A 54,735-nucleotide genomic window follows, 5' to 3' on the forward strand; every position below is an offset into this window, starting at 1 on the left:
GTGCTCGCGGGGCGTGCGCTCGGTGGCGTGGCCGCGCCACAGCGCGCCCGCGGACTCCCGGCGCCGCGGAGTGCGCGCCTGATGCTCCCCGCCTGCAGGCAGGACGAGGAGCGCCTCGGCCCCGTCGGCGAGCGCGTGGCCCAGCCCGTCGAGCTGCGCGGCGCCCGAAACCTTCTCGAGGGCGAGCTCGACGCGGCGGGCACCCGCGTGGCGCGCCGCCGCCCAGTCGGGCGCGGCCGCACCGAAGCTCAACGAGCGGCGCTCGGGCCGAAGTAGGGGCCGCAGGAGCGCGCCGGCGTCCTCCGGGTGGAGGGCACGCACCGGGTCGAAGCGGTCCGGCCCGGCGATGCGCCCCGCGGTCGCGTCCGGCAGGAGCCCCTCATCAAAGGAGATGCCGGCGCCAGGGCCGAAGCGCCCGGAGAGCTCCCCCGCGAGCCGGCCGGCCGCCTCCCCGAGCGCCCCGGCGAGATCGCCGAGCGCCCCGCGGTCGGTAAGGGCGGGGAAGCCGCCGGGGAGCTCGATAGTCGCGGCGAGCGTCGCCGGGCCGAGAACGCGCGCCCACGCGTCGCCGGGGTTCTCTCCTATGGCCTCCTGGCAGGCGTCGAGGTCGCGCAGGTACATATCGCGGGCGCGGCGCTGCTCGGGCGCGGGGCGGGCGCGCAGCCGCCAGCCGCGCGGGCCCTGCTCCGCGGCGATCCCCGAGTCGAGGAGCAGCCCGAGCGCCCGCGCCACCGGCGAGGCCTCCTCGCCGCGCCCGGGGAGCTCGGGCAGGAAGAATCGCCCGCCCGACTCGCCGGCGGCGATCCGCGCGGCCTCGTTAAGGTCCCGGCCGGGCAGCGGCGCGGCGAGCAGCGCTACGCCCATCGCCCGGTCCCGCAGATCGTGCCGGAGCCGATGACGATGTCTCCGGCTTCGTCGGGCAGGTAGAGCACCGCGGCCTGGCCGCGGGCCACCCCGGTGAGCGGCTCTGCGAGCTCGGCGACGAGGTAGTCGCCCTCGACGTCGATCTTCGCGTGCGCGTCGACGAGCCCGCCGTGGGCGCGCACCTGCACCTGGCAGTCGGCCTCCCCGCCCATCGCGGGGTGGAGGACCTTGAGCCGGTCGGCCTCGATCCGCCCGATAGCGAGGTCCTCGCGGGGCCCGACGGTGACGGTGCCGGTCCTAGCGTTGATGTCGGTGACGTAGCGGGGCCGCCCGTCCGGGGCGGGCTCCTTGATGTCGAGGCCCTTGCGCTGCCCGATGGTGAACTCGTGGACGCCCGCGTGCTCCTTCAAGGCGCGGCCCTCGTTGTCGACGATGAGGCCGGGCCGCGTACCGATGGTGCGCCCCAGGAAGGCCTGGGTGTCGCCGTCGGGGATGAAGCAGATGTCATACGAGTCGGGCTTCGTCGCCACCGAGAAGCCGTGGCTCGCGGCCTCCTCGCGGATCTTGGGCTTGGGGGTGTCGCCCACGGGGAACATGCAGTGGGCGATCTCCTCCGCGCCGAGCACGCCCAGCACGTAGGACTGGTCCTTCTTCGGGTCCACGGAGCGGCGCAGGTAGCCGTCGCCCCCGTCGGCGGGTTGGGTGAGACGCGCGTAGTGGCCGGTGACCACGGCGTCGAAGCCGAGCGCCAGCGAGCGCTCGAGCAGCGCCTTGAACTTGATCTTCTCGTTGCAGCGCAGGCACGGGTTGGGGGTCTCGCCGCGGGCGTACGAGTCGACGAAGTCGCCGATGACCTCGTCGGCGAACCGGTCGGAGAAGTCCCACACGTAGAACGGGATGCCCAGCTTGTCGCACACCCGCCTCGCGTCGGCGGAGTCCTCGAGCGAGCAGCAGCCCCGGGACGACTCGCGCACCGCCTGCGGGTCCCGGGAGAGCGCCAGGTGCACACCGATGACGTCGTGGCCGGCCTCGACGGCGCGGGCCGCCGCTACCGCGGAGTCCACCCCGCCGCTCATCGCCGCCACAATGCGCATCCCGCGTGCTCCCCTCTTCTCCTGTGGTGGTTGCCGCCGGGCGTCCCCGGCCCTGACCGCGTCCGGCCAAGCTCATGGCGGCCGCGGCACGTCGGCTCGATTCTAGGGCTCCCCTCCCCTGCCGCCCAACGGCGCCGCCTCGCTGGTTGGGTAGCCTCCCAGGAGGCACGAACGAGACCGGACCGGCGGAAGGGGATGAAGCGCGATGGGACGCAAGCGGGGCCGCGGATCGGGCGCGCGAGGCGGCCTGCCACGCGGCGAGGTCAACGTCGACACCGGGGTCGTGAGCTTAGAGGGCGACGGCGCCGGCGGGGTGTACCTGCTGATCGACGGGGCCTACTCCAGCCACCTCGACTTGGAAGACCCGCTCCACCTGCGCATCGACTACATGCGCTGGATCGCCGCTCTTATCGACCACGTCGCCGCGCCGAGCGTCGCCGGCGGGCTCAAGGCGCTGCACCTCGGCGGGGCGGGCTGCACCCTGCCGCGCTACGTGGCCCACCGCCACCCCGGCTCGCAGAACGCCGTCGTCGAGATCGACGGGGAGCTCGCGCGCCTGGCGCGCGAGTGGTTCGAGCTGCCCAAGTCCCCGGCGGTGAAGATCCGCGTCGGCGACGCCCGAAAAGTCGTCGATTCCACCCGGCCCGGGTCGAAGGACGTCGTCGTGCGCGACGCGTTCGCCGGCGGCCGCGTGCCCGAGAGCCTGCTCACCACCAGCTTCTACCGCCGCGCCGCGGAGGTCCTTAACGAGGGCGGGCTCTACGCCGCGAACTGCGCAGGCGCCGCGGGGCTCGGTCTCGCGCGCGACGAGCTCGCCGGGATGGCCACGGCCTTCGAGCACCTCGCCGTCGTCGGCGATTCCCGCGCCTTGGAGGGCAAGAGCACAGCGAACCTCGTGCTCGCGGGAAGCAACGCCCCGCTCCCCGAGCCCGACTCGAAGACCGGCCAGTCGCTCGCGCGGGCGCTCAAAGGCGGGGAGCTGCCCGCCTTCTACCGCACCGGCGACTGGCCGCGCCGCCAGGCGCGGCTCGGCGCTCCCCGGGGCTAAGAGCACGCGACGCGGGCGGCGGCGCACTCCTCCCACGCGCCCTACGTCCCTCCGGCACCTTAGCGGCTACGGTCGCGCCTTGTCTTCGTCCTTGATGATCTGCGCGATCACCACCAGGGAGAATCCCACGGTGAAGGTCACGGCAAGCCCCACGACACCGGGAAAGCCGAATAACCCCGAGACGACGATGAACCACACGCTGGATGCCACGGCACAGATCGCGCAGACAACCACGGCAACCTGCACGAGGGTCAGGAAGCGGCGCGTACTCCAGGAGGAAAACAGCATGTACGCCGAGTAGAAGATCAAGGCGGCGACCACGGCCCCCGCGACGCTGAATCCCACGGCATACGGGACCCCAGGTGCGCTGTCACCGAGATAGTCCTTCAGCCACACGTAAACGTTGCCCGCGAGGATCAACGCCGACACCAGCGTCAACAGCCCCGCCGCGACCGCCGACACCCCGGCCGCGGCTCGTATTCTTTTGGACATTGGAGACCTTCCTCGCGCCGGAGGCTCAGCCCCGGAGCGTTTCTCGACCGGAACACGTCGGCTCTTGCCTGCTATCCCATGCAGCGCCGATCGGGAAGCCGCTAGGGACCTGCCGCCGCCCCGTTCACGCGCTGGAGCGGATCGATCGGAAACACTAGTGGGAATAGTTTTCGAACATTCCGACACTACCCCGCGGTGAACCTCCCGGGAAGGGACTTTTCGCTTCTGGTGGGGGGGCGTTAACGAAACGGCGTCACCCGCGGCTCGGAGTACGAAGCGCACAACCTGTGCGGGTAGCCGTCATGACAAGCTCGGCGCCCGGCGACGGCGGTTGGTCCAACGCCGCGCCGCCGACAACGCCGCTCGAGGCTCCGCGGACGTAGCGACAGCACCCGATCCCGAGGCTCTCAACCATGTCCGGGTAAACCGCATTCGTTCGCTTCGACTGATGCTCCCGGATCGCGGAAGCGGCTAGGCCATGCCCGCGGCCCGCGCCCGGGAGACGACCTCCGGAAGGCGGTCGATGAGGAAGTCGACGCCCTGATCGGTCGAGCGCGGCCCGAGCGTGAATCGCACCGTGCCGCGGGCGGTGCGCTCCTCCACTCCCATCGCGAGCAGCACGTCCGAGGCACGGTTGACGCCGTTGCCGCACGCGGAGCCCGTCGCGGCCTCCACGCCGAGCGTGTCGAGCAGCATGATAAGACTGTCGCCCTCGGCGCCGGGGAAGGACACCGACAGGTGCCCGGGCATCGCGGGCTCGGCGGTATTGACGACGACGTCGTCGATCCGCTCGAGGATCCCCACCTTGAGCCGGTCGCGCAGCGCGGCGACGCGCTTCCGCTCGCCGGCCATCTCGCCGACGGCCTCCTTCAAGGCCGCGGCCATCGCCGCGGCGGACGCGACGTCCGCGGTGCCCGGCCTAATGCCGCGCTCCTGGCCGCCGCCCACGAGGATCGGGGTGGGCGCCGGCGAGCGCCTGGCGAGCAGGAAGCCGATGCCGCGCGGCCCGCCGAACTTGTGGGCGCTCGCCGCGAGCGTCGTCGCGCCGAGCTCGTGGAAGTCCACCGGGATGCGGCCGGTGGCCTGCACCGCGTCGAGGTGCACCGGGGTGCCGGCCTTCGCGGCGCGGGCGGCGAACTCGCGGGCGGGCTGGATAGCGCCGGTCTCGTTGTTCGCGACCATGAGCGCGGCGACGCCGGCCGGCTCGTCGAGGGCGCTCAAGTCCGTCACGTGACCCGTCTCGTCGACGGGCACCACCTCGAGCGCCGCGCCGCGCGACTCGAGGAGGCGGGCGGGCTCCTTGATGGCGGGGTGCTCCACGGAGGAGACGACCACCCGGTTGCGGCCCTGGCCGCCCGCGGCCTGCGAGGAGGCGAAGAGCCCCTGGAGGGCGATGTTGTCGGCCTCCGTTCCGGAGGCGGTGAAGATCACCTCTGTCGGCTCCGCGCCGACGAGCGAGGCGATCTCCTCGCGGGCGTCGTCGAGAACGCCCTGGGCCGCGCGGCCCGAGCCGTACTGCCCGCCCGGGTTGAGGTCCCTCGCGTGGCGCACCCACGCCTCGATCGCGGACTCGCGCATGGGGCTGGTGGCCGCGTGGTCGAAGTAGAAGCGCTCCCCGCTGGTGGTTGTGTTCGCCGTGGTCATGGTCGCTACAACTCCCTCCTCCCCCGGCGAAGGTCTCGCGGTGTGTGGGGTCTTTTTTAGTCGAGGACGCCGCCGCGCCCGGCGTCGCCGGCCCTCGCCGGGCGGCCGGGCGCGGCGGCCGTCACCTTATCCCTCGATGCTAGGCGCCGCGGCGCTGCGCGATGGCCTCGAGGAGCTTGGGCACGACCTCGTGGAGGTCGCCCACGACGCTCAAGTCGGCGATCTCGAAGAGGGGCGCGTCCTGGTCGGTGTTCACCGCGACGATGGTCTTCGCGGTCTTCATGCCGACGGTGTGCTGCACCGCCCCGGAGATCCCGACGCCGATGTAGAGGTCCGGGGAAACCGTCACGCCGGTCTGACCGATCTGGTAGCGCGCGTCGTAGTAGCCGAGCTCCACCGCGTCGCGGGTGGCGCCCACCGCCCCGCCGAGCGCGTCGGCGAGCGGCTCGAGGACGGACTCGAAGTTCTCCCTCGAGCCGACGCCGCGGCCGCCGGCGACGACGACCTTGGCCTGGGTGAGCTCGGGGCGGTCGCCCCGCTCGGTCGGGGCGAAGGCGCGCACCTCGACGTCCTTCTCCCCCGGCTCGGGCAGCGCGACCTCTTCGATCTCGCCGGCGGCGGGCTGCGGGGCGGCCTCGACCGCACCCGGGCGCAGCGCGTAGACGGGGCTCTCCCCGCCGACGGCGGCGTCGATGTCGATCTCGTCGCCGAAGATCGACTGCTTCGCGGTGCGGTCCGCGTTGACGGCCACGACGTCGGAGAGCACGCCGGAAGCGAGCCTCGCGGCGAGCCGCCCGGCGATCTCCTTGCCCCGGTCGGAGGCGCTCACGAGGATCGGGGCGGGCTCCGCGGCGGCGAGCACGGAGACGGCGTCCACCTCGGGCAGGATGAGGCGCTTGGTCACGCCCTCGGCCTCGGCGGCGAGGATCTGCTCGGCGCCCTCCCCCGCGAGCTGGGGCTGGAGGCGCTTCGCGGTCCCGGGCTCGCCGACGACGACTGCGGTGACGGGCCCGAAGACGCGGGCCGCGGTGATGAGCTCCCCGGCGGAGGAGGCGAGGCTCTCCCCGTCGTGGTCGACGAGAACGTAGCTTGCCGGCATGGCGCTAATTCTCCCTTTCTAGATGCTTTATGGCTGTTCGGTGGCGAAAAAGGCTGGATGATAGGGCCCGGCCCGCGGGGCGATTGCTTTGCGCCCGGCGGTCGGCGGCGCTTCGGGCTAGAGGAGGTTGCGCTCGGCGAGGAAGTCCGCGAGGCGCTCCGGGGCGTCCTCTCCGTAGATCGTCTCGCCGGCCTGGCGCGGCGGGCGGGTCGTCGCGGCCGTCACGGCGGTCGCCGCGGTGGCGAGCCCCACCTGCTCCGGGGTGACGCCGATGTCCTCGAGGCTAAAGCGCGTGATGTCGTGCTTCTTCGCGGCCATGAGCCCCTTGAACTTCGGGAAGCGGGGCTGCTCGGCCTTGTCGGTGATGGACACGACCGCGGGCAGGGTGGCCTTGAGGTCGAAGCGGCCGCGCTCGTCGACGCGCACGCCGGTGACGTCCCCGCCGACGACGTTGAGCTCGACGAGGTTGGTGAGCGCGGGGCGCTGGAGGTACTCGGCGACGAGACCTGCGATCGCGCCCATCGCCCCGTCCGAGGAGTAGGAGCCGGCGACGATGAGCTGCGGGTCGTCGAGCTTCCCGATCGCCGAGGCGAGCGCCCAGGCGGTGCCCAGCACGTCGGAGCCCGCGAGCCGCTCGTCGGTGACGGCGACGGCGTCATCCGAGCCCATGGCGATCGCCTTGCGCAGCGACTCGTCGGCCTCCTTCGGGCCGACGGTGAGTGCCACGACCCGCCAGCCGGCCTCGGGGTCGGCCTCCTTGACGCGCAGCGCCTGCTCGACGGAGTACTCGTTGACCTCGTCCAAGACCGAGTCGGCGTGGCCGCGGTCGAGGGTGTGGTCCTCCTCGAGGCGGCGCTCCGCCCACGTATCGGGGACGTTCTTGATCAGCGCCACGGCGGTGGGCATCGGCTACCACGATCCTTTCCAAAAAGACGGTCGCTCGCGTCTCAACTACCCGGGCGGGTCGGCGGGAGGGCCCCGTCGTCGGGGCCGGCCGGGCCCGGGTTCGGCCCCACCATCCTAGCACCCGCCCTTAGACCGAGCGGTCTACTCGGCCGGGCCGGGCGCGCGCTCGCGGGCGTCGCAGACGAAGCACACCGCCGAGTCCCCGACGCGCGCGATGACGAGCGCGCGCGGGGTGTGTCCCTTGAGCTTGAGCTTCTTGCGCAGCTTGTCGGGGTCGACGTCGACGCCGCGCACGAGGATCTCCAGGGAGGAGGCGTCGGCCTTCGCGACCGCGACCTTGAGCCCGCGCATGGGCACCGCGTCGAGCACCCGGAAGCCCGACTGGCCGGGCGGGATCTCCTCCCCGGTGAGGAACGCGACCCTGGGGTCGAGCATCCCGAGGCCGTCGGCGACGGCGGCCTGGCGCACGAGCCCGGCGCGGATGACCGCCCCGTCGGGTTCGACGATGACGGAGCCTGCTTCCCGGGCGAGCTCCTCGCCGGGGGCATCTGGGTCGAGGTCGGTGAGCCGGCGCGCGACGCGGCCCTCTTTATCGAGGACGACGGCCTCGCGGCGCTCCCCGAAGCTCAGCCCCGCGGTGTAGAGCGTCGCCTCGCGCACCTGCCCGGCGAGGCTCACGACGCTCGCGAGGTTCCCACCCGCGACCCAGTCGACGTAGTCGATGCCGGGCGCACATTTTACGGCGAGCTCCCGCCCGGCGTGCGCGGCGAGGAGCTTAGGCAGCGGCGGGGAGAGGTCCTCGGGCCGGGCTATGCGCCGCCCGCCGGCGCGGCGCGCGGGGTCGGCGACGAGCGCGTCCGCGGTGCTCGTCGTCTCCAGCGCGTCGGCGCGAACAACCCGCCCGGGGCCGATGTTGTGCGCGGCCATCGCCAGGCGCGCGGGGTCGATGTCCGAGCCAAGGTAGAAGAGCCCCGCCTCCGTCGCGGTGGGGCCTTCGGCGCCGATGGAGCAGGTGAGGTCGTGGACGGCCGCGCCCTGACCGAGCGCCCGGGCGAGCCGCCCGGCGCGAAGCCTCGCGACCGCGGGGTGGGTGGCCTGCTGGGCGGACTCGGCGTCGGCGAGCCAGCCGTCGGGTAGGCGCTCGCGGTGGCGGGCGCGGGTCTCGGCGAGCTCCATCGCGGCGCGGCCGTACTCCCCGAAGCGGCGGCGCATCGCCTGCGCGTCCGCGATACCCGTGGCGGGTGTGAGCCCCAGGCCTTCGGCGGCGTCGTCGATCTCGCCCGAGTGCTCGGCGAGGAAGCCGACCTCGGCTAGGGAATAGGCCATGTGCCGATGCGGTCCTTCCTCGTCTGCTGGGTCTCGAAGTACTCGTCGAAGCGCGGGCCGCCCACCACGCGGCCGATGTGGGCGGTCATGTCGGAGCGCCCCGCCTCGGCGACGGCGTCGGCGACGGTGTCGAAGCGCGAGAGCCGGTCGAGCTGCGCCCACGTCGGCAGCACGAGGCGCACGAGGCCCTCGCGCCAGCCCTCGAGGATGAGCCGGGGCGGGAACCACCCCGCGGAGAGCACCTCCGCGGTGGCGGGGTCGGGCTCCTGGCCGGGCGGGCGCTGCGCGAGGAAGGAATACGTGTCGAAGCGCGCGTCCGCGCCCGAGGGCCCCACCCAGCGCTCCCACGGGTGCAGCAGCGAGGCGTCGACTTTCAGCCCGCAGTCCTTGAGCATGCGGGTGAGCGACATGCGGTGCGACTCGAGCGGCCCGCGAAGATTGCCGTAGGCCCCGGCGTGGCCGATGGGGCGGCCGTCGGCGTGGGAGGCGAGCAGAGTGCCGGTCTCCTCGAAGAGCTCGCGCACCGCGGCGAAGACGAGCGCGCGGGTCACCGCCGGCGGCGCGCCGATGAGGCGGGCGGCTTCGTTGACCGGGCGGCCCGACCACAGGGTCGTATCCGCGTCCAGCCTCGCCCGGGGGCTGCTGTCCGCGGGGAAGTCGCGGGCGTCGACCCCGCCGCCGGGGAAGACCGTGAAGCCGGGAAAGCTCGGCATGCTCGCGACGCGCTCCTGGACGAACACCTCGAGCCCGGAAGAGCCGTCGCGGACGAGGACGACCGTCGCGGCGAGGCGGGCGCCGTTGAAACCGCGGGTCGCGGGCCGGTCGCTCACCGCGAGCGGTGCGCCCCGCCGCGGCGCGGGCGGCGCGCGAAGTAGCGGCCGTCGATCCGGTCGAGCGCGATGGGCTGGTGGTAGGCGCGGGTGAGGTTTTCCGAGGTGAGGACGTCGTCGATAAGCCCCTTGGCGACGACGTCGCCCTCGTCGAGGAGCATCGCGTGGCTAAATCCCTCGGGGATCTCCTCGACGTGGTGGGTGACCATGACGATCGCGGGCGCCTCGGGGTCGAGCACGAGGTCGGAGAGGAAGCTCAACAGGTCCTCGCGCGCCCCGAGGTCGAGCCCCGCGGTCGGCTCGTCGAGGATGAGGAGCTCCGGGTCGATCATCAGCGCCCGGGCCAGCGCGACGCGCTTGCGTTCCCCCTCCGAGAGCGTGCCCCAGCGCCGGTCCACGAGGTGGAGCGCGCCGACGGCCTCGAGCACCTCGTAGGCGCGCTCGTGGTCCTGCTCCTCGTAGGTCTCCCGAAAGCGCCCGATGACCGCGTAGCCCGCGGAGATGACGAGGTCCTGCACCAGCTCGTTGGCCGGCATGCGGTTGGCGACCGCGGAGGACGACACCCCGATCAGCGAGCGCAGGTCGCGCATGTCGGTGCGCCCGATGCGCTCGCCGAGCAGCGTCGCCTCGCCCGTGGAGGGGAACGCCTCCGCCGAGGCGAGCCGCATGAGCGTCGTCTTGCCCGCCCCGTTGGGGCCGATGACCACCCAGCGCTCGTCGAGCTCGACCTGCCAGTCGAGGGGCCCGACGAGCGTGGCGCCGTCGCGCCGCAGGGACACGCCGGAGAAGTCGATCACAAGGTCCTGGCTCTCATCGCTCACGGACACCATCATGGCCCATCGCGGGGCCCGAGGACCACTCGCCGCGCCCGCGCGGCGCCGCCCGCCCGGCGCGCGCTTAGGTCCGCTCCCCTAGGCCGGCGGCTCGGGCAGCCCGAGGTTCTCGCGCAGCGTGTCGCCGGCGTAGCCCTCCGGGTAGATGCCGCGGTCCTTGAGCCTGGGGACGAGCTCGTTGACGATGTCGTCGATGCCGTGGGGCACGATATAGGGCGTGATATTAAACCCGTCGACCGCGCCCGACTCCGCGTAGTCGACGAGCCGGTCGGCGACCGCGTCGAACGTGCCGACGAACTCGCGGTTCTTGCCGGTGAGCTTCGCGGTCGCGGCGTCGCGCACGGACCAGCCCTTCTCCTTGGCCTCCGCGCGGAGGTCGTCGGCGAGCTCCTTGGCGTTGGCGCCCTGGAAGAGCTTCCCGCGGGTGCCGTCGGTGGTCTCGATGACGGGGTCGAAGTCGGGCAGCGGGCCGTCCGGGTCGAGGTCGGAGAGGTCCGTGCCCCAGTACGTCTCGAGATACGAGATCGCCTGCTCGGGGCCGACCTGCTGGCGGCGCAGCTCGTGCTCCTTCTCCTCGACCTCCGCGGGGGTCTCGGCGAGCACGAACTCCGCCCCGGGCATGACCTTGACGTCCTCGGGCCGCCGCCCGGCCTTTCTCACCCGCTCGTTGAGGTCCTCGCGGTACTCGTGGGCCTGGTCGAGCCTGGAGAACGGCGAGAAGATCACCTCGGCGTTGCGGGCGGCGAAGTCGCGGCCCTCCGGGGAGACGCCCGCCTGGAAGATGATGGGCTCGCCCTGCGGGCTGCGCGGCAGGCCCGGGGTGTGGGTGACCGAATAGTGCTTCGTCGAGGCGTCGACGCGCTCCCCGCGCCACGTCTGCCGCGCGATGCTCAGCACGTCGGCGGCGTTGGTGTAGCGGTCCGCGTGGTCGAGGTAGCCGCCGCGCTTGAAGTTCTCCCCGGTCCACGCGTCGTCGGTGGTCACGACGTTCCACCCGGCGCGCCCCTCGGAGACAAGGTCGAGGCTCTGCAGCCGCCTGGCGAGGTCGACCGGGTCGTTGTAGGTGGCGTTCTGGGTGGCGATGAGCCCGATGTGCTCGGTCTCCGCGGCGGCCGCGGCGAGCAGCGACTGCGCGTCGGGGCGGCCGACGACATCGAGGTCGTAGATCTCGCCGCGGTTCTCCCGCAGGCGCAGGCCCTCGGCGAGGAAGAAGTGCACGAAGCCGCCGCGCTCGGCGGTCTGGATCATGCGGCGGAAGGACTCGAACGCGATCTGCGAGCCGGCGGTCGGGGACTTCCACACGGTGCCCACGTTGACGCCCTGGAAGAACACCCCCAGCTGCAGCTGGCGCTTCGGTGTGGTGTTGGCTGCCACTTCTTGTTGTTCCTTTCCCATCCCACGGTGGTGGCTGTCGGTTGCCGGTCGGTCCCCGCCGCCCGCAGCCGGGCGGCGGGGCCTTCTCGAGGTCTCTGTGGGTTCCTAGCCCTGTGCCGCGAAGCGGCTTTCCGGGTGCTCGAGGCCGAGCAGGTCGCGCAGGTGCGAGCCGGGCCTTGGCTCGGCGAGGGCGACGCGCTCCCGGAGCTTGGGGATGACGCTGAAGGCCGCCTCGTCGAGGTCGGCGTCGCTCTCCGCGAGGCGGACAAGCAGCCCGTCGCTGACCCGGGCGAGCTCCGCGAGCGCGTCGGCGGCCTCGTCGGCCGCGCCGGCGAGCACCGCGACGTCGTCCTCCTCGAAGGCGGCCTCGCCCTCGAGGCGGTGCCAGCGCTCCGCACCCGGCTCGCCGGCATGGTCGGCGGCGAGAACAGCCTCGGCGAGGACGAGCCGGTGGCCCGCCTCGCGGGCCCTCCCCGCGGCGGCGAGGGTCTCCTCGATGGTCGCGCCGCGCACGACGACCCCGTCGAGCTCCGGGCGGCCGGTGCCCGGCTCCGCGGCCGGGTCGCCCGCGAGCGCGAGCGGCGCGAAGACCGGCAGCTGGCCTTGCGGGGAGCGCGGCGTGATCGAGGGCCCCTTGACCGAGTAGTTCTCGCCGACGAAGTCGGCGTAGTGGACCTTCTCGCGGTCGATGAACCTACCCGTGGAGACGTCGCGGATGACGGCGTCGTCCTCCCAGGTGTCCCAGATGCGGCGCACCACCTCGACGGCGTCGGTGACCTCCCGGTTGAGGTCCTCGGCCGCGCCGCGGCCGACCGAGCTGCCCTCCTCCTTCGAGCCGGTGCCGTAGACGAGCCAGCCGCTGCGGCCGAGCGCGATGTGGTCGAGCGTCATGAGCTGGGTGGCGAGGTGGAACGGCTCGGTGAAGACCGCATCGGCCTGCGGCACGACCGAGGCGCGCCTAAGTTTCGGCGCGAGGAAGCTGCCCAACACCGTCGAGGAGAGCCGCTGCGGGTGGGCGGAGGCGGCCGCGTCGATCGGCCCGTCGCCGACGACGATCGCGGCCGCGCCCGCCGACTCCGCGAGCGCGGCGCGCCCCTGGATGCGCGCGGCCGCGGCGCTCGCCGCTCCCCCGCCGGCGGCGGGGTGGGCGCCCTCCCCGTCGAGAGAGATCGCGAGGAACGGGTCGGTAAGCGTCCGAGATGGGGTCCGGTTGTCGGTTGTCATGGTTGCGTATCAGCCCTCCGCGCTAGTTCTTCGTTCTTCGATGCTTGGTCGTGATCGGTCGGTGATCCGCGTCGCGGGCGGCGTCCCTTACCGATTGTTGTCCGCCCTCACGGTTTTGGCCACGTGTGGCGCTAGTCGTACTCGACGTCGGTGTAGGGCTCGAGCGAGTGGGTCTCGGACTCGGGCAGCGCCTCCTCCTCGAGGTTCCACCTGGCGAGCGCCTCCTGGTAGAGCCCCTCGTCGATGAGCTCGTTGTAGGCCTGGGTGATGAGCGGGGCGAGCCCGTCGCCGCGCTTCGTCGTCGAGGCGACGAGCGTCTCGTCGGGCCAGCCGGCGTTAACCACCCCGACGATCTTGAGATCGTCGCGCATCGACTCGCGGTACGTGGCCGTGGGGTGCGGCCCGAAGAGCGCGTCGACCCGGCCCGCGGCCGCGGCCAAGACCATGTCCTCGCCGTTGGCGTAGTAGGCGAGCTCCGCGGGCTCCTTGCCCTCGGCCTCGAGCTGCTCGTTCCAGTCGAGCAGGATGCGCTCCTGGTTGGTCCCGGCGCTCACCGAGATCCGCAGCCCCGAGACATCGTCGATGGTCTCGATCGAGTCGTGCGGGCCGTCCGTAGCCGTCGAGAACGCCATGTAGGCGCCCCGGCACGTCGAGAAGTCAAAGCGCTCGAGGCGCTCCCGGTTGATCCCGATGTTGAAGTGGGCGACCTCGATATCCCCCGTCTCGAGCTTGAGCGGCCACGAGTCCCAGCTCATCGCCTGGAGGTCGAGCTCGAGGCCCAGCTTGTCGGCGACGAGCTGGGCCTGGTCGACCTCCACGCCGATCGGAGTCGAGTTGTCCGTCGCGACCATCGCGAACGGCGGACCGGGCTGCACGTTGTGCGCGACGGTGAGCTCCCCGTCCTCCGCGATCTCCTCGGGCACCCGGGCGGCGAGCTCCGGGTTCTCCTCGGCTCGCACCCGGTTCTGCTCCGGGGACAGGTTCAGGTCGGTATAGGCCGCGTCGTTGAGCGGCTGCGGGTCCTCACAGCCCGCGGCCGCCACCGCGGCGATCGCCACCGCGGCGAGCGGTTGCCACCTCACGAAGCCTCGTCTCCTCTCCTTGGTCGTCGTTCTAGTCGTTGCCGCCTCCCGATTCCTCGGCGCCCGGCGCGTCGCCGGCGTCCGGCCGCGCCTCGGCGACGGCGGCGAGGAACTCCGCGGTGCGGCGGTGGGTGGGGCGGGTGAAGATCCGCTCCGGCGGGCCGGTCTCGACGACCTCGCCGTCGGCCATCATCACCACCTGGTCGGCGACCTCGCGGGCGAAGGCGATCTCGTGGGTGACGATGACGAGCGTCGTGCCTGAGCGGGCGAGCTCCTTGATGACGGCGAGCACCTCGTCGACGAGCTCCGGGTCGAGCGCCGAGGTCGGCTCGTCGAAGAGCACGACCTTGGGCCGAAGCGCGAGCGCCCGGGCGATGGCGACGCGCTGCTTCTGCCCGCCGGAGAGCTGCCTGGGGTAGGTCTTCTCCTTGTCGGCGAGCCCGACGCGCTTCAAGAGCTCGCGGGCGCGCTCCTGGGCGGCCTTCTTCGGCAGCTTGAGCGCCCGAATCGGCGCCTCGGTGATGTTGTCTAAGACCGAGAGGTTGGAGAACAGGTTGAAGTCCTGGAAAACCATGCCGACCTGGAGCCGCTGGCGCAGCTGCTCGGCCTCGGTGAGCTGGACGAGCTGGTTGCCGCGGCGGCGATACCCGATGATCTCGTCGTCGATGGTCACCATGCCGCCGTCGATGGACTCGAGCGCGTTGATGGTGCGCAAGAGAGTCGACTTGCCAGACCCCGAGGGCCCGATGATGACGGCGACCTCGCCCGGCGAGACGTCGAGGTCCACGCCGTGGAGGACCTCCTCGCCGCTAAAGACCTTGCGCACCCCGCGGGCGCGGACCCGGCCCTGCTCCTCGCCGCCGGGCGGCGTCTTGGCCCTCCCGCTGGCGGTCCTGTCCTTCGTGATGGTCACGCTCAATACCCTCCTTTCGTGGGTGGTGGGGCTACCGGGCCGCGGCCGGGCTCGGGCTCTCGCCGCGCTCGGCGAGCTTGCGGCGCCACTCGGTGATCTTCAGCCGCGCCTTCTGCAGCGGCGTGGGCGGCAGGGTACGCAGCGCGCCCTTGGCGAAGTGGCGCTCGAGGTAGAACTGCGCGACCGACAGGATGCTGGTGAGCACGACGTACCAGATCGTCGCGACCATGAGCATCGGCAGGACCTCCTGGGTGCGCGAGTAGATGATCTGCACCGTGAGGAAGAGCTCCTGGTAGGCGAGCACGTAGACGATCGCCGTGCCCTTGATCAGCGTGATGACCTCGTTGAAGGCCGCCGGCAGCGTGGCGCGCATCGCCTGCGGCAACACGATGCGCAGGTTCCGGTGCCTCGCCGGGATGCCGAGCGCGGCCGCCGCCTCGAGCTGGCCCTGGTCGACCGAGAGGATCCCGCCGCGGATAATCTCCGCGGCGTAGGCCGCCTGGTGCAGCCCGAGGCCCAGGATCGCGGCGACGAGCGGGGTGACGACCTCGTTGGTGTTCGCGCTGACGAACGTGATGTCGGTGAACGGGATGCCGATCTCGAGGGTCTCGAAGAGGTAGGCGAGGTTGTACCAGATGAGCAGCTGCACGAGCAGCGGCGTGGAGCGGAACAACCACGAGAACGTCCACGCCACCCCGCTCATCAGAGGCGAGCTCGAGAGCCTCATGAGCGCGAGCACGAAGCCCAGGAGGAAGCCCACCACCCCGGAGAGCACCGTAAGGCGGAGGGTCTCCAAAAGACCCGCGAGGATCGACTCGGCGAACAGCCACTCGGCGACGACGTCCCACTCCCAGCGCGGGTTCGTCAGCAGCGAGGACGCCACGAGCACGACGATGAGTCCGGCGACGATGGTGCCGGCGATGTGGCTGGGCTTGCGGACCTTGACGATCTGATAATCGCTGACCGACTCCCCGGGCGGCGGACCCGACGACCGTCCGGGGGCGGCGGAAACCGTAGAAGTCATGGCCGGGAGCATAGTCCGGGTAGACCGATTTGTCTTTAACCTAGGTACGGGTCTGTCTAGGATGGGAGTGCGGCGCCGTCTACCGCGCGCCTTTAAGCCTACGCCGATCGCCCGAGGAGAGTTCATGGCAACGACGAGAAAGTCCCTGCTCATCATCGGTGGCGGCCCCCGCGGCCTCGGCGTCGTCGAGCGGCTCGCCGCCAACGGGGACGCCTTCTCCTCGGCGCGGCTCGATATCACCGTCGCCGACCCCCTGCCCGCCGGCGCGGGCAAGGTGTGGCGGGAAAACCAGTCGCCGCTTCTGCGCATGAACTCCCGGGCGAAGGACGTCACCGTCTACACCGACTCGAGCTTCACCGGCGCCGGCCCCGTCGCCGAGGGCCCGAGCCTGGACGAGTGGGCCGAGCGCGTCGCCGCCGGCGACATCGTCGTAGACGGCGTCGACGACGAGCTCGCCGAGGAGATCGCCGACCTCGGGCCGGAGGACTTCGCCTCGCGGCGCGCGCAGGCGCGCTACCTCGGCTGGGCCCTCGAGGAGGCCGAGGGCCGCTTGCCCGCCACGATCCGCGCGACCCACCGGCGAGCCAGCGTCACCGGCCTGCGCCGCGGCGACGACGGGCGGCTCGTCGCGACGCTGACCGACGAGGACGGCGGCACCGAGGAGCTCGAGGCGGACCTCGCGGTGGTGGTCACCGGGCACACCGATTCGCGCCACGGGCCCCGCGAGGAGCGCCTCAATGAGTTCGCCGGGCGCCACGGGCTCACCTACCGCGGCCCCGGCCAGCCGCAGGATTCCTCCCTCGAAGAGATCGCGCCCGGGGAGCTCGCGCTGGTCACCGGCATGGGGCTCACCTTCGTCGACCTCGTCGCCCTCCTCTTCGAGGGCCGCGGCGGCGGCTTCGAGCCCGACCCCACCCCCGGCGACCCGGGCCGGCTGCGCTACGTGCCCAGCGGCCGCGAGCCGCGCCTCGCCGCCGGCTCGCGGCGCGGGGTGCCGAGGCTCTCGAAGGTGGCGGCGAGCCTCGCCGGGCCGGCCCCGAAGGGCCCGGCCATCCTCACCGACGAGTTCCTCGACGCGCTGCCCGAGGGCTTCCACTTCAGCCGCGACGTGCTGCCCCGCGCGCTCGCCGAGATCGAGTACCACGTCTACCGGGAGCTCTTCGCCGCCCACCCCGAGCGCACCCGCGGAAGTTGGGACGAGTTCGCCGAGCGCTTCGTCGCCGCCGCCGACGACGCGGCCGCCCGCGCGGAGCTCGTCGCCGAGGCGGTGCCTAACGAGTCCGACCGGCTGAGCCTCGCCGACGTCAACGACCCGCTGCGGGAGCTGGACACCCGGGACCTCGGGGCGCGCGACGAGGCCGTCGCCCGAGTCATCCGCGCGGACCTCGAGGCCCGCACCGATCCCGATCGCACGGATACCGCCGCGCTCGTCGCCGGCGTGCTCGTCGCCCACGCGCAGCTCGCCCGGCGGCTGCCCGCCCACCGCCAAGACCCCGACTACGCCGAGGAGTTCCCCGGCCGGTGGCAGACGTTCTTCAGCCTCGTCGGCTCGGGCCCGCCGCCGTTCCGGCTCCAGGAGATCCTCGCGCTCCACCGCGCGGGCTACGTCTCCTTCCTCGGGCCCCGCTCCGGGGTCGCGGCCGACGAGGACAAGGGCCTCTTCGTCGCGACCATCGACGGCGAGCCCACCGAGGTGCGCGCCCGCGCGGTCGTGGACGCGTTTTTGCCGCACAACGACATCAAGAACTCCGTGAGCCCGCTGCTGCGCGGCCTCATCGGCGACGGCGGGCTGGGCCGCGAGTACGTGCCCGCCCCCGGCTTCCACAGCGGGAAACTCGACATTACCGCCGACCACCGGCTCGTCGGCCCCGACGGGGAGCCCCACGACGACCTGTGGGCGGCCGGGCCGCCCACCAAGGAGGTGCCGCTCGGCGCGTTCGTGCGCCCCGGCATCGACGCGCCCACGCTGCGCTACAACGACGAGATCGCCCGCGCCATCCTCGCCGCGGCGAGCGGCGACGGCGACGCGGGCGACCAGGACGACTAGAAAAAACGGCGAGCGCCCCGGGGCTGAATCCCCGGGGCGCCGGCAAGCGGGCCCAACGCGGCCCGCTCTGAGGTCTAGTACAGGGAGTTCGCGAGCCGGCGGCGGGCGGCCAAGACCCGCTCGTCGGCGGCGTCGAAGAGGGAGAAGAGCTCCACGAGGCGCTCGCGAACCTTGGACTTCTCCTCCCCGCCGAGGCTCGGGATGAGGCCTAGAAGCCGGTCAAAGGCGCGCTCCGGGGTGCCGGCGGCGACCTCCGCGTCGGCGGCGGCGAACTGCAGGTCGATATCGCCCGGCTCCTCGTCGGCGCGGGCGATGGGGTCCCCGTCGGCGTTCTCCGACTGGCGCTTGAGCAGCCGCGCCGCGTCGCGGGCCTGCTGGGCCTCCTCGTTGCGCGGCTCGGAGGCGAGGATCTTGTCGTAGTCGGCGATCGCGCCGTCGAAGTCCCCGCCGGAGAGCTTCTCCTCCGCGGCGACGAGGCGGGGGTCGCGCTCGGGCTCGGCCGGCGCGTCGCCGGCGGGCACGGTGCCCTCGGGGAGCCCCTGGAGCTGCCCGCCGATCTGGCTGACGAGCGCGTCCACCCAGCGCTGAAGCTCCTCCTTGGGCTGGGAGCCCTGGAAGGTGGTCAGCGGCCGGCCCGCCGCGAGCGCCACGACCGTGGGCACCGCCCGGACGCCCAGGGCCTGGGCGATCTCGGGGGCCTTATCGGCGTCGGCGTGCGCGTAGATGAACTTAAGCTTCGCCTCGCGGGCGAGCTCCCCGAGCGTGCGGCGCAGGCTCTCCGAGTCATCGCTGCGCTCGCTGCCGACCTGGAGCACGATCGGCACCTGCACCGAGCGCCGAACGACCTCGGCCTCGAAGTTCTGGGCCGTGACCTCGACGACGGGGCTCACCTCGTTGGCGGCCCCGCCGGGGCGCTGCGCCGCTCCCCCGCCGGGCTGGCCCGGCTCGTCGCGCCTCGCCTCGGCCTGGGCCTTGAGCCCGGAGAGGTCCATCCCACCGCTGGTTGCTGCCATCGCTTCTCCTTCTGACCCTTCCTGCTTGTCTCCGCGTTGATCGGTTTCTATTAAGCGGCGCCCGCGGGCCCGCAAGCCTCTATCCCGGGCGGGCCGCCCGGGGTGCAGCCGCGGGCGCGCGTGGCTCGCCTCGCGTCCGGTCCCGCCTGACGGGGCCGGCTCTCCTTGTTCGCCTTTAGGTCTCGTCGCCGCTCAGCCGGCGCTCGACCGAGCGCACCTTGTTGTGCAGCTGATCCTTCGCCCCGGGCCGGATGTCCGCCTTGATCACCAGGGAGGCCCTGGGGGCGACGCGCTCGACGGCCTCGGTGGCGCGGCGTACGACGTCGAAGACCTCGTCCCACTCGCCCTCGACGAGGGTGAACATCGCGTTCGTCTCGTTCGGCAGCCCCGAGGCGCGCACGACGCGCACGGCCTCGGCGACGGCGGCGGACATCTCCGCCCGCGAGTCGGGGGTCTCCGTGGGGGCGACGGAAAACGCGAGGAGCATGCCGCCCATCCTAGCGGCGGTCCCAGCAGCTCGCGTGCCAGTGGCGGCGGTCCTCCCCGCGGTGCCCGGCGGTCTCCGGCCAGGCGACGACGTGGCGCTCGCCGGGCACGACGTTCTGGTTGCAGCCCGGGCACAGGTAGTACTTCTTCGCCCGGTCGCGGCCCACCCGGCGCACGAGGTAGGTCTCCTCGCGGTCCCAGCCAGGCCCCGGCTGGCGCTCCGTGCCGTAGAACACCGCCCCGTCACTGGGTAGGGGCGGCAGGCTGGTCGGCTTGCGGCGGTGGCGACGCGGCATCAGAACAACCTCAACTCCTTCGACTCTTCGCCCTTGAGCGCCCGGTAGTCGAGGACCACGCAGCGGATCCCGCGGTCCTCGGCGAGCGTGCGGGCCTGCGGCTTGATCTCCTGGGCGGCGAAGACCCCCGTCACCGGGGCGAGTACCGGGTCCCGGTTGAGCAGCTCCACATACCGGGTGAGCTGCTCGACGCCGTCGATCTCCCCGCGGCGCTTGATCTCCACGGCGACGGTCGCGTCGGCCGCGTCGGTGCACAGGATGTCGACCGGCCCGATCGGGGTGGGGTACTCGCGGCGCACGAGCTGGTAGCCCTCGCCGAGCGTGTCGATCTGCTCGGCGAGCAGCTTCTGCAGGTGGGCCTCCACCCCGTCCTTGGTGAGCCCCGGGTCGACCCCGAGGTCGAAGCTCAAATCGTGGAAGATCTCCTCGAGGAAGATCGTCAGGGTCTCGCCCTTGGGGTTCTCCACGAGCCACGTGCACGCGCCCTCGGCGGGGTCCTCGATCTCCTCCTCTTCGACGCCTGGGTCGCCGGCGATGCCCTCGGTCTCGGTGAGGGTGCACGGCGGCGACATCCAGTTCAGCGGCTTGTAGGCCCGATCGTCGGCGTGGATGGAGACCGACCCGTCGGCCTTAAGAAGCACGAGCCGGGGCGCGCTCGGCAGGTGCGCATCGAGGCGGCCCCGGTAGTCGACGGTGCAGCGGGCGAGGAGAACACGCATGGTCGCCCAGCCTAGCCGCCCCGCTTCTAGCGGGTCCGCCCCGGGCGGCGGCGGGCGCGCGTGATGTGGTCGACGAGCTTCTTCACGTCGGGGCGCTGGGTGCGGTTGTCGGGCTTCGACTCGAGCCACGTGGTCAGCGCCATGTCGCCGGCGAAGTCGAGGCCCACCTCGCGGCGGGTCTGGCCGATGACGAACTCGACGATGGTGAGCCCGTCGGCCATAAAAGAAGCCTCGCGGGGCGACGGCTCACGCCGCCCCACGAGGCGCATGTCGCTGCGGCGGAACACCGCGTCGGCCATGGGCGATACAGACCGCACCATGTAGAAGGCGATGTGATCGCCCTTGTAGCGCATGATGCCGTGTCGCCAGCCGTGGTTCCCGCTCGCCGGCAGGCGGCGCAGGATGACCTGCACGCCGCGGGAGCGCAGCCCCACGAAGCGCACGAGCGCGAGGATCGCGGCGGCCACGAGGAGGCCGACCAGCACCCAGCCTAGAACCGCCAGCATCGAGATCCCCTCTATCCGAACGGGAACGATTAATGGTGGCATCCTACCGGCCAGGCCCAGCCGGGGCCAAGTCCGCGGCCAGCGTCCTGGCAGGTCGCTGGGCGGGCACTGAGCGCCTCCCGGGCGGAAAAGAAAGGCCGGCGCCCCGCCCGAGGCGGCCCGTCGGAGCGGGACCGCCGGTGGCGGGGCGCCGGCCTTTATCGGCGCGGTTAAGGAGCGCTAGCGCGCCCCGACGCTCGCCGCGCGGCGCAGGGCCTTCAGCCCCGCGGTCGCGCGCGCCTGGGTGAGCTCGTCGTCGGAGGAGAGGTCCTCCTCCGCCTTCGCCTCATCCACCTCGTCGGCCCAGACCGCGAAGTCCGCGAGCACCGTCGTCTTCTCCTGCGACACGGAGAGGAAGCCGCCCTGCACGGCGGCGACCTTCGGCTCGCCCTCGGCGGGGCGAATGACGACGATCCCGTTGTCGACGAGCTGGCCGAGCAGCGGCTCGTGGCCGGGAAGGATCCCAATCTCACCCTCGGTGGTCTCCGCGACGAGGCTCTCGGCCTCGCCGGACCACAGCATGTGGTCCACGGCGACCAGTTCAACGGTGATCTTAGGCATCGTCGTTCTCCGTCATCTGCTTGTACTTCTCCTCGACGTCGTCGAGGCCACCCAGGCCGTCGAAGGCCATCTCCGGGTAGTGGTCGAACTCGCCGTTGCAGATCCGCTCGAACGCGTCGATCGTGTCCTTGAGCGGCACGTACGAGCCCTCGAGCCCGGTGAACTTCTGCGCGACGAAGAAGTTCTGGCCGAGGAAGCGCTCGATGCGGCGCGCCCGCTGGACGGTGACCTTGTCCTCCTCGGAGAGCTCGTCCATGCCGAGGATGGCGATGATGTCCTGGAGCTCCTTGTTCTTCTGGAGGATCCCGATGACGCGCTGCGCGACCTCGTAGTGGTGCTCGCCGACGATCCCCGGCTGGAGGATGTTCGACGAGGAGCTCAGCGGGTTCACCGCCGGGTAGATGCCCTTCGAGGCGATCGAGCGGTCGAGCTCGGTCGTCGCGTCGAGGTGCGCGAAGGTCGTCGCCGGGGCCGGGTCGGTGTAGTCGTCCGCCGGCACGTAGACGGCCTGCAGCGAGGTGATCGAGCGGCCCTTCGTCGAGGTGATGCGCTCCTGGAGCTCGCCCATCTCGTCGGCCAGGGTCGGCTGGTAGCCCACCGCGGACGGCATGCGGCCGAGCAGCGTGGAGACCTCGGAGCCCGCCTGCGTGAAGCGGAAGATGTTGTCGATGAAGAGCAGGACGTCCTGGTCCTGCACGTCGCGGAAGTACTCCGCCATCGTCAGCCCCGAGAGCGCCACGCGCATGCGAACTCCCGGCGGCTCGTCCATCTGGCCGAAGACAAGGGCGGTGTCCTGGAGCACGCCCATCTCCTCCATCTCGAGGAAGAGGTCCGTGCCCTCACGGGTGCGCTCGCCGACGCCGGCGAAGACCGACGTGCCGGAGAACTCGCGGGCGATACGGGTGATCATCTCCTGGATGAGGACCGTCTTGCCCACGCCGGCGCCGCCGAACAGGCCGACCTTGCCGCCCTTGACGTACGGGGTGAGCAGGTCGATGACCTTGATGCCGGTCTCGAGAATCTCGGTCTTGCCCTCGAGGTTGTCGAAGGCCGGCGGGTTGCGGTGGATGCCCCACTGCTCGCCGTCGCGGCCGAGGCCCGGCTCGTCCAGGCAGTCGCCGAGGGCGTTGAAGACGTGGCCCTTGACGACGTCGCCGACGGGCACCGAGATCGGCTTGCCGGTGTCGGTGACGGTCTGGCCGCGGACGAGCCCGTCGGTCGGCGCCATGGAGATCGTCCGCACGAGGTTGTCGCCCAGGTGCTGGGCGACCTCGAGGGTGATCGTCTTGGCGACGTCCTTGTGCTCGACCTCGACGGTCAGGGCGTTGTTCAGGGCCGGCGCGGCGCCGCGCGGGAACTCCACGTCGACGACAGCGCCGGTCACGCGCGCGACGCGGCCGGCCGTGTTCTGGCCGTCCTCGCGCGAGTCCTGCTCGCTGAGAGCTGTAGTCATAACTTAATCACTTTCTCCGCTGCCGGCGAGCGCGCCAGCGCCACCGACGATCTCCGAGATTTCCTGCGTAATCTGAGCCTGGCGCGCCTGGTTCGCCTCCCGGCCGAGGTCCTCGACCAGCTCGGAGGCGTTGTCGGTCGCGTTCTTCATCGCCGTGCGCCTGGAGGCGGACTCCGCGGCGGAGGCCTCGAGGAACATGGAAAACAGGCTGCGGGCGACGTACTTGGGCAGAAGCTCGTCGAGGAGGGTCTGGGCGTCGGGCTCGAACTCGTAGTTCGCCGACGCGCCGTCGGAGTCCTCATCGGCGGTCTTGAGCCCCGCGTCGATGTCATCGTCGTCGTCGAAGACCGGCTCAAGCGGAAGCACCTGCTGCACGCGGGGCTTCTGCTCGAGCATGGAGACGAACTCCGTGTAGACGACGTGCAGCTGGTCGAAGCCGCGGACCTCTGCCGACTTGTCGTTCGGGTGGGTGACGGTCTCCTCGGAGCCGGCCTGGAAGCCGCGCACGAGGTGCCCGATGAGCCCGCTCGTCGACTCCCACGTCGGCTCCTGGGAGAAGCCGCTCCACGTCGCGACGACGGGGATGTCGCGGAACCGGTAGTAGTTGATCCCCTTGTCCCCGGCGACGTAGTAGTCAACCTCGTAGCCCTTGTCGCGCAGAAGCTTCGACAGCGCGGTGGCCTTCTTCAGCACGCTGTTGTTGTAGCCGCCGCACATCCCGCGGTCGGAGGTCACCACGAGCACCGCCGCGACCTTCGCGTCCTCGCGCTGGCGCAGCATGTCGTTGTCGAGCGTCGACTCGCGGGCGAGCCGCTCGACGACGCGCAGCAGCTCGTCGGCGTACGGGGCCGCCGCCTCGACGCGCTGCTGGGCCTTGGTGATTCGCGAGGTCGCGATCATCTCCTGGGCCTTGGTGATCTGCTTCGTCGAGCTCACCGACCTAATGCGGTCGCGCAGCTCACGCAGCGTAGCCATGCGTCACTCCTCCTTCCTGGGTCTCGCTGGACTGGTGCATTGTCGCTGTCCTCTCCTAGTCCTCGGACTTCTTGGAGCCGGACAGGTTGGTCGACTTGATCGCCGACTCGTCGAGGGCCTCGGTGGGCTCCTCGCCCAGCGTCTCGCCCTCGGAGGTGCGGAAGGTCTCGGCGAACTTCTTCGCGCCCTCGCGCAGCGTCTCCTTCTGCTCGTCGGAGAGCTGCTTGCCGTCCGAGATCTCCTCGAAGAGCTCGGGGTGGTCGCTGCGCAGCGAGTCCTGCACCTCCGCCTCGAAGCGGCGGACGTCCTCGACCGGGACGTCGTCGAAGACGCCCTCGTTGGCGAGGAAGATGGACACCATCTGGTAGTCGACCGTCTGCGGGGAGCTCTCCGGCTGCTTGAGCAGCTCGACGAGCCGCTCGCCGCGGGCGAGCTGGCGCTTCGAGGTCTTGTCCAGGTCGGAGGCGAACGCCGCGAAGGACTCGAGGTCGCGGTAGGCCGCGAGGTCGAGGCGCAGGTTACCGGCGACCTTCTTCATCCCCTTGGTCTGCGCGTCGCCGCCGACGCGGGAGACGGAGATACCGACGTTGACCGCGGGGCGCACGCCCTGGTTGAACAGGTCGTCCTCGAGGTACACCTGGCCGTCGGTAATGGAGATGACGTTGGTCGGGATGAACGCGCCGACGTCGTTCGCCTTCGTCTCGATGATCGGCAGCGCCGTCATCGAGCCCTTGCCCTCCTCGTCGGAGAGCTTCGCGGCGCGCTCCAGGAGCCGCGAGTGGAGGTAGAAGACGTCGCCCGGGTAGGCCTCGCGTCCCGGCGGGCGGCGAAGCAGCAGCGAGATCGAGCGGTACGCCTCGGCCTGCTTGGTGAGGTCGTCGTAGATGATGAGGACGTGGTTGCCCTGGTACATCCAGTGCTGGCCGAGCGCCGCGCCGGAGAACGGCGCGAGCCACTTGAAGCCGGCCGAGTCGGACGCCGGGGCCGCGACGATGGTCGTGTAGTCCAGCGCGCCGTTGTCCTCGAGGGTCTGGCGCACCTGGGCGATCGTCGAGCCCTTCTGGCCGATGGCGACGTAGATGCAGCGGACCTGCTTGTCCTTGTCGCCGGACTCCCAGTTGGCCTTCTGGTTGAGGATGGTGTCGATGCACACCGCGGTCTTACCGGTCTTGCGGTCGCCGATGATGAGCTGGCGCTGGCCGCGGCCGATCGGCGTCATCGCGTCGATGGCCTTGATGCCCGTCTGCATCGGCTCGTGGACCGGCTGGCGCTGCAGGACCGAGGGCGCCTGCAGCTCGAGGACGCGGTTCTCGTCTGAGGAGATCTCGCCGAGCCCGTCGATGGGCTCGCCGAGGGGGTTGATGACGCGGCCGAGGAAGTCGTCGCCGACCGGCACGGAGAGGACCTCTCCGGTGCGCTTGACCTCGTCGCCCTCCTTGAGCTTCTCGAAGCTGCCGAGAATCACGACGCCGATGGAGTCGGTGTCGAGGTTCTGCGCGACGCCGATGATGCCACCCGGGAAGGTGAGCAGCTCATTGGCCATCACGGACGGCAGCCCCGAAACCTGGGCGATACCGTCGGCAGCAGAAACCACCACGCCGACCTCCTCGCGGGAGGCCTCGGTGGAGAAGCTGGAGGTGTAGTTCGCTAACGCGCTACGGATCTCGTCTGAGGAGATCGAAAGCTCCGCCATTATTTCCTGCTCTCGTTTCTAACCTGCAAAGTACGTCTTGTGTGTGGCGGCGCCCGCGGGCCCGCCGGGCGGCGCGCGCCGCCCCGCCGCTAGGCGACCCTGCTCTTCAGCCGCTCGATCCGGCCGCGCAGCGACCCGTCGATGAGCTCGTCGCCGACCCGGACGGTCGCGCCGCCGAGGAGGGACTCGTCGACCCTCTCGTGGAGCGAGACCTCCTGGCCGTAGAGCCGCTTGAGCGACTGGGCGAGCCGCTCGCGCTGCTCGTCGCTCAACTTCGCGGCCGAGGCGACCTTCGCGACCCGGCGGCCGCTAAACTCCGCGGCCGCGCCGGCGAGCGCGTCGACGTCGTCGATGGTGCCGCGCTCGGGGCGGCCGACGACCTGGAGGATGAGCGCCTCGGCGACCGCGGTGGCCTTGCCGTAGAGGAGGTTCGCGACGAGCTCGCGGCGCTTCGCCGCGGGCTGCGCCCGGTCCGAGAGCGCCATCTGCAGCTCGGGCTCGCGGCCGAGGATCTCGCCGAAGTCGACGAGCTGGTCCTCGACGGTCTTGAGCACGCCCTGCTCCTTCGCGCCGGTGAACAGCGCGCGGCGGCCGAGCGCGACGATGCCCTCGCGCAGCTCCCTCGGGGTCGACCAGGCCCGCTCGAGCGCGGACCGAACGACCTTTAGGGTCTCCTCGGAGAGCTGGCCCCCGATGAGCGAGCGGACGAGCTCGAAGCGCTCCTCGACCCCGCGGTCGGAGTCGGCGACCGCGACCCTAAGGCTGCGGTGCCCGTCGAGGAACTCGGCGAGCTCGAAGAGCTCGGAGCCGAGGCGAAGCCCCGCGGCCTCCTTGTCGGAGGAGGCCGCCAGCACGTCGTCTAGCCCTCGCGAGGCCGCCTCGAGCGCCTCGCGGCTTGCTGCCCGCAACTGCGTCACTGTCCCGCCTTCGTCGTAGAGGCCCCATCCAGGTCAGAGAGGAACGAGTCGATCGTCCCGGAGCGCTTCGTCTCCGCGGAGAGCTCCCCGCCGAGGAGCGCCTCGGCGAGCTTGATCGAGTTGTCGCCCAGCTCGCGGCGAAGCTCGCCGACGACCTGCTCGCGGGAGGCGGCCAGCTGCTTCTCGCCGGACTCGACGATGCGGCGGGCCTCCTCGTCGGCCTTGTCCTTCATCTCCGTCTCGATCTGCTTGCCGCGCTCGCGCGCCTGCTCGCGGATCTCGGCGGCCTCGGCGCGGGCGTCGGAGAGCTGGGCGTTGTACTTCTCCAGCGCGGCCTTGGCCTCGGCCTGAGCGGCCTCGGCGCGCTCGATGCCGCCCTGAATCTTCTCCCGCCGCTCGGCGAGGACCTCCTGGAACTTCGGGAGGACGAGCTTCCACAGGATCAGCGCGAGGATGACGAAGACGACGGCGGACCAGAACAGGTCATAGTTCGTCGGCAGCAGGATCGAGGGGCCGCCCTCGAGGGGGAGCTCCTCGCTCTCCGCCGCCAGAGTGATGACTGTGTGCATGTGTCTCTAGTCCTTCGCTTCTTGGTGTCCCTGGCGCTTCCCTTAGAACAGGAAGCCGGCGACGATGCCGATGAGCGCGAGCGCCTCGACCATACCCAGGGCGATGAACATCGTGGTGGAGATGCGGCCGGCCATCTCGGGCTGGCGCGCCATCGACTCCATGGCCTTGCCGGCGAGGATACCGATACCGATGCCGGGGCCGATGGTGGCGATGCCGTAGCCCACGGCGCCGAGCTGGGGGGCCTCGGCGAGGGTGTCAGCCTGCGCAAGAATGATGTCGTTCATGAAAGCGAATACCTTTCTGTGCCTCCCGCCCTAGCCCTTTTGGTGTCTGCGGGCCGGGTCGGGCGAGTGTGTGGTTGGGGAGTATGAGGGGTCGGAAGGCCGCCAGGGAACCGGGGTCGGTCCCCTAGTGCTCGTCCGCGTGCAGTGACAGGTCGATGTACACCGAGACCAGCAGGGCGAAGATGTACGCCTGCAGGCCGACGATGAACAGCTCGAACGCGGTGAAGACCACCCCGGCGAGCACCGTCACGCCCGAGAGCGCCGTCCAGCCGTTGAGCTGCCAGAAGAAGAAGTTCGTGGCGGAAAACAGCAGGACGAGGATCAGGTGGCCGGCCAGCATGTTCGCCATGAGACGAATGGCCAGCGTGACCGGGCGGACGATGAACGTCGAGAGGATCTCGATGGGCACCAGCATGATGTGCAGCACCCACGGCACGTTGGGCACGACGATCGAGGACTTCAGGTACTTGAAGAACCCGTATCGCTTCGCGCCCGCGTAAATCATCGCGACGTAGCCGGTGATCGCCAGCACGATCGGCATGCCGATGCGCGCGTTCGAGGAGACGTTGAGCCCCGGAATGACCGTGGACAGGTTCAGCGCCAGGACGGTGACGAAGATGATGGCGATGAGCGGGAAGAACCGCTTGCCCTCCTTCTTCCCCAGCGTGCTCTCGACGATGTTCACCCGCACGAAGTCGAGAATGATCTCGGCGACGTTCTGGACGCCACGCGGAACCACCTTCGGGTTGCGCATGGCGACGACAAAGAAGATCACCAGCACGGCCGCCATCAAGATGCGGACGAGCATCAAGCGATCGAGCGCGAACCACCCTCCGGCGACGTCGTCGAAGAGGATGTGACCGTACTCTTCCCCTGGGAAAATCTCTGAGTCGAGATCGGGCTCGTGGAACTCACCCTTCATGCTCAGTGTTGTCACGCTCAGCGTTCTCTCCCACGGTAGGGCCGCGGGCCGCCGTTTCCACGGCCAGGCCAGCGGTGCGATGGACGTCGATTGGTTTGCGTTGGTGAAAAGGAACGGCCGGCCAGGACTCCGTCGCACATCCATCGGCGCGGCCGCTTCAGGTGACAGAACGCCAGCCGACCCTTTCCACAAAGGCCCCGCCCAGCACGTGCCGCGGATCCGCGGCACGCCAGGCGGGCGGGCCGTCAAGCGCTCACCCAGCGCTCAGTCTAACAGTTCGCTTGATGTTGTCATACGAATCTCTCCCCGAACCGATATTCACGCCCCTCACCTGCGTGAAAACCCGCCCTCAGCGCGGGTTTTAGCGGCCCGACCGGGGCGGGTTTCGGCGCCCGGGATGACAACGCTTCCGCCGCTCGCTAGGGCGGCCGACACCCGGGCTCCTTTTCGGTCAGCTGACGATCGGGGTGCGGGTGCGCGCCGCGCCGAAGAGCTCCGCGGCGAGCACGATGACGAGGCACACGATGGTCGTCACCGCGAGCGAGAGGTCGGTGTAGAACTCCATCCTCGAAAGCACCGCGAAGGCGATGATGACGAGCACGATCTTGATGAGGAAGCCGCCGAGCACGAGCAGCGGCAGGAACTCGAGCGCGCCGCGCCCGGCGAGCAGCACGGTCACCGCGGTGAGCAGGATGTAGCCGCCGCCGATCAGCCCGCCGATGAGCGCGCCCCACGCCCCGGGGGTGCCGTCGGCGTACCAGAAGGCCGCCAGGCACGCCGCCCACACGGGGACGAGCGTGAGCGCCCCGAAGATGAGCGCCCGCTTCAGCGGCCGCGTGCCGCGGCCGAAGTCCTTGAGCGTCGGCTTGGGCTGGGCCTCGTCGCCGCCGGCGCCGCGCCCGTCGGTGTTGTTCTCAGTCACGGCCCTCCACCCTACCGCCTGGGCTGGCTAGCCCCGGCGGTGCCGCCCGGCCGGGGCGGCACCCCGCGGCGGGCGGGCGGCCGCGGGCGCGGCGTGGCGGCCGAGCTTGCCCTCCCGCAGCGGGATGAGGGTCGCGACGGCGGCGACGAGGAAGGCGATAAGAGTGCCGGAGATCGCGTAGAGCGGCGGCACGATGGAAAACGACACCGCCCCGAACGCCACCACGGAGACCCACAGGTAGAGCACGAGCACGGTGCGCCGATGCGTGTGGCCTAAGGAGAGCAGCCTGTGGTGGAGGTGGAGCCGGTCCGCGGAGAACGGCGAGCGGCCCTTCGCCAGCCGGCGCACGACGGCGAGCACGAGGTCGAGCACGGGCACGGCGATCGCGGCGAGCACGACGAAGAGCGGGCTCATGAGCGCGACGATGTCGGCGGTGCCGTAGAGGGACATGTTGATCTTCCCCGACGCCGAGGTCGACGCCGCGGCGAGCAGGAGCCCGATGAACATCGAGCCGGAATCCCCCATGAAGATCCGCGAGGGCTCGAAGTTGTGCGGCAAAAAGCCCAGGCACACGCCCACGAGCGCGGCGGCGATCATCGCCGGCGGGTAGGCCGAGACGGTGCCGCCCTGGTCGTGGAGCACGGTGAGCGAGTAGACGAGGATCGCGCCGCCGGCGATCATGCCCAGCCCCGCGGCCAGCCCGTCGAGCCCGTCGACGAAGTTGATGGCGTTGATGAGCATGACGGTGAACACCGTGGTGATCACCGTGGACTGCACCTGGTCGAGGACGATGGTCGTTCCTTCCCCGAAGGGGAAGTACACGAGCGTCCAGCTCAAGCCAAGCAGGCTCATCACCACCGCGCCGAGGACCTGGCCGATGAGCTTGGTGATCGCGTCGAGCTCGAAGAGGTCGTCGAGCACGCCGACGATGACGATGACGATGCCTGCGGCGAGAACGGCGCTCATCTCCGGGGTGAGCGGCATGAACCCGCGGGTGAGCGCGGGCAGCTGCTGGGCGAGGAAGATCGCCGCCAAGAAGCCGACGAACATCGCAACCCCGCCCATCCGCGGGGTGGGCTGGGTGTGCACATCGCGCTTGCGGATCTCGGCGATCCAGCCGAGCCGCATCATCGCGTAGCGCACCAGCCCGGTGATGAGGAACGTGAACGTCGCCGCGACGAGCACGACGAGTGCGATCTCGCGCAGGGGCACCCCGGCCCCGCCGATCCCGGTCACGGGTTTGTCACCTCCCCTCCCCCGCTGGGTGTCTCCACGCGCGCGCCTGCTGCCGCGCCGAGGACCGAAATCCTAATCCCGCTCGAGCTCCTCGGCGGCCACGCCGAGGACCCGGGCGACGTCGGCGGTGGCCACCGCGCCGGCGCGCAGCACGCGCGGGCGCCCGTGGGCCAGGTCGACGATCGTCGAGGCCTCCCCGAGCTGCGCGGGGCCGGCGTCGAGGTAGACCTCGACGGCGTCGCCGAGCTGCTGGCGGGCCGCCTGCGCCGAGGTGGGCGGCTGCTGGCCGTGGAGGTTCGCCGAGGAGACCGCCATGGGCCCCACCTCGCGCAGCAGCTGGAGGGCGACCGGGTGGTTGGGCATGCGCAGCATGACGGTGCCGCGCGAGTCGCCTAGGTCCCACGGCAGGGAGGGCGCCTGCTCGACGACGAGGGAGAGCCCGCCCGGCCAGAACGCCTTGACCAGCGCGGTCATCTCGTCGGTCTGGCGGCTGACCAGCCCCGCGATCGTCGACCACGAGCCGACGAGCACGGGGACCGGGTAGTCGGGCCCGCGCCGCTTCGCGGCGAGCAGGTCGGCGACGGCCTGCCGGTTGAAGGCGTCCGCGCCGATCCCGTAGAGCGTGTCGGTCGGGGTGACGACGAGCTTGCCGTCGCGCACCGCGTCGATGGCCACCTCGAGGCTGCGGCGGCGCTCGCGCTCCTCCGCGCAGCTGAGAATCGCGCCCATGAGGCTTGTCCTCTTCCCCTCTGTCGTCTCGCGTCCCGGTGCCGCCACCGGAGCCCGCTTATGCGGGCTCGGACGGCGGCCGTATCTTCCCGGCGAGTCTAGTCGCCCGGCTCCTCGGGCCGGCGGCCGACGGCGAAGCGCTCCCGCCCGGCGAGGTCGCGCAATGTGCCGACCTCGACGAAGCCGGCCTCCTTAAGCAGCACGCGGGTCGCCTCGGCGGTGGTGTCATCGTGCTCGACGCCGAACCACCCGCCGGGTTTGAGCAGGCCCAGCGCCACGGGCAGGAGCCGGGCGGTGAACTCCACCCCGGTGGGACCGCCGTAGACGGCGACGTCGGGGTCGAAGCGCACCTCGGGGGCGACCTCGGCCCCGTCGGGCACGTACGGCGGGTTGGCGACGACGACGTCGACCGCGCCGCGCAGCTCGGAGAGGACGCCGGCGTCGCGCGCGTCGCCCTCGTGGCACTCCACCCCCAGCGGCTCGGCGTTGCGCCTCAGCCACGGCACGGCCTTCGGGTCGGCCTCGACGGCGTGGACGCTCGCGCCCTCGACCTCGCGGGCGAGGTAGGTCGCAAGAGATCCCGCGCCGGCGCACAGGTCGACGGCGACGGGACTCTTCTTGTCGGCGAGGAGCCGGGCGGCCCGGTCGGCGAGGATCTCGGTCTCGGGCCGGGGAATGAACACCCCCTCCCCGACCTTGAGCTCGCCCGCACCGAACGGCGCGGCGCCGAGGATGTAGTGCAGCGGCTCGCGGGTGGCACGGCGCTCGATAAGAGCCCGGTAGCGCTCGAGGAACGAGGCGTCGCACTCCTCGCGGCCGCGCAGCCCCACCTCGAGCGGCGGGCAGCCCAACAGATCGCCGGCGATGAGCCGGGCGTCGACCTCGGGGCGGTCGACGCCGGCCCCGCCGAGGCGGGCGGCGGCCTCGCGCAGCGCCTCGACGAGAAGCACTACTGGGCCGCCTCGAGGCGCTCCTGGCGCTCCTTGGCCTGCAGGGCGCTAATCACGTCGGAGAGCTCCCCGTCGAGGACCTGGTCGAGGTTGTTGGCCTTGAAGCCGACGCGGTGGTCGGTGATGCGGTTCTCCGGCCAGTTGTACGTGCGGATCCGCTCAGAGCGGTCCATGGTGCGCACCTGGGCGTGCCGGTCGGAGGCGTGCTCGGCCTCGGCCTCCTCCTCGCGGATCTGCTGGAGCCTCGCGGCGAGCACCTGCAGGGCGCGCGCCCGGTTCTGGATCTGGGAGCGCTCCTTCTGACACGTGACGACGAGCCCGGTGGGCAGGTGGGTGATGCGCACCGCCGAGTCGGTGGTGTTCACGCCCTGGCCGCCCTTGCCGGACGAGCGGTAGACGTCGACGCGGATGTCCTTGTCGGCGATCTCCACCTCGCCGATCTCCTCGGGCTCGGGGTAGACGAGCACGCCCGCGGCCGAGGTCTGGATACGGCCCTGCGACTCGGTCACCGGCACGCGCTGCACGCGGTGGACGCCGCCCTCAAACTTGAACACGCTCCACGCGCCGTCCGGGCCGGGCTTCTTCGACTTGAAAGACAAGGTGATGTCCTTGACGCCGCCGAGGTCGGACTCGGTGATGCCGAGAACCTCGTAGGTGAAGCCGGACTTCTCCGCGAACTTCTCGTACATCCGCACGAGGTCGCCCGCGAAGAGAGCGGCCTCCTCGCCGCCCGCGCCGGCCTTGACCTCCATGATGATGTCGTCGGCGTCGTGCTCGTCGCGCGGCGCGAGCAGGTCGGCGAGCTTCTCCTCGAGCTCGATCTCGCGATCGGCAAGCCGGTCGGCCTCCTGCTGGAACTCGTGGTCCTCGTAGGCCATCTCCTTGGCGTCCGCGAGGTCCGCGCGGGTCTGCTGAAGGTCCTTGATGACCGCGACCTTCGGCTGGAGCTGCGCGTAGCGCTTCGAGACGGAGCGGAAGAGCTTCTGGTCGCCTAGGACCTCGGGGTCGGCCATCTGCTGCTCGAGGCCCTCGTACTCGGCGAGGATGTCGCCGACGGCGGTTTCCTGATCGCTCATGGTTTAGGAATACTCCTCCTCGTCCTCGCCCTGAAGGATCGCACCAGACGACGCGATCTGCATGAGGAACTCGCCGTTCGACTTCGTCTTCTTCAGCTGCCGGATGAGCAGCTCGATCGCCTGCTGGTTGTCGACGGCGGCCAGCTTACGCCGCAGCTGGTGGACGATGCGCGCCTCCTCGGGGGCGAGCAGCAGCTCGTCCTTGCGGGTGCCCGACGGGCCGACGTCCACGGCAGGGAACACGCGCCGCTCGGAGATCCGCCTATCGAGCTTGAGCTCGGCGTTGCCGGTGCCCTTGAACTCCTCGAAGATGACGGTGTCGCCCGCGGAGCCCGTCTCGACCATCGCGGTCGCGATGATGGAGAGCGAGCCGCCGTTCTCGATGTTGCGGGCGGCGCCGAGGAAGCGCTTCGGCGGGTAGAGCGCGTTAGAGTCCACGCCGCCCGACAGGATCCGGCCCGAGGCCGGCGAGGAGTTGTTGTAGGCGCGCCCGAGCCGAGTGATCGAGTCGAGGAGCACGACGACGTCCTGGCCCTGCTCGACGAGCCGCTTCGCGCGCTCGATGGCGAGCTCCGCGACGGCGGCGTGCTCGCTCGGCGGGCGGTCGAACGTCGAGGCGATGACCTCCCCGTCGATGGAGCGCTCCATGTCGGTGACCTCCTCGGGCCGCTCGTCGACGAGGACGACCATGAGGTAGCACTCCGGGTTGTTCGTCGCGATGGCGTTCGCGACGTTCTTCAGCATCGTCGTCTTGCCGGCCTTCGGCGGGGAGACGATGAGCGCGCGCTGCCCCTTGCCGATCGGCATGATGAGGTCGATGACGCGCGTGGTGATGAGCTTCGGCGTCGTCTCTAAGCGCAGCCGCTGGTTCGGGTAGAGCGGGGTGAGGTTCCCGAACTTCGGGCGGCCCTTGATCTCGTCGACGGTCTTGCCGTTGACGGTGTCGACCCGGACGAGGTTGTTGTACTTCTGCTTGTTGCGCCCGTGCCGGCGGCCCTGGCCGTGGTTTCCGCCGCCGCCGCCGACCTTGACCTGGCCGGTGATCGCGTCGCCCTTGCGCAGGTCGAAGCGTTTGATGAGCTGCTGGCCGACGAACACGTCGGCCGGCGCGGCGTGGTAGCCGGTGGTGCGCACGAACGCGATGTTCTTGTCGACGACGTCGAGGATGCCCGCCACGGCCTGGAGATCGCCCCCGCCGTTGCCGTGGTCCTTGCCCTTGTCGTTGTCCTTGCCGCGCTGCTCGCCGCCGCCGTTGTTGTTGCCGTTATTGCCGTTGTTGTTGTCGCGGTTCTTGCCGGACTTGTCGCGGCCGCGGCCCCGGCCGCGCCCGCCGCGCGAGCCGCGGTGGCCCCGCTTCTCGTCGTTGCTGTTGTTATTGCCGCCGTCCCGGCCGCCGCGGCCGCGCTCCTCGCCCTCGCCGGAGCCGTTCTCGGAGCCGTCGTCATTGCCGCCCTCGCGGCCGGAGTCCTCGCCCTGGTGCTGGCGCAGCCGCTGCCGGCGCGCCCGGCGCGCCGCCGCGCGAGACTCGTAGCGCCCGGACTCCCGGCCGCCCTCGCGGCCGCGGCCGTCACCCTCGCCGCGGTTCTGGTCCTTCGCGTCGTCCTCGGCGTCGCGCTCGGGGCGCTTCTCGCCCTCCGGGCGGCCGCCCTCGCCGCGGCGCTCGCCGGCCTTCTCCTCCGCGGGGCGCTCACCGCGGGGCGCGGCGTCGTCCTTCTCGGGGCGCTTCGCGCCGCCCTCCGCGTTATCGGCCTTGGCGTCGCCGCCCTTCGCGGGCCGGTCCTTCGGCCCCGTGGCGTTCTTCAGCGCGGCGGCGTTCTTCGGCGGGACGCCGCGCTCGGAGCGCTCCGTGATCGCGGAGACGAGGTCGGCCTTGCGCATCCCGCTTAAGCCCTTGAGACCCAGGTCGGCGGCGATCTTCTTGAGCTCGGGGATGCGCAGGCTCGCGATGTCCTGCTGGGCGACGCCGGGCGCGGCGCTATCCGGTGTGGTCACGGATGTCCTTTCCTTAGCAAGGGGGGTAGCAAGCACGGCACGGCGCTGACCGGGGCCCGGCGGAGGGCTACAGATATTGAGGTACTACAGCCGCTCCGGCCGGCCCGGGGCGGCGCTCTCCTCCCCTGTGGCGGGCGGAGGGAAGGGCGGAAAACCGCCCGGGCCTGGTAGCGTCCCGCGCTCGCGCGGGCGTGCGGGTGGAATGGCCGCCTCAACGCCGGCGGGCCCGGCGGGCACTCTCGTTGTGCCCGCGCTGGTGGGCCCCGTACAAGCGGCATCCGCGGTCGCTTTTCGGTCGCGATTCCGCGCGGGCCGGGCGCGGGCGCTAGATCTAAAGCCTCAATCTAGGTCGCTGCCCGGGCTGGGCGGGTGCGGCCGCCGGCGCGTCGGCGGGCGGGGCGCGGCGCCGGCCTGTCATCCCCCGACCCCGCCGGACGGCGGGGCGAGGGGCCCGGGAGCGCGTCGGTTTCCGGGTGGTCGGCCGGTCCTCGCGGGCGACGCGCGCGTCGCCCCACGATTCCACGTGGCTCCCGAGTGTAGCCAACCCACCGGGGCGCGCCAACACCGCCGCCCCGCGCGCGGGCGGCTCGGTCTAGGCTGGCGGTCATGCATGCGACGATGCAGGAGACGCCGCTGACCGTGCCGGGCATCCTGCGCTACGCCTCGAGGGTCTTTGGCGCCACGCCGGTGACGACGCTCGCGGAGGGAACGGTCGAGCGCACGACGTTTCGGGCGATCGCAGCGCGCGCGGGGGCGCTCGCGCACGCGCTAAGCGAGGAGCTCGGCGTGGGCGTCGGCGACCGGGTGGGCACCTTCATGTTCAACTGCTCGGAGCACCTCGAGGCGATGGTCGCGGTGCCCTCGATGGGGGCGGTGTTTACCCCCATCAACCGGCACCTCGATAGCGAGCAGATCGCCCACACCATCGACCACTCCGGCTGCGAGGTCGTCGTCGCCGACCCGAGGCTCGCCCCCAGGCTCGGCGAGGTGCTTCACGAGTGCCCGGCGGTCCGCGCCGTCGCGTTCACCGGGGAGGCCGCCATCGACGGGCCCGCCGGCGAGCTCCCCGAGTCCGTCGCCGGCCACTCGCTCGAGGCGTTGCTTGACGGGAAGCGCACCGACTACCCGTGGCTTGAGACGGACGAGAAGGCCGCGGCGGCGCTGTGTTATTCCACCGGCACCGGCGGGAAACCTAAGGGCGTGGCCTACTCGCACCGCGCGATCTGCCTGCAGTCCTTGAGCCTCATGGCGGCGAACTCGATGGGGCTCTCCACGAGAGGGCCTTTTCTTCTTGCGGTGCCGCTCTACCACTCGCTGTCGTGGGGCGTGCCCTACGCCGCGCTCGTCGCCGGCACCCCGCTGGTGCTCGCCAACGGCGACGTGAGCCCGGAGAAGCTCGCCGCGGTCATCGACTACGCGAGGCCCCGGGCGGCGCACGGCGTGCCGGTGATCTGGACGCAGCTGCTCGGCTACCTGCGCGAGCACCCCATTGAGGACATGCCTCTTAAGGAGATCTTCTGCGGCGGCTCGGTGGTGCCGCCCGCGCTCATCCGCGCGTGGGAGGAGAACCACGGCGTCGACGTCATCCAGGTGTGGGGCATGACCGAGACGGGTATCGCCGCGACGGTCGCCCGCCCGCCGGAGGACGCCGATAGCGAGGCGGCGTGGTCGTACCGCACCACCCAGGGGCGGTTTAGCCCGCTGGTGGGCTACCGGGTCGTCAACCACGGGGAGGTGCTCGGCCGCTCCGAGCACAACGAGGGCGAGATCCAGATCGCCGGTCCCCACGTCGCGGGCTTCTACCTCCCCTCCCAGGGCCCCGCCGAGGACGACCCGACAGACGACGGCTCGCAGCGCTTCGCGGACGACGGCTGGCTGCGCACCGGCGACGTCGGCTCGGTGACGAGGGACGGGTTCTTGGCGATCCAGGACCGCGCCCGCGACCTCATCAGCTCCGGCGGGGAGTGGATCTCCTCGGTCCAGCTGGAGAACTTCATCCTCGCCGACGAGCGCGTCGCCGAAGTCGCCGTCATCGGCTACCCCGACGACACGTGGGGCGAGCGGCCCCTGGCGATCACCGTGCTGCGCGGCGACAACGAGCCCACCGCCCAGACCGCGGAGGGCTTGAGAGACGAGCTGCGCGCCCACCTGCCGGGCTGGATGATCCCCGAGTACTGGGCCTTCGTTGAGCGCATCGACCAGACCTCGGTGAACAAGTACGACAAGAAGGACCTGCGCGCCAGGCTTGCCCGCGGCGAGTTCGAGATCATCGCGCTCGGGCCCGCGCCGCGCCGCGCCCTCGACGAGGACGACGACGAGCAGCAGTAGCCCGATCCATTTGCCATCCCGCCGGGGACGACGAGGCGCCCCTCCCCCGGCGGATTGCCGGCGGGAGGGGCGCTTCCGCGTCCGGGCTGCTTAGCCGCGCTGCGCGGCGCCGTCGGCGGCCTCGACGCGCGCGGTGGGGGCGCCGGCGACGGCGAGGCGCTTAACGCTGAAGCCCGCGCCGCGGGCCTCCTCGACGAGCGAATCCTCGACGGGCTCGGTACCGAGCGCGAGGACGGTCGGCCCCGCCCCGGAGAGGTACGCCGCATGCCCCGCCTCGCGCAGGCGGCGCACCCACGCGAGGCTTAGGGGCAGCACCTCGGCGCGGTAGCCCTGGTGAAGCCGGTCGCGGGTCGCCTCCATGAGCAGGTCGGGGCGCGACTGCAGCGCCACCGCGAGCAGCGCGGAGCGCGACACGTTGAACACCGCGTCGGCCCTGGGCACCGTCTCGGGCAGCACGCGGCGCACCGCCTTGGTCGAGGCGTGGAATCCCGGCACGAACGCGGTGGCGGCGATCGCCGGGTCGACGGGCAGGGACACCGCGCGGAAGGCGGGCTCCCCGCGGCCGGACTCCGCGGTCCACGACACGACCGCCCCGCCGAGCACGCTGGCCGCGGCGTTGTCGGGGTGCCCCTCGAACGCGGAGGCGAGCTGCACGAGCGCCGCCTCGTCGAGGGCGCCGCCGGAAAGAGCGTTCGCGGCAAGCACCCCGGCGGCCGCGGCGGCCGCCGAGGAGCCCAGGCCCCGCGACTGGGGGATGACGTTTCGGCACTCGACGCGCAGCCCCGGGGCGCTCACGCCGGCGGCCTCGAGCCCGGCGCGCAGCGCGCGCACGACGAGGTGGCTCTCGTCGCGGGGCAGGTCGTCGGCGCCTTCGCCGTCGATGAGGACCTCGAGCCCCGAGGCCGTCACCTCGACGGCGACGGTGTCGGTGATATCGAGCGCGAGCCCCACGGTGTCGAAGCCGGGGCCGAGGTTCGCCGAGGAGCCGGGCACGGTCACCGTCGCCCGCCGCCCCACCGGCAGTTCCCGGGGCGCAGTCGCCATTCAAGGCCGCCTTTCGCAGTTGCGTCTAGCGGGCGGCCCCGGCTCGTCGTGCCGCCTGTGGGGCGCGCCCGCGAGGGTTGGTTCTCACGGTCGTGGCCCCGGGTGTCGGTTCTCACTTCGGCCCGGGGCCACGTTGGTGCGCCCTCATGCTACCCGCCGGCGGCGGGCCCGTTGCTAGTCGGCCAGGCGGATGACGCTGTCGACGGAGAGGACCTCGTCGTCCCCGCCGAGCGCGTCGATGGTCTCGGCGATCTCGTGCTCGCGGGCGGCGTGGGTGACGACGATGAGGCGGGCGCCGTTCTCGGCGGCCTCCTGGCGCACGGTCTGCAGGGAGATGCCGTGCTCGGAGAAGGTCTGCGAGATCACGGCGAGCACGCCGGCGCGGTCGCGGACGGTCATGTCGATCTGGCGGCGGGTGGTGACCTGCCCGAAGTCCGCGACGGGGAGGTCGGCGTAGGTGGACTCGCCGGGCGCACGGCCGCCGTGGACCTTGTTGCGCGCCGCGCCGACCAAGTCGCCGAGCACCGCGGAGGCGGTGGGGTTGCCGCCGGCGCCGTTGCCGTAGAACATGAGCTGCCCGGCGGCCTCGGACTCGACGAAGATCGCGTTGTAGGACTCGCTCACTGAGGCGAGCGGGTGGGAGCGGTCGACGAGCGTGGGGTGCACGCGCGCGGAGATCGCCTCGCGGCCGTCCTCGTCCACGATGCGCTCGCAGATGGAGAGCAGCTTGATGGTCTGGCCGGCCTCCTTCGCGGCGGAGATGTCGGCGGCGGTAATACCGGTGATGCCCTCGCAGTGGACGTCGTCGAAGGTGACGCGGCTGTGGAAGCCGAGCGCGGCCATGATCGCGGCCTTGGAGGCGGCGTCGTGGCCCTCGACGTCGGCGGTGGGGTCGGCCTCCGCGTAGCCGAGCCGGGTGGCCTCGGCGAGCGCGTCCTCGTAGCTCGCGCCGGTGGAGTCCATCGCATCGAGCACGAAGTTCGTCGTGCCGTTGACGATCCCGGAGATGCGCACGATCTTGTCGCCCGCGAGCGAGCGGCGCAGCATGCCGACCACGGGCACGGCGGCGGCGACGGCGGCCTCGTAGAAGAGGTCGACGCCGGCCTCGTCCGCGGCGGCGGAGAGCTCCGCGGCGTGGGCGGCGACGAGCGCCTTGTTCGCGGTGACGACCGACTTGCCGGCCCTCAGCGCGCGGAGCACGAGCTCGCGGGGGTAGTCGATGCCGCCGATGACCTCGACGACGATGTCGACGTCCTCGCGGTCGATGAGCTCCTCGGGCTTGTCGATGATGAGACTCGGGTCGACGCCCTCGCGGGGCTTGGACGCGTCTGAGACGGCGACGCCGCGCACCTGCACCTCGCCGCCGATGCGGGCGGTGAAGTCGGTCTCGTGCTCGCCGAGGAGGCGCAGCACCTGGCTGCCGACGGTCCCGAGGCCGAGGATGGCCACGCCCACGGGCTTGTTGTTCTCGCTGCTCGTCATCTCTCCGAAGTTCACCTCGCGGTTGTCGTTGGTGGTTCCCCTTGACGCTCGGCCGCGGCCGGGGCGGGGGTCTCGTTAAGGTTCCCGCGGCGCGCGGCGCCGCCACTGATTGTAGACCAAGCGGTTCACAGCCCCGCGGCGCCGAGGCCCCCCCACACCCCAGCCGCCGTCCGGGGGCGTGAGCCCCTGGAGCTCGAGGAGGTCGGCGACGGTCTGCCGGCGGGCGTGGAGGCTGACCTCCCCGTCCTTAACGGAGACGACCGCCGGCTTGCCGACGGCGTTGTAGTTGCTCGCCATCGCGTAGCAGTACGCGCCCGTCGCGGCGAGCGCGACGACGTCCCCGCTCGTCGCGTCGGCGGGGATCGCTGCGTCGCCAACGAGGATGTCGCCGGACTCGCAGTGCGAGCCCACGACCCTCGTGGCGACCGGCTCGCCGGAAAGCTCTCGGTTGACGACGCGCGCGTCGTACTTCGCGCCGTAGAGCGCAGGCCGGATGTTGTCGCTCATGCCCCCGTCGACGGCGAGGTAGCGGCGCCACTCGCCATCTGCGACGGGCACCTCCTTGACCGTGCCGACCCGGTAGGCGGTCACCGTCGTCGGCCCCGCGATCGCGCGGCCCGGCTCGACCATGACCCTGGGCGGGGCGACGCCGATGTCGGCGGCGGTCTCCGCGACGGCGGCGAGCAGGTCGCGCGCCACCGCCGCGACGTCGAGAGGCCGCTCCTCGGGCAGGTAGGCGATCCCGTAGCCGCCGCCTAAGTCGAGGACGTTGAACGTGTCGGCGAACGAGCGGTGCCTTGGGGTGTACTCCTCGACGAGCTGCCGGTAGAGGCCGAGCACGCGCTCCGCGGCGAGCGAGAAGCCGTCGGCGTCGAAGACCTGCGAGCCGACGTGGCAGTGCAGGCCGACCAGGGTGAGCGGCTCGGCGTCGACGACGCGGCGCGCCGCCTTAAGCCCGTCGCCCGCGGCCAGCGAGAAGCCGAACTTCTGGTCCTCGTGGGAGGTGGCGATGAACTCATGCGTGTGGGCCTCAACCCCGGGGGTGACGCGCACGAGCGCGGCCTGCTGCACCCCGGCCCGCTTCGCCGCGCGGGAGAGCCGGTCGATCTCCTCGAAGGAGTCGACGACGACCTGCCCGACCCGCGAGCCCACGATGAGCTCCAAGAACTCCTCGGTCTTGTTGTTGCCGTGCGCGGTGATCCGCTCGGCGGGGAAGCCCGCCGCGAGCGCCACGGCGAGCTCCTCGACGGAGGCGACATCGAGGCTCAGGCCCTCCTCGTCGACCCAGCGCACGATGCCCGCGGTGAGGAACGCCTTCGCCGCGTAGTGGACGTTGTGCTCCCCGCCGAACGCGTCGGCCATGGCGCGCATCCGGTGGCGGAAGTCCTCCTCGTCGATGACGAACAGCGGGCTGCCGTAGCGCTCGACCAGCTCGGTGAGCCCCACCCCGCCGATGGTCACCTCGCCGCCGGGTCCGCGGGTGGCGGTCTTCGGCCACACGTGGGCCGGCAGCCGGTTGAAGTCCTCGTCGCTCGCGACTCTCATCGCTTCCGCCTCCTCGATCGGCGTCGGTGGTGGTGGTCGTTGTCTCCGGCGGGCGGCCGGGTAAGGCCGGGTGGGGTCTTACATGCGCTCCGGGGCGGTGACCCCGAGGAGCCCCAGCGCGGTGGCGAGCACCGAGCGGGTCGCGGTGGCCAGCGCGAAGCGCGCGGCGTGCAGCGCCCCAGGCTCCTCCCCGCCGCGCGGGAGGATCGGGCTCGTGTCGTAGAAGCGGTGGAACGCCCCTGCGAGCGCCTCCGCGAAGCGGGCGATGCGGTGCGGCTCGCGCAAGGTCGCGGCGGCCTTAACGACGTCGGGGAACTCCCCGAGCGTGCGGATGAGCTCGCCCTCGCGCTCCCCGTCGAGGAGCCCGAGGTCCGGCTCGACGTCCTCGATGCCGGTGCCCTCGGCCTTGCGGGCCAGCGAGCAGAGCCGCGCGTGGCCGTACTGCACGTAGTAGACGGGGTTCTCAGCGGACTGCGAGGCCCACAGGTCCAGGTCGATGTCCAGGGAGACGTCCACCGAGCTGCGGATGAGCGCGTAGCGCGCGCCGTCCACGCCGATCGCCTCCACCAGGTCGTCGAGGGTGACGACCGTGCCGGCGCGCTTGGACATGCGCACCGGCTTCCCGTCGCGCACGAGGTTGACGAGCTGGCCGATGAGCACCTCGACCTGCTCGGCGCGATACCCCAGCGCCACGGCCGCGGCCTTGAGCCTCGAGACGTAGCCGTGGTGGTCGGCGCCGAGCATGTAGATGCACAGGTCGTGGCCGCGCTCGATCTTGTCGGCGACATAGGCGATGTCGCCGGCGATGTAGGCGGCGTTGCCGTCGGACTTGATGACGACGCGGTCCTTGTCGTCGCCGTGCTCGGTGGAGCGCAGCCACCACGCGCCGTCCGCCTCATAGAGGCTGCCGTTGTCCTTCAGCGTCTGGATCGCGCGGTCGACGGCGCCGGACTCGAAGAGCGAGTTCTCGTGGAAGAACACGTCGAAATCGGTGCCGAACTCGTGCAGCGAGGACTTGATGTGGTCGAACATCATCTCCACGCCGTCGGCGCGGAACGCCTCGGTCGCCTCCTCGTCGGGGAGCTCCTCGACGCCGGGGCGCTTCTCCATCACGGCGCGGGCGATCTCCCCGATATAGGCGCCGCCGTAGCCGTTCTCCGGGGTGGGCTCGCCGCGCGCCGCAGCCAACAGCGAGGCGGCAAACCGGTCGATCTGGGTGCCGTGGTCGTTGAAGTAGTACTCGCGGGTGACCTCCGCGCCGGCGTGCTCGAAGACCCGGCCGAGCGCGTCGCCGACCGCCGCCCAGCGCGCCCCGCCCAGGTGGATCGGCCCGGTCGGGTTCGCGGAGACGAACTCCAGGTTGAAACGCTGACCGTCGTACAGGTCGAGCGCCCCGAAGCGCTGCCCCTCGCTCAAGATCTGGCGGACGATCTCGCCCTGCGCGTCGGCGGCGAGCCGGATGTTGACGAAGCCCGGCCCGGCGACGGTGGCCTCGGCGATGCCGTCCTCCCCGCCGAGCGCCTCGGTGAGCCAGCCGGCGAGCTCGCGGGGGTTGGTGCCCGCCCGCTTCGCGGTCTTCAAGGCCACGTTCGTCGCGTAGTCCCCGTGCTCCGGGTTGCGGGGGCGCTCGACGGTGACGGGCTCGGCGACGGCGTCGGGGTCGAGGTCGTGGGCTTTAAGCTGCGCCCGGGCGTGGCGGGCGATGAGCTCGGCGAGGGTCTTCGGAGTCATGGCCCCAAATCGTAGCGAACGGCCCCTCCCCCAGCGCCGCTGCCCGGGGCAATCGGGGCATGTATAGAGCCACGCGCCCGGCGCGCCCGCCCGCGTCGCGGCGCCGGGCGGTTCCGGGCGACCCGAGACAGTTTTAATGGGGAAGCTAAACCCGTTGCCGGTGCGGCGGGGCGCGGCTAGCATGATCCGTCCAATGACTTCTCCGGCTGCGCTCCCCACCCCGACGATGCCCCCGCGCCCCGGCCGGGGGAATCGACCGCGGGCCGCGGCCGCCCCGAGGCTGCTCGAGGACGCCTTCGGGCGGGTCGCGCGCGACCTGCGGGTCTCTCTGACCGACCGCTGCAACCTGCGCTGCACCTATTGCATGCCGGCGGCGGGCCTGGAGTGGATCCCCACCCCGGAGACCCTGAGTGACGAGGAGACCATCCGGCTCATCACTCTCGCCGTCGAGCGCCTCGGGATCCGGCAGGTGCGCTTCACCGGCGGGGAGCCGCTGCTGCGCCGCTCCCTGCCCGAGATCGTCGCCGCGACCAAGCAGCTCGCCACAGACGAGGACGCTCCCCCGGAGACCGCGATCACGACGAACGCGCTCGGGCTCGACAAGAAGGCCCGCCGCCTCAAGGAGGCGGGGCTTAACCGGGTGAACATCTCCCTCGACACGATCGACCGGGAGAACTACGCGCGGCTCACCCGCCGCGACCGGCTAGAGGGCGTCTTCGCCGGCATCGACGCCGCCCTCGAGGCGGGGCTTGAGCCGGTGAAGATCAACAGCGTCGTCATGCCCGGCATCAACGACGGCGACGTCGTTGAGCTTGCGCTCTTCGCCCTCGAGCGGGGCCTGGAGCTGCGCTTCATCGAGCAGATGCCGCTGGGTCCCCCGGAGTGCTGGGACCGCGAGCGCATGGTCACCGCGAACGACATCCTCGACCGGCTCCAGGAGCGCCTCGACCTCGAGCCGGCCCGGCGCCCGCGCGGCTCCGCGCCCGCGGAGGTCTTCCGCGCCCGGGACCGCAAGCGCCCCGGGGTGAGTGGCACGATCGGGGTGATCGCCTCGGTGAGCGCGCCATTCTGCGGGGACTGCGACCGCACCCGGCTCACCACCGACGGCGCGGTGCGCTCGTGTCTCTTCGCGAGCGAGGAGACCTCGCTGCGCGACCTCATGCGCGCCGGCGCGAGCGACGAGGAGCTCGCCGAGGCGTGGGCCGGCGCGATGGCGATAAAGAAGCCCGGCCACGGCATCGACGACCCGAGCTTCGTGCAGCCGCGGCGCCGCATGTCCGCGATCGGGGGGTAGGGCTCGCCCCTGCCCCGCGGAGGCCGGGCGGGCCCCGGCCTCCTCCTCCCTTATAAGGATGGCGCCGTGGGCCGCGCGGCGAGAGGGCCGTCGATCCCAGCCCCGGCGGGCCTTAGCCCGTGCTAGGGTTGCGGGCGGTTTTCGACATCCTTTAACGGGCCGCCCGGCGAGGCGGAGAAGGAGGTCTTCGGCCCGATCATGCCGAGAGAGATCCAAAGCGCCGAACAGGTGCAGCGAACGATCGTGCGCATCGCGCACCAGATCATCGAGAAGACCGCGCTGGACGCGCCGGACGGACCCCAGGTCGCGCTCATCGGCATCCCGTCCGGCGGGGTGCCGCTGGCCGCACGCCTCGCGGAGCAGGTCGAGCGCCACTCCGGGCGCGCGGTCGCGACCGGCGAGCTCGACGTCACGCTCTACCGCGACGACTTGAAGGACAAGCCGCACCGGGCGCTTCGCCCCACGAGGCTTCCCGAGGGCGGGATCGACGGCGCGCTCGTCGTGCTCGTCGACGACGTGCTCTACTCGGGCCGCACGGTGCGCGCCGCGCTCGACGCGCTGCGCGACTTCGGCCGGCCCGCGGCCGTGCAGCTCGCGGTACTCGTCGACCGCGGCCACCGGGAGCTTCCCATCCGCGCCGACTACGTCGGCAAGAACCTGCCCACCTCCCGCCACGAGGACGTCGACGTGCTGCTCGCCGAGCTCGACGGCCGCGACGCGGTGGTGCTCACCCGGCCCGGCGAGAAGGAAGGCGGCGACGAGCAGTGAAGCATCTCTTGAGCATCGGGGACCTCTCCGCGGGAGAGATCACCTCGATCATGGACGAGGCGGACCGCTTCACCGAGGCCCTCGAGGGCCGCGCGGTGCGCCAACTGCCCACGCTGCGCGGCACCATCGTCTACACCCTGTTCTACGAGAACTCGACGCGCACCCGCTCCTCCTTCGAGACCGCCGCGAAGCAGCTCAGCGCCACGACGATGAATATCTCCGCGGGCTCGTCCTCGGTGAAGAAGGGCGAGTCGCTGCGCGACACCGGGCTCACGCTGCGCGCGCTCGGCGCCGACGCGATCGTCATCCGCCACCCCGTCTCCGGGGCGCCGAAGCACCTCAAAGAGGCGGTCGACGCGGACGGCAACGGCCCGAGCGTCATCAACGCCGGCGACGGGCAGCACCAGCACCCCACCCAGGCGCTCCTCGACGCGGTGACCCTGCGCCGCCGGCTCGGCTCCATCGAGGGCAAAAAGGTCGTACTCGCCGGGGACTGCCTGCACTCGCGGGTGGTGCGCTCGAACGTCGACCTACTCACCACCCTCGGCGCGGAGGTCGTCCTCGCCGCGCCGCCCACCCTCCTGCCCGCGAGCGTGGACAGCTGGCCGGTGCGCTCGACCGCGGACCTCGACGCGGAGCTCCCCGACGCGGACGCGGTGATGATGCTGCGCGTCCAGGCCGAGCGGATGCACGGCGGGTTCTTCCCCTCGAAGCGGGAGTACACCGCCCTCTACGGGCTCACCGAAAAGCGCGCCGACGCGATGAAGCCCGGCGCGGTGATCATGCACCCCGGCCCGATGATCCGCGGCATGGAGATCGACTACGGCGTCGCCGACTGGGCCAACACCACGGTCCTCGACCAGGTCGCCACCGGCGTGCACACCCGCATGGCGGTGCTCTTCGCCCTGCTCGCCGAGACCCGCGACGCCTAAGAGACTTTTAAAAAACGACTCCCCGCCCCGGGCCCGAAGCGTCCCGGGGCGGGGCCCGGCACCCACCACCCGCACCAGACGGAAAGAGGCTCGCCACCACCATGACGACTCCACAGACCGAAGCCCAGCCGGACACGCTGGCCATCGACAACGCCCGCCCCTACGGCGAGGGCGAGCCCACCACGCTTCTTATCAAGGACGGGGTCATCGCCGCCGTGGGGAGCGACGCCCCCGCCGAGCGGCGCCTCGACGCGCGCGGCGCGGTCGTGGTGCCCGGGCTCGTCGACCTGTTCGCGCACCTCGGGGAGCCGGGCTCGGAGCGCGACGAGACGATTGCCACCGCCTCGGCGGCCGCGGCGCGCGGCGGCTACACCGCGCTTGTCGCCGCGCCGGACACCGAGCCCGCGCTCGACGACCCGATCGTCGCGGAGGCGGTGTGGCGCTCAGGCCTCGAGGCGGGGCTCGTCGACGTGCAGCCCGCGGGCACCATCACCCGCGGCGGCGCCGGGGAGACTCTTACCGAGATGGGCCTGTTGGCGCGCTCGAAGGCCGCGGTGCGGCTCTTTAGCGACCAGCCGGGCTCGGTGGCGGACCCGGTGATCCTGCGCCGCGCGCTGCAGTACGCCCGCGGCCAGGGCGCCCTTATCGCCGAGCGCCCCGTCGACGCGCGGCTCGCCGAGTCGGCGTGCGCCCACGAGGGCCCGCGCGCCGACCGGCTGGGGCTGCGCGGCCAGCCCCGCTCCGCGGAGGAGGCCGTCGTCGCGCGCGACGCGCTGCTGGCGAGGGACGCCGGGGCTGCCTTGCACCTCTTCCCCATCACCACGGCGGGCTCCGCCAGGATCGTTGAGCTCGCCAAGGAGGCCGGCGTGGAGCTCACCTGCTCGACGACGCCGCACCACCTGCTGCTCGACGACTCCGTCGTCGACGCCGCGAGCGGCGAGATGCGCGTCGAGCCGCCGCTTCGGGAGGCCTCCGACGTCGAGGCGCTGCGCGAGGCGCTGCTCGGCGGCGCGATCGATTGTGTGGCGAGCGACCACCGCCCCGTCGCCGAGGAGGAGAAGGCCTGCGAGCTCGAGCACGCGACGCCCGGCTTCGTCGGCCTGGAGACCACCCTTCCCGCCCTCGTCGAGACGTTCATCCGCCCGGGGCTGGCCGACTGGCGCTGGCTCGCGGCGGTGCTCTCCGAGCGGCCGGCGCGCATCGCGGGCCTTTCCGGGCACGGCCGGCCCGTCGCGCCCGGCGAGCCGGCGAACCTCGCTGTGATCGACCCGGAGGCCGCCGTCACGGTGCGCCCCGAGGAGTTCGCCTCCAAGTCCACAAACACGCCGTTTTCCGGGCGCGAGTTCCACGGCCGCGTCGAGGCGACCGTGCTGCGCGGCCGGGTCACCTACCAGCGCTAGCGAGAAGAAGCGCGCCGGACGGACGGCCTCGTCGCCGGCGCGCCCGCCGCGCGGCGACCAGGCCGCCGGCCGGCCGGCGGTTCTGGAATTAGTCCTCGCCGCGCAGGCCGCGGAGAATCTCGTAGACGTCCTTGCCGGTCGCGGGCTCCCGGGCGAGCAGGAAGATCGTGTCGTCGCCCGCGGTGCAGCCAACGACCTCGGGCAGGTCAGCGCGGTCGACGAAGCTCGCCAGGTACTGCGCGCCGCCCGGCGCGGTGCGCAGCATCGCGAAGCACCACGAGTAGTCGAGCCCGACTGCGAGCTCCCGGATGCGCTTGCGCAGCCGCTCGAGCTCCGCGCCGCCGCCCGGGTCGGGCTCGGTCTCGGGGTCGGCGACGTAGCGGGCCTTGCCCCCGCCGGCCGGCTTGATCTTGCGCGCCCCGATCTCGTCGAGGTCGCGCGAGAGGGTCGTCTGGGTGACCTCGATGCCGAACTCCCCGAGCGCCTCGGCGAGCTGCACCTGGTTGTGGATCTCCTCGGCGGCGAGGATATCGCGGATCTTCTGGTGCCTGGCCAGGCGCGACTGCGGGATCATCGGGTTCGGCGCGCTCCTCTCGGCGGCTGGGCGGTCATCGCGGACGACGGTTACTCCAAGGATCCTAGCCCCACGCGGCGCCACCGCCCGGGACCGGCGAGCACTTCCAGCTCGGACGGACGGAAACGACTCGGTCCGCGCCGGCTACGCGAGGGTCGCGGCGATGATCGCCTTGATGGTGTGCATGCGGTTCGCGGCCTGCTCGAAGACCTTCGAGGCCGCCGACTCGAAGACCTCGTCGGTGATCTCCAGCTCGTTGAGGCCGAAGCGCTCGGCGACGGCGGCGCCGATCGTGGTGTCCTTGTTATGGAAAGCCGGCAGGCAGTGCAGCACGATCGCGCCGTCCGCCGCGGAGCCGACGAGCTCGCTGGTCACCTGGTAGGGCTTGAGCCGCTCGATGCGCTCGGCCCACAGCTCCTCGGGCTCGCCCATGGAGACCCAGATGTCGGTGTACAGCGCGGTCGCCCCGGCGGCCGCCTCGGCGGGGTCGGTGGTGACGGTGAGCGTCGAGCCGGTGTTCTTCGCCTCGGCGCGGGCCCAGTCGAGGAGCTCCGGGGCGGGCTGGAGGCCCTCGGGGGCGGCGAACGCGACGTCGACGCCGAGCTTCACCAGGCCAACCAGCAGGGAGTTGGCGACGTTGTTGCGGGCGTCGCCGAAGTAGGCGACCTTCGCGCCCTCGATGCCGCCGGGGGCGTGCTCGGCGATGGTGAGCAGGTCGGCGATCGTCTGGGTGGGGTGCGCCTCGTCGGTGAGCCCGTTGATGACCGGCACCCCGGAGCGCTCGGCGAGCTCCTCGACGATCTCCTGGCCGAAGCCGCGGTACTCGATGGCGTCGTAGATCCCGCCGAGCACCCGCGCGGTATCGGCGATGGACTCCTTGTCGCCCATCTGGCTGGTGCGCGAGTCGAGGTAGGTCACCCCGAGCCCGAGGTCCGAGCCGGCGACCTCAAACGAGGCGCGGGTGCGCGTCGAGGTCTTCTCGAAGATGAGGACGATGTTCTTGCCCTCTAACAGGCGGTGGGGCTCGCCCGCTTCCTTGAGCCGCTTGAAGTACGCCGCGGAGTCGACGAGCCCGCGAATCTCTTCTGCCTCGAGGTCCCTGATCGCGAGGAAGCTCCGGCCCTTGAGGCTCGAGACGACGTTCGGAGGCTGGGGCATGGCGACTCTCCCTATAGTTTCTCTGTCGAAAGTTACAGCAACCTGGCAGTCTACCCCGCCGAATTCTAGCGGAGCCGCCCGCCGCGGGGGCCGCGTCGCGGGTGAGGATCGGGGTCTTTTCCGGAGCCGGCGCGGTCCTAGCGCCTCGGCCCCTCGCCTCCCCGGCGCTCCTTGAGTAGCGCGATGATCTCCTCCTGGTTGCGGCGCGACTCCTTGAGCCCCCTGACGACGGAGACCCCGAAGTACACGAGGGCCACGACGATGGCGATATAGACGAGCAGCACGATGAGCTCGATCATTGGATCTCCTTCCCCGCCCCGGCGACGAGCCCGATCCGCAAGCCGAGCGCGCTTCCGTGGCATAGAACACATCAAAATATGGTTACTTACAACACACTAACGAAATCCGCGACACCCCGCGGCCCCGGGAAGGCCTTCGGGCCGGCGCCTAGTCGTCGACCGGGTCGCGCAGCACGGGGCAGGTCATGCAGTGCCCGCCGCCGCGGCCCCGGCCGAGCTCCGCGGAGCGGATGGTGATGAGCTCGACGCCGGCGTCGACGAGCTTCTCGTTGGTGGCCTCGGTGCGGTCGTAGCCGATCGCCACGCCCGGCTCGAGGGCGACGAGGTTGTTCGCGTCGTTCCACTGCTCGCGCTCCGCGGCGTACGGGTCGCCGCCGGTGGACACCGCGCGGAGCTTCCCGAGACCGAGCTTCTCGGCGAGCACGTCGAGCAGGTGGCCGTCCTGGCGCTCCACGGCGAGACGCCCGCCGGCGCCGAGGGTGAGCACGAGGGGCACCGCCTCGTCGAGGACGGGCGGGTAGTAGGTCACCAGATCCCGGTCGAGGAACGTGAGCACGGTGTCGAGGTGCATCGCGGCGCGGCGCTTCTCCATCGCGGCGACGACGACGCTCGTCGCCGCGCCCCGGGTGAGCAGCTCGTAGGCGAGCTGGGAGACGCCCTGCCAGGAGGTGCGCTCCCCCATGCCGGCGAGCACCACCCCGTTGCCGAGCGCCATGAGGTCCCCGCCCTCTAGGGCGGCGAGGCCTTGGGTCTCGTGGCCGTCGCCGCCGAACCAGATCTCGAACTCGCGGTCCTTGAAGAGCGGGTGGTGGCGGTAGACGGCCTCGGTAAGCAGGGTCTCCTGGCGGCGGGTGCGCCAGTACATGGGGTTGAGCGACACCCCGTCGTAGAGCCACGCGGTCGTGTCCCTGGTGTAGAGCGCGTTGGGCAGCGGCGGCAGGAGGAAGTCGGTCGGCTCGTGGAGGTCGCGCAGGCCTTTGAGGTTCTGTCCGACGGCCTCGTCGGGGAGCTCCCCGTAGGCGAGTCCAGCGAGCAGGTAGTCGGCGAGCTCCCCGGCGGGGACGCCGAGGAGCCACTCGGCGAGCTCCTCGCCGGTGCCGCGGCCCACGGTGCGGGCCTCGAGCTTGCGGCCCAGCACGAACTTTCGGCCCGCCTCGTCGTCGAGCACCTCGACGAGCAGGTCGCGCAGCTCGTGGACGACGACGCCTCTCGAGCGCATCGCGGCGACGAACTCGGCGTGGTCGCGCTCGGCCTGCTCGACCCATAACACGTCGTCGAAGAGCAGCTCCCCGCAGTTCGAGGGCGTGAGCCTGCGGTGCGCCTTCCCCGGCGCGCAGACGATGACCTCGCGTAGCCGCCCCGACTCCGAGTACACGCCGATCTCCCGGCCCATGGGCTCGCCCCTTTCCGTCGCGCCCCGCCCTCCGACCGCGTCCTTGGGGCGCGGCCCGCTGGGCGGGGTGAAGATAAACACCAGTGAAAACTGTGACCCAGCCTACGGGTCGGTGGCGCGGCTAGGGTGGTCGGGCATGGCCATGGTTTCCGCCGACGACTATCTCCGCGAGGTCCTCGCCGCGACCCCTACCCTCCCGGCCCGCGCGTTCCGGGCCGGGGCCTCCGGCTGGCTGGCCGGCGGCGACGAGGCGGCGCGGCCGGGCTGGCTCGCCGCCGACGCCGAGGGCCGGCTGCCCGTCCCGCCGCAGGACAACGCGGCCCTCGACGGGTTCTTGGTCCGCGCGGCCGACCTCGACGCGGACGGCCCGGTGACGCTGAGCGTGCGCGGGGAGGCGCCCGCCGGGGGCCGCCCGGCGCGCCCCGGGCCCGGGGAGGCCGCCCGCATCACCACCGGCGGTCCGGTCCCCGAGCCCAGCGAGGGGCTCGTCGTCGTCCCCGTCGAGGACACCGACGCCCCGCGCGGCACCTACCTCCCCCTCCCCGAGGCCGTCACGATCCCCCACCCCGACGCGTCGCGCCCGGCGATCCGCCGCCGCGGCGAGCAGCTGGCCGAAGGAGTGACGGCGGCGAAGGCGGGCACGCGCCTCGACGCGGCCGCGGCCGCGGGGCTCGTCTCCGCGGGCATCGACGAGGTCTTGGCCCACCCGCTGCCCCGGGTCGCGATTGTTACCACCGGCGACGAGACCGCCCCCGGCGCCGAGGCCGGCCCGGGCGCGGTGCCCAACTCGAACGGCCCGATGCTCGAGCTCGCGATCGGCGAGGCGGGGCTCGCCTCCCGCGCGGCGCGCTTCCACGCGCCCGACGACCCAGAGGCGCTGCGCCGCGTCCTCGACGAGGCGGCCGCGGGCTTCGACGTCGTCCTCACCGCCGGGGGGATCTCCGCGGGGAACCGCGACGTCGTGCGCGCCCTCGGGGAGGACACCGGCAGGCTCTCGTTTCGGCGCGCGGGGCTGCGCCCCGGCGGCCCGCAGGGCCACGGCCACTGGCCCGTCCCCGGCGGGCGCCAGGAAGCCCGGGTGGTCTGCCTGCCGGGCAACCCGGTGGCCGCGTGGGTCAGCTTCCAGCTCTTCGCCCGTCCCGCGCTCGCCGCGGCCGCGGGCGGGCCGCGCCCCTCCTCGATCCTCGAGCGGCCGCGCTGCCGGCTGCGCGTCCCCGGCGGGCTGCCGAGGCCCTGGGAGGGGCTGCGCGCCCTGCCCGTCGCCATCGACTGGGTAAGCGGCGAAGTTCGCCCCGGCAGACGCGCCGCGCACTTCGTCGCCTCCCTCCCCGGCGCCGGCGGGATTGCTATCGTCGCCGACGAGCCCGTCGGCGACGGCGGGGAGGCCACGGTCCTTCTCACCGGCCGCGGCTAAAACGAGAAGCCCGCCGGCGCCGGCGGCGCGAGACGAACAGGGAGGCGATGGCCCATGGCGGCGAGCGAGGAGATCAGGCTCGGGCACATCGACGAGCGCGGCGAAGCCCGCATGGTCGACGTCACCGGCAAAACCCCCACGGTGCGCTCCGCGACCGCGATCGGGGAAGTCGCCTGCTCCCCAGAGATCCTCGAAGCGCTTCGCGATGGGACGGTGCCCAAGGGCGACGCGCTCGCCGTCGCGCGGGTCGCAGGCATCGCCGCGGCGAAGAAGACCCCCGACCTGCTTCCCCTCGCGCACCGCATCGGGGTGCACGGCGCGGCCGTCGACCTCGAGATCAACGACGACCACGTCGCCATCGAGGCGACCGTGCGCACCGCGGACCGCACCGGCGTCGAGATGGAGGCCTTAACCGCCGTCACGGTCGCGGCGCTCGCGCTCGTCGACATGGTCAAGGGCGTCGACCGCAGCGCCTACCTGCGCCGCGCGGGCGTCGTCGCGAAGTCCGGGGGCCGCTCCGGGGACTGGAGCAGGGAGCTGCCCCATGAGTAGCGATCCGCTCATCCCGGGCCTCCACGCGGTCGTGCTCGCTGGCGGGGAGAGCACCCGCATGGGCGCGAACAAGGCCGAGGTGCGCCTCGACGGGCGCCGCCTGGTGGACCTCTCAGTAGGCGCGCTAGAGCCGCTCGCGGGGCTGGTGAGCGTCGTGAGCCCCGTGGCGCTAGGCGTCGCGGCCGGCCGCGTGCGGGAGGTCAGCGAGCGCCCGCCCTTCGGCGGGCCCGTCGCCGGCATCGCCGCCGCGCTCGACGAGACGTACCCGCTCACCGCGGTGCTCACCGTCGACGCGCCGCACGCCGCAGGCGCCCTGCCCGCGCTCGCGGCGGGCCTCGACCGCGCGGCGGGGGCGGGCGTGTGCCACGTTTCGGGCGACCCGCTGTGCGCGCTGTGGCGCACCGCGGCGCTCTCCCGGGCGCTCGGCGAGCTCCGGGAGGTCCGCGACCAGCCGGCGCGCCGGCTCTTATCCCGCGCGTTCGCCGCGCCCGTGCGCGGGAAGAACCTCGAGGAGCTGGCCCGCGACTACGACTCCCCCGGCGAGCTCGAGGCGCTCGGCCGGGTGGAGCTCCCCGGCCGCGACTAGTGCCGAGTCAAGGGGGATGCGGCGCAGCGCCGCCGCCGGGCGCGATCTACTCGAGGCCCACCCACTGGCTTAAGCCGTCGCTTAAGAGCTGCCTCTTCCAGATCGGCACCGTGGCCTTCACCTCGTCGACGAGCGCGGCGCACGCGGCGAACGCCGCGCCGCGGTGGGCGGCCGCGACGGCGACGAGGAACGCCAGCTCCCCCAGCTCAAGCGCCCCGGTGCGGTGCCCAACCCAGGCCCGCACCCCGGGGTTCTTGGCGAGCACCCGCCGGCACGCGGCGGCGAGCTCCTCCTCGGCGGCCGGGTGGGCCTCGTAGTCGAGGCGGCGCACCGAGCGGCCGCCGTCGTGGTCGCGCACGACGCCCTCGAAGGTGACGACCGCGCCCGCATGGTCGGTGCGCACCTCGTCGCGGGCGGGCGCCGCGAGAGGCTCGAGGGGATCGGCCGTGACGAGCGAGCCGGCGAGCCGGCCGCCGGCGTCCTCCGCCTCGGGGCTAGCCATGGTTGCCGTGGCTCCCGTGATTCGCGTGGTTCTCCCCGCCGCGGGCCTGCCCGACGAGGTGGCCGAGGATGGGATCGATGACGGCGATGCCGTCCTCCACCGCGCCCGGCGAGCCGGGCAGCGTCGCGACGAACGTGTCGCCCACCAGCCCCGCGACCCCGCGGGTGAGCACCGCGCTGGCGGGCCCGTGCTCGACGCCGCGGCGGATGAGCTCCTGGACGATGCCGGGGAGCTCCCGCTCGAGGTGCGGGTAGACCGCCTCGACGGTCTGGTCCTCCGGCCCGATGCCGGTGCCGCCGGTCGTGATGAGCACCCGGGGCCTGGGCGGGGCGAGCGCCTCCGCGACGGCGGCGGCGACGTCGCGGTCGGCGACGACCCTCGGCTCGCCGACCTCAAGGCCACGCCCCTCGAGCCACGAGGCGAGCCTCGGGCCCGTCTCGTCGCGGTAGACGCCCCGCGCCGCGCGGGTCGAGGCGACGATGACGACGCCGCGCCCGGGGATCTGCTCGGCCATGCCCGTCCTCCTTGGTGTCTTCGTGTCGTCTCCCGCGCCGCGCGCGCCCGGCGCGCCAAACCCCGCTAGAGGCGGGGCGA

Annotated in this window: 54 protein-coding genes (1 of these 54 cut by a window edge); 10 read left to right on the top strand and 44 right to left on the bottom strand. The window is 71.9% G+C overall.

Annotated features, from left to right (window positions below):
* Together HMPREF9719_RS04430 and mnmA are read right to left on the bottom strand one after the other, a co-directional pair.
* Positions 1-864: hypothetical protein (locus tag HMPREF9719_RS04430; protein ID WP_004600775.1), on the bottom strand; the 864-nt coding region annotated here is incomplete at its 3' end.
* Positions 855-1,958 carry a tRNA 2-thiouridine(34) synthase MnmA gene (mnmA, locus tag HMPREF9719_RS04435; RefSeq protein ID WP_004600776.1) on the bottom strand — a complete coding sequence of 368 codons (1,104 nt, stop codon included), beginning with the start codon at positions 1,956-1,958 and terminating at the stop codon, positions 855-857. The genes mnmA and HMPREF9719_RS04430, both read right to left, overlap by 10 nt.
* A gap of 205 nt (positions 1,959-2,163) precedes the next feature.
* Between mnmA and HMPREF9719_RS04440 the strand changes: the two genes are divergently transcribed.
* Positions 2,164-3,006, top strand: a complete 843-nt coding sequence (locus tag HMPREF9719_RS04440) for a spermidine synthase (RefSeq protein WP_004600777.1) — start codon at positions 2,164-2,166, stop codon at positions 3,004-3,006.
* A 66-nt stretch (positions 3,007-3,072) separates the two neighbouring features.
* On the opposite strand, the gene HMPREF9719_RS04445 is transcribed toward HMPREF9719_RS04440, so the two are convergent.
* From HMPREF9719_RS04445 to HMPREF9719_RS04500, 12 genes are all read right to left on the bottom strand, one after another.
* Positions 3,073-3,498 carry a hypothetical protein gene (locus tag HMPREF9719_RS04445; RefSeq protein ID WP_004600778.1) on the bottom strand — a complete coding sequence of 142 codons (426 nt, stop codon included), beginning with the start codon at positions 3,496-3,498 and terminating at the stop codon, positions 3,073-3,075.
* A 471-nt stretch (positions 3,499-3,969) separates the two neighbouring features.
* Positions 3,970-5,142, bottom strand: coding sequence for a cysteine desulfurase family protein (locus tag HMPREF9719_RS04450; RefSeq protein WP_004600779.1), 1,173 nt, complete (start codon positions 5,140-5,142; stop codon positions 3,970-3,972).
* Between the two features lie 139 nt (positions 5,143-5,281).
* Positions 5,282-6,241, bottom strand: a complete 960-nt coding sequence (locus HMPREF9719_RS04455) for an electron transfer flavoprotein subunit alpha/FixB family protein (RefSeq protein ID WP_004600780.1) — start codon at positions 6,239-6,241, stop codon at positions 5,282-5,284.
* 117 nt (positions 6,242-6,358) lie between these two features.
* Positions 6,359-7,147: an electron transfer flavoprotein subunit beta/FixA family protein gene (locus tag HMPREF9719_RS04460; protein WP_004600781.1), complete on the bottom strand. Its 789-nt coding sequence runs from the start codon at positions 7,145-7,147 to the stop codon at positions 6,359-6,361.
* Positions 7,148-7,288: 141 nt separating this feature from the next.
* Positions 7,289-8,473, bottom strand: coding sequence for a THUMP-like domain-containing protein (locus tag HMPREF9719_RS04465; protein ID WP_004600782.1), 1,185 nt, complete (start codon positions 8,471-8,473; stop codon positions 7,289-7,291).
* On the bottom strand, positions 8,458-9,303 hold the full coding sequence (locus HMPREF9719_RS04470; protein ID WP_004600783.1) for an NUDIX hydrolase: 846 nt from the start codon (positions 9,301-9,303) through the stop codon (positions 8,458-8,460). The genes HMPREF9719_RS04465 and HMPREF9719_RS04470 overlap by 16 nt, the downstream gene beginning before the upstream one ends.
* Positions 9,300-10,136 carry an ABC transporter ATP-binding protein gene (locus tag HMPREF9719_RS04475; protein ID WP_004600784.1) on the bottom strand — a complete coding sequence of 279 codons (837 nt, stop codon included), beginning with the start codon at positions 10,134-10,136 and terminating at the stop codon, positions 9,300-9,302. Before HMPREF9719_RS04475 ends, HMPREF9719_RS04470 begins: the two co-directional genes overlap by 4 nt.
* Before the next feature lie 78 nt (positions 10,137-10,214).
* Entirely contained in the window at positions 10,215-11,510 is a 1,296-nt protein-coding gene (locus HMPREF9719_RS04480) for an LLM class flavin-dependent oxidoreductase (protein ID WP_004600785.1), read from the bottom strand.
* A 105-nt stretch (positions 11,511-11,615) separates the two neighbouring features.
* Positions 11,616-12,734, bottom strand: coding sequence for an LLM class flavin-dependent oxidoreductase (locus HMPREF9719_RS04485; RefSeq protein WP_004600786.1), 1,119 nt, complete (start codon positions 12,732-12,734; stop codon positions 11,616-11,618).
* Between the two features lie 131 nt (positions 12,735-12,865).
* Positions 12,866-13,816: a transporter substrate-binding domain-containing protein gene (locus HMPREF9719_RS04490; RefSeq protein WP_004600787.1), complete on the bottom strand. Its 951-nt coding sequence runs from the start codon at positions 13,814-13,816 to the stop codon at positions 12,866-12,868.
* A gap of 31 nt (positions 13,817-13,847) precedes the next feature.
* Positions 13,848-14,729 carry an amino acid ABC transporter ATP-binding protein gene (locus HMPREF9719_RS04495; protein ID WP_004600788.1) on the bottom strand — a complete coding sequence of 294 codons (882 nt, stop codon included), beginning with the start codon at positions 14,727-14,729 and terminating at the stop codon, positions 13,848-13,850.
* Between the two features lie 31 nt (positions 14,730-14,760).
* Positions 14,761-15,753: an amino acid ABC transporter permease gene (locus tag HMPREF9719_RS04500; protein WP_004600789.1), complete on the bottom strand. Its 993-nt coding sequence runs from the start codon at positions 15,751-15,753 to the stop codon at positions 14,761-14,763.
* A 124-nt stretch (positions 15,754-15,877) separates the two neighbouring features.
* On the opposite strand from HMPREF9719_RS04500, the gene HMPREF9719_RS04505 reads away from it, so the two are divergent.
* The gene (locus HMPREF9719_RS04505; protein WP_004600790.1) at positions 15,878-17,800 is read left to right on the top strand and encodes an FAD/NAD(P)-binding protein; all 1,923 of its coding nucleotides are present in this window, start codon (positions 15,878-15,880) and stop codon (positions 17,798-17,800) included.
* A 74-nt stretch (positions 17,801-17,874) separates the two neighbouring features.
* Here the strand turns inward: HMPREF9719_RS04505 and HMPREF9719_RS04510 are convergent, their stop codons facing one another.
* From HMPREF9719_RS04510 to rho, 19 genes are all read right to left on the bottom strand, one after another.
* Complete coding sequence (locus tag HMPREF9719_RS04510; protein WP_004600791.1) at positions 17,875-18,813, bottom strand: tetratricopeptide repeat protein; 939 nt, start codon at positions 18,811-18,813, stop codon at positions 17,875-17,877.
* A 175-nt stretch (positions 18,814-18,988) separates the two neighbouring features.
* Positions 18,989-19,300: a thiamine-binding protein gene (locus HMPREF9719_RS04515; RefSeq protein ID WP_004600792.1), complete on the bottom strand. Its 312-nt coding sequence runs from the start codon at positions 19,298-19,300 to the stop codon at positions 18,989-18,991.
* Positions 19,301-19,310: 10 nt separating this feature from the next.
* Positions 19,311-19,595, bottom strand: coding sequence for a hypothetical protein (locus HMPREF9719_RS04520; RefSeq protein WP_004600793.1), 285 nt, complete (start codon positions 19,593-19,595; stop codon positions 19,311-19,313).
* Positions 19,595-20,314 (bottom strand): endonuclease NucS, encoded by a 720-nt coding sequence (gene nucS / locus HMPREF9719_RS04525; RefSeq protein ID WP_004600794.1) that lies wholly within the window; start codon positions 20,312-20,314, stop codon positions 19,595-19,597. The genes HMPREF9719_RS04520 and nucS overlap by 1 nt, the downstream gene beginning before the upstream one ends.
* A 26-nt stretch (positions 20,315-20,340) precedes the next feature.
* Positions 20,341-20,820 carry a DUF2550 domain-containing protein gene (locus HMPREF9719_RS04530; RefSeq protein WP_004600795.1) on the bottom strand — a complete coding sequence of 160 codons (480 nt, stop codon included), beginning with the start codon at positions 20,818-20,820 and terminating at the stop codon, positions 20,341-20,343.
* Between the two features lie 219 nt (positions 20,821-21,039).
* A complete protein-coding gene (locus tag HMPREF9719_RS04535; protein ID WP_004600796.1) occupies positions 21,040-21,420 on the bottom strand; it encodes a F0F1 ATP synthase subunit epsilon in 381 nt (126 codons plus the stop codon).
* Positions 21,413-22,873 carry a F0F1 ATP synthase subunit beta gene (atpD, locus tag HMPREF9719_RS04540; RefSeq protein WP_004600797.1) on the bottom strand — a complete coding sequence of 487 codons (1,461 nt, stop codon included), beginning with the start codon at positions 22,871-22,873 and terminating at the stop codon, positions 21,413-21,415. The genes HMPREF9719_RS04535 and atpD overlap by 8 nt, the downstream gene beginning before the upstream one ends.
* A gap of 3 nt (positions 22,874-22,876) precedes the next feature.
* Positions 22,877-23,848, bottom strand: a complete 972-nt coding sequence (locus tag HMPREF9719_RS04545) for a F0F1 ATP synthase subunit gamma (protein ID WP_004600798.1) — start codon at positions 23,846-23,848, stop codon at positions 22,877-22,879.
* 55 nt (positions 23,849-23,903) lie between these two features.
* Positions 23,904-25,541 carry a F0F1 ATP synthase subunit alpha gene (atpA, locus tag HMPREF9719_RS04550; protein ID WP_004600799.1) on the bottom strand — a complete coding sequence of 546 codons (1,638 nt, stop codon included), beginning with the start codon at positions 25,539-25,541 and terminating at the stop codon, positions 23,904-23,906.
* A gap of 89 nt (positions 25,542-25,630) precedes the next feature.
* On the bottom strand, positions 25,631-26,449 hold the full coding sequence (locus HMPREF9719_RS04555; RefSeq protein ID WP_038075576.1) for a F0F1 ATP synthase subunit delta: 819 nt from the start codon (positions 26,447-26,449) through the stop codon (positions 25,631-25,633).
* 5 nt (positions 26,450-26,454) lie between these two features.
* The gene (locus HMPREF9719_RS04560) at positions 26,455-27,027 is read right to left on the bottom strand and encodes a F0F1 ATP synthase subunit B (protein ID WP_004600801.1); all 573 of its coding nucleotides are present in this window, start codon (positions 27,025-27,027) and stop codon (positions 26,455-26,457) included.
* A gap of 42 nt (positions 27,028-27,069) precedes the next feature.
* Entirely contained in the window at positions 27,070-27,312 is a 243-nt protein-coding gene (locus tag HMPREF9719_RS04565) for an ATP synthase F0 subunit C (RefSeq protein WP_004600802.1), read from the bottom strand.
* Between the two features lie 124 nt (positions 27,313-27,436).
* Positions 27,437-28,234: a F0F1 ATP synthase subunit A gene (gene atpB / locus HMPREF9719_RS04570; RefSeq protein WP_004600803.1), complete on the bottom strand. Its 798-nt coding sequence runs from the start codon at positions 28,232-28,234 to the stop codon at positions 27,437-27,439.
* Between the two features lie 451 nt (positions 28,235-28,685).
* Positions 28,686-29,156, bottom strand: a complete 471-nt coding sequence (locus HMPREF9719_RS04575; protein WP_004600804.1) for a hypothetical protein — start codon at positions 29,154-29,156, stop codon at positions 28,686-28,688.
* A 27-nt stretch (positions 29,157-29,183) separates the two neighbouring features.
* Entirely contained in the window at positions 29,184-30,392 is a 1,209-nt protein-coding gene (locus tag HMPREF9719_RS04580) for an MraY family glycosyltransferase (protein WP_004600805.1), read from the bottom strand.
* Positions 30,393-30,464: 72 nt separating this feature from the next.
* A complete protein-coding gene (locus HMPREF9719_RS04585) occupies positions 30,465-31,121 on the bottom strand; it encodes an L-threonylcarbamoyladenylate synthase (RefSeq protein ID WP_004600806.1) in 657 nt (218 codons plus the stop codon).
* A 98-nt stretch (positions 31,122-31,219) separates the two neighbouring features.
* Positions 31,220-32,071: a peptide chain release factor N(5)-glutamine methyltransferase gene (prmC, locus tag HMPREF9719_RS04590; RefSeq protein WP_004600807.1), complete on the bottom strand. Its 852-nt coding sequence runs from the start codon at positions 32,069-32,071 to the stop codon at positions 31,220-31,222.
* Positions 32,071-33,147, bottom strand: a complete 1,077-nt coding sequence (gene prfA, locus HMPREF9719_RS04595) for a peptide chain release factor 1 (protein WP_004600808.1) — start codon at positions 33,145-33,147, stop codon at positions 32,071-32,073. Before prfA ends, prmC begins: the two co-directional genes overlap by 1 nt.
* A 3-nt stretch (positions 33,148-33,150) precedes the next feature.
* Positions 33,151-35,139 carry a transcription termination factor Rho gene (rho, locus tag HMPREF9719_RS04600; RefSeq protein WP_004600809.1) on the bottom strand — a complete coding sequence of 663 codons (1,989 nt, stop codon included), beginning with the start codon at positions 35,137-35,139 and terminating at the stop codon, positions 33,151-33,153.
* 606 nt (positions 35,140-35,745) lie between these two features.
* On the opposite strand from rho, the gene HMPREF9719_RS04605 reads away from it, so the two are divergent.
* Positions 35,746-37,467: an AMP-binding protein gene (locus HMPREF9719_RS04605; RefSeq protein WP_004600810.1), complete on the top strand. Its 1,722-nt coding sequence runs from the start codon at positions 35,746-35,748 to the stop codon at positions 37,465-37,467.
* A 90-nt stretch (positions 37,468-37,557) separates the two neighbouring features.
* Here the strand turns inward: HMPREF9719_RS04605 and thrB are convergent, their stop codons facing one another.
* The 4 genes from thrB to argS all read right to left on the bottom strand — a co-directional run bounded on the left by thrB (position 37,558) and on the right by argS (position 43,269).
* Positions 37,558-38,511, bottom strand: coding sequence for a homoserine kinase (gene thrB / locus HMPREF9719_RS04610; protein ID WP_004600811.1), 954 nt, complete (start codon positions 38,509-38,511; stop codon positions 37,558-37,560).
* A gap of 174 nt (positions 38,512-38,685) precedes the next feature.
* The gene (locus HMPREF9719_RS04615) at positions 38,686-39,993 is read right to left on the bottom strand and encodes a homoserine dehydrogenase (protein ID WP_004600812.1); all 1,308 of its coding nucleotides are present in this window, start codon (positions 39,991-39,993) and stop codon (positions 38,686-38,688) included.
* 75 nt (positions 39,994-40,068) lie between these two features.
* Positions 40,069-41,538, bottom strand: a complete 1,470-nt coding sequence (gene lysA / locus HMPREF9719_RS04620) for a diaminopimelate decarboxylase (protein WP_004600813.1) — start codon at positions 41,536-41,538, stop codon at positions 40,069-40,071.
* Positions 41,539-41,616: 78 nt separating this feature from the next.
* Positions 41,617-43,269, bottom strand: a complete 1,653-nt coding sequence (gene argS / locus HMPREF9719_RS04625) for an arginine--tRNA ligase (RefSeq protein WP_038075424.1) — start codon at positions 43,267-43,269, stop codon at positions 41,617-41,619.
* Between the two features lie 193 nt (positions 43,270-43,462).
* Between argS and moaA the strand changes: the two genes are divergently transcribed.
* The 4 genes from moaA (at position 43,463) to HMPREF9719_RS04645 (ending at position 47,663) form a co-directional block, all read left to right on the top strand.
* On the top strand, positions 43,463-44,563 hold the full coding sequence (gene moaA, locus HMPREF9719_RS04630) for a GTP 3',8-cyclase MoaA (protein WP_038075420.1): 1,101 nt from the start codon (positions 43,463-43,465) through the stop codon (positions 44,561-44,563).
* 198 nt (positions 44,564-44,761) lie between these two features.
* Positions 44,762-45,331, top strand: a complete 570-nt coding sequence (gene pyrR, locus HMPREF9719_RS04635) for a bifunctional pyr operon transcriptional regulator/uracil phosphoribosyltransferase PyrR (protein ID WP_004600816.1) — start codon at positions 44,762-44,764, stop codon at positions 45,329-45,331.
* Positions 45,328-46,263 (top strand): aspartate carbamoyltransferase catalytic subunit, encoded by a 936-nt coding sequence (locus tag HMPREF9719_RS04640; protein WP_004600817.1) that lies wholly within the window; start codon positions 45,328-45,330, stop codon positions 46,261-46,263. Before pyrR ends, HMPREF9719_RS04640 begins: the two co-directional genes overlap by 4 nt.
* 101 nt (positions 46,264-46,364) lie before the next feature.
* The gene (locus HMPREF9719_RS04645; protein ID WP_004600818.1) at positions 46,365-47,663 is read left to right on the top strand and encodes a dihydroorotase; all 1,299 of its coding nucleotides are present in this window, start codon (positions 46,365-46,367) and stop codon (positions 47,661-47,663) included.
* 88 nt (positions 47,664-47,751) lie between these two features.
* On the opposite strand, the gene HMPREF9719_RS04650 is transcribed toward HMPREF9719_RS04645, so the two are convergent.
* From HMPREF9719_RS04650 to HMPREF9719_RS04660, 4 genes are all read right to left on the bottom strand, one after another.
* On the bottom strand, positions 47,752-48,237 hold the full coding sequence (locus tag HMPREF9719_RS04650; protein ID WP_004600819.1) for an arginine repressor: 486 nt from the start codon (positions 48,235-48,237) through the stop codon (positions 47,752-47,754).
* Between the two features lie 144 nt (positions 48,238-48,381).
* Positions 48,382-49,395 carry an ornithine carbamoyltransferase gene (gene argF, locus HMPREF9719_RS04655; RefSeq protein ID WP_004600820.1) on the bottom strand — a complete coding sequence of 338 codons (1,014 nt, stop codon included), beginning with the start codon at positions 49,393-49,395 and terminating at the stop codon, positions 48,382-48,384.
* 137 nt (positions 49,396-49,532) lie between these two features.
* Entirely contained in the window at positions 49,533-49,694 is a 162-nt protein-coding gene (locus HMPREF9719_RS09625; protein ID WP_004600821.1) for a hypothetical protein, read from the bottom strand.
* Positions 49,695-49,842: 148 nt separating this feature from the next.
* Complete coding sequence (locus tag HMPREF9719_RS04660; RefSeq protein WP_004600822.1) at positions 49,843-51,087, bottom strand: arginine deiminase; 1,245 nt, start codon at positions 51,085-51,087, stop codon at positions 49,843-49,845.
* A gap of 136 nt (positions 51,088-51,223) precedes the next feature.
* Between HMPREF9719_RS04660 and HMPREF9719_RS04665 the strand changes: the two genes are divergently transcribed.
* The 3 genes from HMPREF9719_RS04665 to mobA are packed head-to-tail and all read left to right on the top strand — an operon-like array spanning position 51,224 to position 53,639.
* Positions 51,224-52,501 (top strand): molybdopterin molybdotransferase MoeA, encoded by a 1,278-nt coding sequence (locus HMPREF9719_RS04665; RefSeq protein WP_004600823.1) that lies wholly within the window; start codon positions 51,224-51,226, stop codon positions 52,499-52,501.
* Between the two features lie 54 nt (positions 52,502-52,555).
* On the top strand, positions 52,556-53,053 hold the full coding sequence (moaC, locus tag HMPREF9719_RS04670; RefSeq protein WP_004600824.1) for a cyclic pyranopterin monophosphate synthase MoaC: 498 nt from the start codon (positions 52,556-52,558) through the stop codon (positions 53,051-53,053).
* Entirely contained in the window at positions 53,046-53,639 is a 594-nt protein-coding gene (mobA, locus tag HMPREF9719_RS04675; protein WP_004600825.1) for a molybdenum cofactor guanylyltransferase, read from the top strand. Before moaC ends, mobA begins: the two co-directional genes overlap by 8 nt.
* A gap of 46 nt (positions 53,640-53,685) precedes the next feature.
* On the opposite strand, the gene HMPREF9719_RS09725 is transcribed toward mobA, so the two are convergent.
* From HMPREF9719_RS09725 to HMPREF9719_RS04690, 3 genes are all read right to left on the bottom strand, one after another.
* Entirely contained in the window at positions 53,686-54,141 is a 456-nt protein-coding gene (locus HMPREF9719_RS09725) for a molybdenum cofactor biosynthesis protein MoaE (protein WP_004600826.1), read from the bottom strand.
* Positions 54,134-54,655, bottom strand: a complete 522-nt coding sequence (locus HMPREF9719_RS09730) for a MogA/MoaB family molybdenum cofactor biosynthesis protein (RefSeq protein WP_004600827.1) — start codon at positions 54,653-54,655, stop codon at positions 54,134-54,136. The genes HMPREF9719_RS09725 and HMPREF9719_RS09730 overlap by 8 nt, the downstream gene beginning before the upstream one ends.
* Before the next feature lie 65 nt (positions 54,656-54,720).
* Positions 54,721-54,735 carry the 3' end of a molybdopterin molybdotransferase MoeA gene (locus HMPREF9719_RS04690; protein WP_004600828.1) on the bottom strand. 1,209 nt of this gene lie beyond the right edge of the window, so the window shows 15 of its 1,224 coding nt (coding positions 1,210-1,224); the start codon falls outside the window, past its right edge — the gene reads right to left on this strand; it ends in the stop codon at positions 54,721-54,723.

It is taken from the genome of Corynebacterium otitidis ATCC 51513 (assembly GCF_000296405.1).
Lineage (GTDB): Bacteria > Actinomycetota > Actinomycetes > Mycobacteriales > Mycobacteriaceae > Corynebacterium > Corynebacterium otitidis.

What these genes read in the sequence shown, in the direction of transcription:
- mnmA (WP_004600776.1), bottom strand. Translation starts at nt 1,958, where the DNA reads ATGCGCATTGTGGCGGCGATGAGCGGCGGGGTGGACTCCGCGGTAGCG.
- HMPREF9719_RS04440 (WP_004600777.1), top strand. Translation starts at nt 2,164, where the DNA reads ATGGGACGCAAGCGGGGCCGCGGATCGGGCGCGCGAGGCGGCCTGCCA.
- HMPREF9719_RS04445 (WP_004600778.1), bottom strand. Translation starts at nt 3,498, where the DNA reads ATGTCCAAAAGAATACGAGCCGCGGCCGGGGTGTCGGCGGTCGCGGCG.
- HMPREF9719_RS04450 (WP_004600779.1), bottom strand. Translation starts at nt 5,142, where the DNA reads ATGACCACGGCGAACACAACCACCAGCGGGGAGCGCTTCTACTTCGAC.
- HMPREF9719_RS04455 (WP_004600780.1), bottom strand. Translation starts at nt 6,241, where the DNA reads ATGCCGGCAAGCTACGTTCTCGTCGACCACGACGGGGAGAGCCTCGCC.
- HMPREF9719_RS04460 (WP_004600781.1), bottom strand. Translation starts at nt 7,147, where the DNA reads ATGCCCACCGCCGTGGCGCTGATCAAGAACGTCCCCGATACGTGGGCG.
- HMPREF9719_RS04465 (WP_004600782.1), bottom strand. Translation starts at nt 8,473, where the DNA reads ATGGCCTATTCCCTAGCCGAGGTCGGCTTCCTCGCCGAGCACTCGGGC.
- HMPREF9719_RS04475 (WP_004600784.1), bottom strand. Translation starts at nt 10,136, where the DNA reads ATGATGGTGTCCGTGAGCGATGAGAGCCAGGACCTTGTGATCGACTTC.
- HMPREF9719_RS04485 (WP_004600786.1), bottom strand. Translation starts at nt 12,734, where the DNA reads ATGACAACCGACAACCGGACCCCATCTCGGACGCTTACCGACCCGTTC.
- HMPREF9719_RS04500 (WP_004600789.1), bottom strand. Translation starts at nt 15,753, where the DNA reads ATGACTTCTACGGTTTCCGCCGCCCCCGGACGGTCGTCGGGTCCGCCG.
- HMPREF9719_RS04505 (WP_004600790.1), top strand. Translation starts at nt 15,878, where the DNA reads ATGGCAACGACGAGAAAGTCCCTGCTCATCATCGGTGGCGGCCCCCGC.
- HMPREF9719_RS04510 (WP_004600791.1), bottom strand. Translation starts at nt 18,813, where the DNA reads ATGGCAGCAACCAGCGGTGGGATGGACCTCTCCGGGCTCAAGGCCCAG.
- HMPREF9719_RS04515 (WP_004600792.1), bottom strand. Translation starts at nt 19,300, where the DNA reads ATGCTCCTCGCGTTTTCCGTCGCCCCCACGGAGACCCCCGACTCGCGG.
- HMPREF9719_RS04520 (WP_004600793.1), bottom strand. Translation starts at nt 19,595, where the DNA reads ATGCCGCGTCGCCACCGCCGCAAGCCGACCAGCCTGCCGCCCCTACCC.
- nucS (WP_004600794.1), bottom strand. Translation starts at nt 20,314, where the DNA reads ATGCGTGTTCTCCTCGCCCGCTGCACCGTCGACTACCGGGGCCGCCTC.
- HMPREF9719_RS04530 (WP_004600795.1), bottom strand. Translation starts at nt 20,820, where the DNA reads ATGCTGGCGGTTCTAGGCTGGGTGCTGGTCGGCCTCCTCGTGGCCGCC.
- HMPREF9719_RS04535 (WP_004600796.1), bottom strand. Translation starts at nt 21,420, where the DNA reads ATGCCTAAGATCACCGTTGAACTGGTCGCCGTGGACCACATGCTGTGG.
- atpD (WP_004600797.1), bottom strand. Translation starts at nt 22,873, where the DNA reads ATGACTACAGCTCTCAGCGAGCAGGACTCGCGCGAGGACGGCCAGAAC.
- HMPREF9719_RS04545 (WP_004600798.1), bottom strand. Translation starts at nt 23,848, where the DNA reads ATGGCTACGCTGCGTGAGCTGCGCGACCGCATTAGGTCGGTGAGCTCG.
- atpA (WP_004600799.1), bottom strand. Translation starts at nt 25,541, where the DNA reads ATGGCGGAGCTTTCGATCTCCTCAGACGAGATCCGTAGCGCGTTAGCG.
- HMPREF9719_RS04560 (WP_004600801.1), bottom strand. Translation starts at nt 27,027, where the DNA reads ATGCACACAGTCATCACTCTGGCGGCGGAGAGCGAGGAGCTCCCCCTC.
- HMPREF9719_RS04565 (WP_004600802.1), bottom strand. Translation starts at nt 27,312, where the DNA reads ATGAACGACATCATTCTTGCGCAGGCTGACACCCTCGCCGAGGCCCCC.
- atpB (WP_004600803.1), bottom strand. Translation starts at nt 28,234, where the DNA reads ATGAAGGGTGAGTTCCACGAGCCCGATCTCGACTCAGAGATTTTCCCA.
- HMPREF9719_RS04585 (WP_004600806.1), bottom strand. Translation starts at nt 31,121, where the DNA reads ATGGGCGCGATTCTCAGCTGCGCGGAGGAGCGCGAGCGCCGCCGCAGC.
- prfA (WP_004600808.1), bottom strand. Translation starts at nt 33,147, where the DNA reads ATGAGCGATCAGGAAACCGCCGTCGGCGACATCCTCGCCGAGTACGAG.
- HMPREF9719_RS04605 (WP_004600810.1), top strand. Translation starts at nt 35,746, where the DNA reads ATGCATGCGACGATGCAGGAGACGCCGCTGACCGTGCCGGGCATCCTG.
- thrB (WP_004600811.1), bottom strand. Translation starts at nt 38,511, where the DNA reads ATGGCGACTGCGCCCCGGGAACTGCCGGTGGGGCGGCGGGCGACGGTG.
- HMPREF9719_RS04615 (WP_004600812.1), bottom strand. Translation starts at nt 39,993, where the DNA reads ATGACGAGCAGCGAGAACAACAAGCCCGTGGGCGTGGCCATCCTCGGC.
- lysA (WP_004600813.1), bottom strand. Translation starts at nt 41,538, where the DNA reads ATGAGAGTCGCGAGCGACGAGGACTTCAACCGGCTGCCGGCCCACGTG.
- argS (WP_038075424.1), bottom strand. Translation starts at nt 43,269, where the DNA reads ATGACTCCGAAGACCCTCGCCGAGCTCATCGCCCGCCACGCCCGGGCG.
- moaA (WP_038075420.1), top strand. Translation starts at nt 43,463, where the DNA reads ATGACTTCTCCGGCTGCGCTCCCCACCCCGACGATGCCCCCGCGCCCC.
- pyrR (WP_004600816.1), top strand. Translation starts at nt 44,762, where the DNA reads ATGCCGAGAGAGATCCAAAGCGCCGAACAGGTGCAGCGAACGATCGTG.
- HMPREF9719_RS04645 (WP_004600818.1), top strand. Translation starts at nt 46,365, where the DNA reads ATGACGACTCCACAGACCGAAGCCCAGCCGGACACGCTGGCCATCGAC.
- HMPREF9719_RS04650 (WP_004600819.1), bottom strand. Translation starts at nt 48,237, where the DNA reads ATGATCCCGCAGTCGCGCCTGGCCAGGCACCAGAAGATCCGCGATATC.
- argF (WP_004600820.1), bottom strand. Translation starts at nt 49,395, where the DNA reads ATGCCCCAGCCTCCGAACGTCGTCTCGAGCCTCAAGGGCCGGAGCTTC.
- HMPREF9719_RS09625 (WP_004600821.1), bottom strand. Translation starts at nt 49,694, where the DNA reads ATGATCGAGCTCATCGTGCTGCTCGTCTATATCGCCATCGTCGTGGCC.
- HMPREF9719_RS04660 (WP_004600822.1), bottom strand. Translation starts at nt 51,087, where the DNA reads ATGGGCCGGGAGATCGGCGTGTACTCGGAGTCGGGGCGGCTACGCGAG.
- HMPREF9719_RS04665 (WP_004600823.1), top strand. Translation starts at nt 51,224, where the DNA reads ATGGCCATGGTTTCCGCCGACGACTATCTCCGCGAGGTCCTCGCCGCG.
- moaC (WP_004600824.1), top strand. Translation starts at nt 52,556, where the DNA reads ATGGCGGCGAGCGAGGAGATCAGGCTCGGGCACATCGACGAGCGCGGC.
- mobA (WP_004600825.1), top strand. Translation starts at nt 53,046, where the DNA reads ATGAGTAGCGATCCGCTCATCCCGGGCCTCCACGCGGTCGTGCTCGCT.
- HMPREF9719_RS09725 (WP_004600826.1), bottom strand. Translation starts at nt 54,141, where the DNA reads ATGGCTAGCCCCGAGGCGGAGGACGCCGGCGGCCGGCTCGCCGGCTCG.
- HMPREF9719_RS09730 (WP_004600827.1), bottom strand. Translation starts at nt 54,655, where the DNA reads ATGGCCGAGCAGATCCCCGGGCGCGGCGTCGTCATCGTCGCCTCGACC.